General features: G+C 70.9%; 44 protein-coding genes and 1 pseudogene (1 of these 45 running past the window's edge). 10 read left to right on the top strand and 35 right to left on the bottom strand.

What is annotated here, in order from left to right:
- The 13 genes and pseudogenes from ABD901_RS47570 to betA form a co-directional block, all read right to left on the bottom strand.
- Positions 1 to 1,514: the 5' portion of a 2Fe-2S iron-sulfur cluster-binding protein gene (locus ABD901_RS47570; protein ID WP_345138723.1), read on the bottom strand. Its footprint begins 1,141 nt before the window's first position; only the first 1,514 of its 2,655 coding nucleotides appear in the window; its start codon is at positions 1,512 to 1,514; the stop codon falls past the left edge of the window.
- Complete coding sequence (locus ABD901_RS47565) at positions 1,511 to 1,762, bottom strand: sarcosine oxidase subunit delta (protein WP_345138720.1); 252 nt, start codon at positions 1,760 to 1,762, stop codon at positions 1,511 to 1,513. The genes ABD901_RS47570 and ABD901_RS47565 overlap by 4 nt, the downstream gene beginning before the upstream one ends.
- Positions 1,762 to 2,976, bottom strand: a complete 1,215-nt coding sequence (locus ABD901_RS47560) for a sarcosine oxidase subunit beta family protein (RefSeq protein WP_345138716.1) — start codon at positions 2,974 to 2,976, stop codon at positions 1,762 to 1,764. Before ABD901_RS47560 ends, ABD901_RS47565 begins: the two co-directional genes overlap by 1 nt.
- A gap of 1 nt (position 2,977) precedes the next feature.
- Positions 2,978 to 5,377, bottom strand: a complete 2,400-nt coding sequence (locus tag ABD901_RS47555; RefSeq protein WP_345138713.1) for a GcvT family protein — start codon at positions 5,375 to 5,377, stop codon at positions 2,978 to 2,980.
- A gap of 142 nt (positions 5,378 to 5,519) precedes the next feature.
- Positions 5,520 to 6,491, bottom strand: a complete 972-nt coding sequence (locus tag ABD901_RS47550) for an ABC transporter substrate-binding protein (RefSeq protein WP_345138847.1) — start codon at positions 6,489 to 6,491, stop codon at positions 5,520 to 5,522.
- Between the two features lie 40 nt (positions 6,492 to 6,531).
- Complete coding sequence (locus ABD901_RS47545; RefSeq protein ID WP_380133817.1) at positions 6,532 to 8,529, bottom strand: ABC transporter permease; 1,998 nt, start codon at positions 8,527 to 8,529, stop codon at positions 6,532 to 6,534.
- Positions 8,530 to 8,627: 98 nt separating this feature from the next.
- A pseudogene (locus ABD901_RS47540) lies at positions 8,628 to 9,653 on the bottom strand (quaternary amine ABC transporter ATP-binding protein); the annotation flags it as partial.
- Positions 9,654 to 9,670: 17 nt separating this feature from the next.
- Positions 9,671 to 11,143, bottom strand: coding sequence for an aldehyde dehydrogenase family protein (locus ABD901_RS47535; RefSeq protein ID WP_345138709.1), 1,473 nt, complete (start codon positions 11,141 to 11,143; stop codon positions 9,671 to 9,673).
- Between the two features lie 188 nt (positions 11,144 to 11,331).
- Positions 11,332 to 11,919 carry a GTP-binding protein gene (locus ABD901_RS47530; RefSeq protein WP_345138705.1) on the bottom strand — a complete coding sequence of 196 codons (588 nt, stop codon included), beginning with the start codon at positions 11,917 to 11,919 and terminating at the stop codon, positions 11,332 to 11,334.
- Entirely contained in the window at positions 11,903 to 12,349 is a 447-nt protein-coding gene (locus ABD901_RS47525) for a DUF742 domain-containing protein (protein ID WP_345138702.1), read from the bottom strand. Before ABD901_RS47525 ends, ABD901_RS47530 begins: the two co-directional genes overlap by 17 nt.
- Entirely contained in the window at positions 12,346 to 12,771 is a 426-nt protein-coding gene (locus ABD901_RS47520) for a roadblock/LC7 domain-containing protein (RefSeq protein WP_345138695.1), read from the bottom strand. The genes ABD901_RS47525 and ABD901_RS47520 overlap by 4 nt, the downstream gene beginning before the upstream one ends.
- Entirely contained in the window at positions 12,768 to 15,212 is a 2,445-nt protein-coding gene (locus ABD901_RS47515) for a sensor histidine kinase (RefSeq protein WP_345138690.1), read from the bottom strand. The genes ABD901_RS47520 and ABD901_RS47515 overlap by 4 nt, the downstream gene beginning before the upstream one ends.
- A 137-nt stretch (positions 15,213 to 15,349) precedes the next feature.
- Positions 15,350 to 17,023 (bottom strand): choline dehydrogenase, encoded by a 1,674-nt coding sequence (gene betA / locus ABD901_RS47510; RefSeq protein ID WP_345138839.1) that lies wholly within the window; start codon positions 17,021 to 17,023, stop codon positions 15,350 to 15,352.
- A gap of 22 nt (positions 17,024 to 17,045) precedes the next feature.
- Here betA and ABD901_RS47505 point away from each other — a divergent pair, with 22 nt between their 5' ends.
- Entirely contained in the window at positions 17,046 to 17,819 is a 774-nt protein-coding gene (locus tag ABD901_RS47505) for an IclR family transcriptional regulator (RefSeq protein WP_345138687.1), read from the top strand.
- On the opposite strand, the gene ABD901_RS47500 is transcribed toward ABD901_RS47505, so the two are convergent.
- The 5 genes from ABD901_RS47500 to ABD901_RS47480 all read right to left on the bottom strand — a co-directional run bounded on the left by ABD901_RS47500 (position 17,791) and on the right by ABD901_RS47480 (position 24,214).
- Positions 17,791 to 18,927, bottom strand: a complete 1,137-nt coding sequence (locus ABD901_RS47500; protein ID WP_345138679.1) for an aromatic ring-hydroxylating oxygenase subunit alpha — start codon at positions 18,925 to 18,927, stop codon at positions 17,791 to 17,793. The two genes, ABD901_RS47505 and ABD901_RS47500, sit on opposite strands and share 29 nt — an antisense overlap.
- Complete coding sequence (locus ABD901_RS47495; protein ID WP_345138676.1) at positions 18,924 to 20,072, bottom strand: NAD(P)/FAD-dependent oxidoreductase; 1,149 nt, start codon at positions 20,070 to 20,072, stop codon at positions 18,924 to 18,926. Before ABD901_RS47495 ends, ABD901_RS47500 begins: the two co-directional genes overlap by 4 nt.
- Complete coding sequence (locus tag ABD901_RS47490) at positions 20,069 to 20,383, bottom strand: bifunctional 3-phenylpropionate/cinnamic acid dioxygenase ferredoxin subunit (protein WP_345138673.1); 315 nt, start codon at positions 20,381 to 20,383, stop codon at positions 20,069 to 20,071. The genes ABD901_RS47495 and ABD901_RS47490 overlap by 4 nt, the downstream gene beginning before the upstream one ends.
- A gap of 218 nt (positions 20,384 to 20,601) precedes the next feature.
- On the bottom strand, positions 20,602 to 21,852 hold the full coding sequence (locus ABD901_RS47485) for an endo-1,4-beta-xylanase (RefSeq protein ID WP_345138669.1): 1,251 nt from the start codon (positions 21,850 to 21,852) through the stop codon (positions 20,602 to 20,604).
- A gap of 31 nt (positions 21,853 to 21,883) precedes the next feature.
- Complete coding sequence (locus ABD901_RS47480; protein WP_345138666.1) at positions 21,884 to 24,214, bottom strand: beta-xylosidase/alpha-l-arabinosidase; 2,331 nt, start codon at positions 24,212 to 24,214, stop codon at positions 21,884 to 21,886.
- A 130-nt stretch (positions 24,215 to 24,344) separates the two neighbouring features.
- Here ABD901_RS47480 and ABD901_RS47475 point away from each other — a divergent pair, with 130 nt between their 5' ends.
- The 7 genes from ABD901_RS47475 (at position 24,345) to ABD901_RS47445 (ending at position 31,099) form a co-directional block, all read left to right on the top strand.
- On the top strand, positions 24,345 to 25,376 hold the full coding sequence (locus tag ABD901_RS47475; RefSeq protein WP_345138663.1) for a LacI family DNA-binding transcriptional regulator: 1,032 nt from the start codon (positions 24,345 to 24,347) through the stop codon (positions 25,374 to 25,376).
- 179 nt (positions 25,377 to 25,555) lie between these two features.
- A complete protein-coding gene (locus ABD901_RS47470) occupies positions 25,556 to 26,923 on the top strand; it encodes an ABC transporter substrate-binding protein (protein ID WP_345138659.1) in 1,368 nt (455 codons plus the stop codon).
- A complete protein-coding gene (locus ABD901_RS47465) occupies positions 26,920 to 27,903 on the top strand; it encodes a carbohydrate ABC transporter permease (protein WP_345138656.1) in 984 nt (327 codons plus the stop codon). Before ABD901_RS47470 ends, ABD901_RS47465 begins: the two co-directional genes overlap by 4 nt.
- A complete protein-coding gene (locus tag ABD901_RS47460; RefSeq protein WP_345138651.1) occupies positions 27,903 to 28,691 on the top strand; it encodes a carbohydrate ABC transporter permease in 789 nt (262 codons plus the stop codon). Before ABD901_RS47465 ends, ABD901_RS47460 begins: the two co-directional genes overlap by 1 nt.
- A gap of 40 nt (positions 28,692 to 28,731) precedes the next feature.
- The gene (locus ABD901_RS47455; RefSeq protein ID WP_345138647.1) at positions 28,732 to 29,091 is read left to right on the top strand and encodes a tautomerase family protein; all 360 of its coding nucleotides are present in this window, start codon (positions 28,732 to 28,734) and stop codon (positions 29,089 to 29,091) included.
- 14 nt (positions 29,092 to 29,105) lie between these two features.
- Complete coding sequence (locus tag ABD901_RS47450; RefSeq protein WP_345138644.1) at positions 29,106 to 30,152, top strand: NAD-dependent epimerase/dehydratase family protein; 1,047 nt, start codon at positions 29,106 to 29,108, stop codon at positions 30,150 to 30,152.
- Positions 30,149 to 31,099: an aldo/keto reductase gene (locus ABD901_RS47445; RefSeq protein ID WP_345138641.1), complete on the top strand. Its 951-nt coding sequence runs from the start codon at positions 30,149 to 30,151 to the stop codon at positions 31,097 to 31,099. The genes ABD901_RS47450 and ABD901_RS47445 overlap by 4 nt, the downstream gene beginning before the upstream one ends.
- Positions 31,100 to 31,212: 113 nt before the next feature.
- On the opposite strand, the gene ABD901_RS47440 is transcribed toward ABD901_RS47445, so the two are convergent.
- From ABD901_RS47440 to ABD901_RS47415, 6 genes are all read right to left on the bottom strand, one after another.
- Positions 31,213 to 32,544 (bottom strand): sigma-70 family RNA polymerase sigma factor, encoded by a 1,332-nt coding sequence (locus tag ABD901_RS47440; RefSeq protein WP_345138637.1) that lies wholly within the window; start codon positions 32,542 to 32,544, stop codon positions 31,213 to 31,215.
- Positions 32,545 to 32,557: 13 nt separating this feature from the next.
- On the bottom strand, positions 32,558 to 37,879 hold the full coding sequence (locus ABD901_RS47435) for an AAA family ATPase (protein WP_345138836.1): 5,322 nt from the start codon (positions 37,877 to 37,879) through the stop codon (positions 32,558 to 32,560).
- Positions 37,880 to 38,234: 355 nt separating this feature from the next.
- Entirely contained in the window at positions 38,235 to 39,746 is a 1,512-nt protein-coding gene (locus tag ABD901_RS47430) for an arabinofuranosidase catalytic domain-containing protein (protein WP_345138633.1), read from the bottom strand.
- Positions 39,747 to 39,890: 144 nt separating this feature from the next.
- Positions 39,891 to 41,357, bottom strand: a complete 1,467-nt coding sequence (locus ABD901_RS47425; protein WP_345138630.1) for an RICIN domain-containing protein — start codon at positions 41,355 to 41,357, stop codon at positions 39,891 to 39,893.
- Between the two features lie 327 nt (positions 41,358 to 41,684).
- Positions 41,685 to 43,406: an amylo-alpha-1,6-glucosidase gene (locus ABD901_RS47420; RefSeq protein WP_345138627.1), complete on the bottom strand. Its 1,722-nt coding sequence runs from the start codon at positions 43,404 to 43,406 to the stop codon at positions 41,685 to 41,687.
- Between the two features lie 123 nt (positions 43,407 to 43,529).
- Complete coding sequence (locus ABD901_RS47415; protein ID WP_345138623.1) at positions 43,530 to 43,658, bottom strand: hypothetical protein; 129 nt, start codon at positions 43,656 to 43,658, stop codon at positions 43,530 to 43,532.
- Positions 43,659 to 43,934: 276 nt separating this feature from the next.
- Here ABD901_RS47415 and ABD901_RS47410 point away from each other — a divergent pair, with 276 nt between their 5' ends.
- Positions 43,935 to 44,948: a LacI family DNA-binding transcriptional regulator gene (locus ABD901_RS47410; RefSeq protein WP_345138620.1), complete on the top strand. Its 1,014-nt coding sequence runs from the start codon at positions 43,935 to 43,937 to the stop codon at positions 44,946 to 44,948.
- Between the two features lie 24 nt (positions 44,949 to 44,972).
- Here ABD901_RS47410 and ABD901_RS47405 read toward each other — a convergent pair whose 3' ends face one another.
- From ABD901_RS47405 to ABD901_RS47365, 10 genes are all read right to left on the bottom strand, one after another.
- Positions 44,973 to 46,721 carry an RICIN domain-containing protein gene (locus ABD901_RS47405; protein ID WP_380139525.1) on the bottom strand — a complete coding sequence of 583 codons (1,749 nt, stop codon included), beginning with the start codon at positions 46,719 to 46,721 and terminating at the stop codon, positions 44,973 to 44,975.
- 326 nt (positions 46,722 to 47,047) lie between these two features.
- Positions 47,048 to 47,176 carry an Arm DNA-binding domain-containing protein gene (locus tag ABD901_RS59560; protein ID WP_486303874.1) on the bottom strand — a complete coding sequence of 43 codons (129 nt, stop codon included), beginning with the start codon at positions 47,174 to 47,176 and terminating at the stop codon, positions 47,048 to 47,050.
- The gene (locus ABD901_RS47400; RefSeq protein ID WP_345138614.1) at positions 47,176 to 47,790 is read right to left on the bottom strand and encodes a hypothetical protein; all 615 of its coding nucleotides are present in this window, start codon (positions 47,788 to 47,790) and stop codon (positions 47,176 to 47,178) included. The genes ABD901_RS59560 and ABD901_RS47400 overlap by 1 nt, the downstream gene beginning before the upstream one ends.
- 24 nt (positions 47,791 to 47,814) lie before the next feature.
- The gene (locus ABD901_RS47395; RefSeq protein WP_345138610.1) at positions 47,815 to 48,717 is read right to left on the bottom strand and encodes a condensation domain-containing protein; all 903 of its coding nucleotides are present in this window, start codon (positions 48,715 to 48,717) and stop codon (positions 47,815 to 47,817) included.
- Between the two features lie 149 nt (positions 48,718 to 48,866).
- Positions 48,867 to 50,027, bottom strand: coding sequence for a GH12 family glycosyl hydrolase domain-containing protein (locus ABD901_RS47390; RefSeq protein WP_345138606.1), 1,161 nt, complete (start codon positions 50,025 to 50,027; stop codon positions 48,867 to 48,869).
- Between the two features lie 347 nt (positions 50,028 to 50,374).
- Entirely contained in the window at positions 50,375 to 50,806 is a 432-nt protein-coding gene (locus ABD901_RS47385) for a MarR family transcriptional regulator (RefSeq protein WP_345138601.1), read from the bottom strand.
- 1 nt (position 50,807) lies between these two features.
- Positions 50,808 to 51,998, bottom strand: a complete 1,191-nt coding sequence (locus ABD901_RS47380) for a mandelate racemase/muconate lactonizing enzyme family protein (RefSeq protein ID WP_345138597.1) — start codon at positions 51,996 to 51,998, stop codon at positions 50,808 to 50,810.
- Between the two features lie 2 nt (positions 51,999 to 52,000).
- Entirely contained in the window at positions 52,001 to 52,828 is an 828-nt protein-coding gene (locus ABD901_RS47375; protein WP_345138592.1) for a carbohydrate ABC transporter permease, read from the bottom strand.
- Positions 52,828 to 53,817 (bottom strand): carbohydrate ABC transporter permease, encoded by a 990-nt coding sequence (locus ABD901_RS47370; RefSeq protein ID WP_345138588.1) that lies wholly within the window; start codon positions 53,815 to 53,817, stop codon positions 52,828 to 52,830. Before ABD901_RS47370 ends, ABD901_RS47375 begins: the two co-directional genes overlap by 1 nt.
- A 3-nt stretch (positions 53,818 to 53,820) precedes the next feature.
- Positions 53,821 to 55,089 (bottom strand): ABC transporter substrate-binding protein, encoded by a 1,269-nt coding sequence (locus ABD901_RS47365; protein WP_345138585.1) that lies wholly within the window; start codon positions 55,087 to 55,089, stop codon positions 53,821 to 53,823.
- 150 nt (positions 55,090 to 55,239) lie between these two features.
- On the opposite strand from ABD901_RS47365, the gene ABD901_RS47360 reads away from it, so the two are divergent.
- Positions 55,240 to 56,010 carry a FadR/GntR family transcriptional regulator gene (locus ABD901_RS47360; RefSeq protein ID WP_345138581.1) on the top strand — a complete coding sequence of 257 codons (771 nt, stop codon included), beginning with the start codon at positions 55,240 to 55,242 and terminating at the stop codon, positions 56,008 to 56,010.
- A 144-nt stretch (positions 56,011 to 56,154) separates the two neighbouring features.
- Here ABD901_RS47360 and ABD901_RS47355 read toward each other — a convergent pair.
- A partial coding sequence (locus tag ABD901_RS47355) for a non-reducing end alpha-L-arabinofuranosidase family hydrolase (RefSeq protein ID WP_345138577.1) occupies positions 56,155 to 57,671 on the bottom strand: 1,517 nt, incomplete at its 5' end.

The following is a 57,671-nucleotide window of genomic DNA, read 5'->3' as shown; positions in this document are numbered from 1 at the left end:
CAGTCGTGGATCGCGGTGATCCGGACCGGGTCGAAGCGGTCGCCTCGGTCGCGGCCGGCCAGGGCGGCGAAGCTGACCGGCGTATACGGCGGGCGGAACGTCGTCACGCCCAGCTCCGCGATCCGCACCCCCAGCGCGTCGCCGACCGTCGCGCTGGCCAGCAGGCCGGACGTCTTGCCCTGGTCGTGCGCGGTGCCGGCGGTGGTGTACCGCTTCACGTGCTCCACCGAGCGCAGCCCGGCCCCGGTGGCCCGGTGGATGTCCGCCACGGTGACGTCGCGCTGCAGGTCGACGAACGCCTCGTGCGGTGCGGCGTCCATGGCGGCGTGCCACAGGTAGGAGCCCGGCGGGTCGAGCCGCCCGGTGGGCACCGGCGGCACCGGCCCGGTCGGCACACCGAGCGCGGTCAGGGCCCGCGCGGCGGCGGCCACACCGTCGGCGGCACAGGCGTCGTGGTCGTAGCGGCCGGCGGCGGCCCCGACCGGCTCCACCGCCTGCCGGCAGCCGTCCGGCAGGAACGCCCCCAGGTCCTCGTCGTAGCGCAGCTGGCCGCCGGCCTGGCTGTACAGATGCAGCACAGGGCTCCACCCGCCGGAGACCAGCAGCAGGTCGGCCTCGACGCGCCGGCCGTCGACGAGGACCGCGGTGAGCGCCGGCACGCCTTCGGTACCGGTGACCGTCCGCCCTTCGCGGGCGTCGGCCACGGCCGCGATCTCCACGCCCGCCGCGGCCAGATCCTCGGCGGCCTGGTGACCGGACCGGTTGGCGGTGAACACGACGGCACGGCGGCCGGCCAGCACGCCGAAGCGGTGCAGGTACGTGCGGGCGGCACCGGCCAGCATCACCCCGGGGCGGTCGTTGCCGGGGAACGCGATCAGCCGCTCGTGCGCGCCCGTGGCCAGGATCACCCGCTTGGCGCGGATGCGCCAGATCCGCTCGCGCGCCATGCCCGCCGGCGCGGCGAAGCCGAGGTGGTCCGTGCGCCGCTCGACCGCGACGAGATAGTTGTCGTCGTAGTAGCCGAACACGGTCGTGCGGCCCAGCACGGTGGCCCCGGCCACCAGCGCCGGGTCCCGCGGGTGCTCGTCGCACAGCATCACCCGCACGCCGGCCCGCGCGGCGAACGCAGCCGCCGCGGTGCCGGCCGGCCCAGCGCCGACGACGAGCACGTCGCAATGGGCGAAGACCGCGTCGTACCGTGCCGGGTCGGGGCCGTCGGCGAGACGGCCCCGACCCGCGAGGCCGGTGGCGGCCAGCCCGTCGAAGAGCTCGACCATGGTGGCCGGGCGGAGGGGGTCGGCGAACGGGGTCTCGATCTGCACGACACCGGTCGGCTCCTCGCTGCCGGCCGACATGATGCCGCGCGGCCGGCCCAGCCGGACGCTGGTGCCGACCTGCCGGACGCCGTTGGCCAGCAGGGCCGCCGCGAGGGTGTCGCCGGCATGACCGGTGTACTCGATGCCGTCGAACGTGAAGCGCAGGATGTCCGCGGTCGTGGGAAGGCGAAGGTTCACCGGTACACCCGCAACACCTCGTTGGTGCGGGTGTCCCGCACCGCGTTGAACCAGCGCCGGCAGCCCGAGCTGTGGCACCAGCGCTCGGCGAACGGGCCTTTCGGATTGTCGCGGACGAAGAGGTACCGGCCCCACTCCTCGTCGCTGAGCGCGGCCGGATCGGCCGGATAGGCGACGTGCGCCTGTCCGCCGTAGTGGAACTCGTCCTCGTTGCGCGGCCCGCACCAGGGGCAGTCGATGAGCAGCATCAGTGCGCCACCGCCGCCGCGCCGTGCTCGTCGATGAGCGCCCCGGTGGTGAACCGGTCAAGCCGGAAGGGCGCGTTGAGCTCGTGCGGCTCGCCGGTGGCGACGGTGTGCGCGTAGCACCAGCCGACGCCCGGGGTGGCCTTGAACCCGCCGGTGCCCCAGCCGCAGTTGACGAAGAGCCCCTCGACCGGGGTCGGCCCGACGATCGCCGAGGCATCCGGGGTCACGTCGACGATGCCGCCCCAGGTGCGCAGCACGTGCGCGCGGGCGAACACCGGGAACAGCTCCAGCGCCGCGGACATCTGCCGCTCGATGACGTGCAGCGCGCCGCGCTGCGTGTAGGCGTTGTAGGCGTCGATCCCGGCGCCCATCACCAGCTCCCCCTTGTGCGCCTGGCTGACGTAGACGTGTACCGCGTTGGACATCACGACGGTGGGGTGGACCGGCTCCAGCAACTCGGAGACGAGCGCCTGCAGCGGGTGGCTGGACAGCGGCATCGGCAGCCCGACCATCGCGGCCAGGACCGAGGTGTGACCGGCGGCGCTCAGGGCGACCCGGCCGGCGCTGATCGGGCCCCGGGTCGTTTGCAGCCCGACGACCCGGCCGCCGGCCACGTCGATGCCGGTGACCTCGCAGTGCTGGATCAGGTCGACGCCGAGCGCGTCGGCGGCCCGGGCGAAGCCCCACGCGACGTAGTCGTGCTTGGCGATGCCCGCCCGCGGCTGGTACGTGGCACCGAGCACCGGGTACCGCACATCGGGCGAGATCGAGATGATCGGGCAGACCTCCTTGACCTGCTCCGGTTCGAGCCACTCGGCGTCGACGCCGCAGAGGCGGTTGGCGTGCACCCGGCGGACGCTGTCGCGCACGTCCTGCAGGCTGTGCGCGAGGTTGAGCACGCCGCGCTGGCTGAACAGCAGCGGATAGCCGAGGTCGTCCTCCAGCGTCTCCCACAGCTTGAGCGCGTGCTCGTAGATGCCCGCGCTCTCCTCCCACAGGTAGTTCGACCGGATGATGGTCGTGTTGCGGGCCATGTTCCCGCCGGCCAACCAGCCGCGCTCCAGTACCGCCACGTTCGTGATGCCGTGGTTGCGGGCCAGGTAGTAGGCGGTGGCCAGGCCGTGCCCGCCGCCGCCGACCACCACGACGTCGTAGTGCCGCCGGGGCTCCGGGTTGCGCCAGAGGAAGTCCGGGTGCTCGGGAAGGTCTTCCATCTCAGCCCTTCAGCCGGGTCATGGCCGGGTCGAACAGTGGCTCGGCGGTGACGGTGGCCGGGATCCGCCGGTCGAAGTATCCGATGTGGACGGTCCGGCCCGGCTCGGCCAACTCGGCCGGGAGCCAGGCGTAGGCGATGCCGGAACCGACGGTGTAGCCGTAGGCCGCGCTGGTGACGTACCCGACGGCCGTGTCCGCACTGAACACCGGCTCCCCGCCCATCACCACAGAGTCGAGGGTCAGGCAGGCCAGCCGCCTGGTGTGCGCCCTGCGCTGCAGGCCGGACCGGCCGAAGAAGTCGCCCTTGCCCAGCTTCACGGCGAAGTCCAGCCCCGCCTCGACCGGGTCGTGCTCGTGGGTCATGTCGGTGCCGAACGAGCGGTACCCCTTCTCCAGGCGCAGGCTGGTGAACGCCCCCCGGCCGGCGGCGAGCACGCCGTACGCCCGGCCCGCCGCCCACAGCGTGTCCCACAGCTTCAGGCCCAGATCGGCGGTGGTGTAGAGCTCCCAGCCCAGCTCGCCCACATAGGACAGACGCAGGGCGGTGACCGGGACCATCCCGACGTACGTCTGGGTGCCCCGGAAGTACCGCAGCCCGGTGTTGGACAGGTCGGTGTCGGTGAGCGGCTGGAGCAGGTCGCGGGCGCGCGGGCCCCACAGGCCGATGCAGCAGGTGCCCGCGGTCAGGTCGGTGACCGTGACCCCTGCGGGGGCGTGCCGGCGCAGCCAGTCGATGTCACGCTGGCCGTTGAGGCCCACCTGGAAGCGCTCCTCGCCGAGCCGGGCGATCGTCACGTCGCTGCGGATGCCGCCGTCGGCGTTGAGCAGCAGGCAGTACGTGACCGAGCCCACCGACTTGTGGATGTCGCCGGTGGAGATCCAGTGCAGGAACTCGGCGGCGCCGGGCCCGGCCACCTCGGCGCGCTTGAGGGTGCTCATGTCGTACAGCGCGACGGCCTCGCGGGTGGCCTGGGCCTCGGCGCCGACGATCGGCGACCAGTACCGCGCGGCCCAGTCGTCCGGCTGCGGCAGGCGCCGGCCCGCGACCAACGGCGCGTTGGCCTCGTACCACTGTGGACGCTCCCACCCGGCGTACTCCAGGAAGGTCGCGCCCAGCTCCTGCTGGCGCGGGTAGAACGGCGTCGTGCGCAGCGGCCGCGGCTCCTCCATCGGCTGCAGCGGGTGGATGATGTCGTACACCTCGACGTAGTTCTGGCAGTCGCGGGCCAGCACGTACTCGGGCGCCACCTGGTGCGGCTCGAACCGGTTGACATCGAGGCCGCTGAGGTCAAAGGCGCTGACCCCGTCGACGAGCCACTCGGCGACCGCCCGCCCGATCCCGGCCGAATGCGTCACCCAGACCGCCTCGGCGACCCAGAAACCCCGCGCGTCGGGCGACTCGCCGAGCAGCGGCAGGTTGTCGGTGGTGAACGAGAAGAGGCCGTTGAACGCCTCGTCGATCTTCGCTTCCCTGGTCGCGGGCAGCAGCTCGCGGGTCGCAGCCCAGGCGGGCTCGAAGTCCTCCTCGGTGAACGGCAGCATCGAGGGCATGATCTCCGCCTGCGACACGGGCACGATGTCGTCGGCGCTGATCGGCAGCGGCCGGTGCCCGTAGTAGCCGACCCCGAGGCGGTCGCCGCGGTCGCGCACGTAGAGGTCGGCGTCCTGGTGGCGCAGGATCGGGCGGGTCGCCTCGGCGGTCATGCCGTGCATGGCCGGCACCGGACCGGTCCAGGCCAGCTGGTGCGCCAGCGGGGTGAGCGGCAGCCGCATGCCGACCATACGGGCGATCCGCGGCCCCCAGATGCCGGCCGCGCAGATCACGACGTCGGCCGGCAGCTCGCCCCGGTCGGTGACGACGCCGGTGACCCGGCCCCCGCTCGTGCGGATGTCAACGACCTCGTGGCCGGCCAGGAGCCGGGCGCCGCGGGCGGCGGCCCGGTCGAGCTGGGTCTGCACCGCCTTGACCGCCTTGGCCAGCCCGTCGGCCGGGACGTGGAGGCCGGCGAGGACGCGGTCGCGGTCGAGCAGCGGGTGCAGGCGCAGGCACTCGTCCGGGTCGAGGATGCTGCCGCGGCCGCCCCAGGCGGTCAGCCAGCCGTGCCGGCGGTGCAGCTCGGCGAGGCGGGCCGGGCCGGTGGCCACCTCGATGCTGCCGACCGGCAGGAAGCAGTCCAGCTGCCGCAGTTTTTCGATGGTGTACTGCGCGAGGAGCGTCATCGTCCGGTTGGCGTTGGTCTGGAAGACCAGGCCCGGCGCGTGCGACGACGAGCCACCAGTAGCCGGCAGCGGCCCCTGGTCGACGACCGTGATGTCGTCCCAGCCGCGCAACGCCAACTCGTCCGCGACGGCCGCGCCGACGACGCCGGCACCGATCACGACGACCTTCGGACCGGCCATGCTGACCCCCAAGTCGGTGCGTCTTCAGCAACGCGGTGCGCCTTTCGCAACAGATTCGCGGGCGCCGTCGCATGTGTCAAGAGCGGAACGGGCCGGTCCCACACATGGGCCGGCCCGTTCGCGGATCAGGTCAACGCGTGGATCACGTGCCCTGCAGCCACGGCTGCCAGACGTCCGGGTGGGCGTCGACCCACTTCTTGGCCGCGGCCTCGTCGGACAGCTTGTTCTCGGCGATGTCCCGGGCCACGTCGTTCTGGTGGTCGTTGGTCCACTTGAAGTTCTTCACCAGCGTCATCGCCGGGCTGCCGGAGTTGGCGAACTTCGTGCTCACGATCTTGTCCAGGTCGTACGGCTGGTAGTCGCAGGCGACCTTCTGTGCATCCGCGTCGCAGCCGGGCGTGTACGGCGGCAGCGGGATGTGCACCAGCTTGACCTCGGACAGGAACCACTGCGGCTCGTAGAAGTAGCCGATGACCCACTTCTTCTGGGCTTCGGCGTTCTTGAACGCCTGAATCAGCGCGTCCTCGCTGCCGGTGAAGATGACCTTGAAGTTCAGGTTCAGGTTCTTCACCAGCGCCACGTCGTTGGTGACGTAGGACGGGTCACCGTCGAGGAAGGCACCCTGGTTGCCCGACTCGGACGTCTTGAACTGGGCGGCGTACTTGTTGAGGTTGTGCCAGTCCAGGATGTCCGGGTGCTCCTTGGCCAGCCACGGCGGGATGTACCAGCCGATGGTGCCCTTGTTGCCGGTCTCGCCGGCCTCCTGTGCGACCTTCTGCTGGTCGATGTAGGTCTTCTTGAGGTCGTCGTGGCCCCAGTTCTCCAGGATCACGTCGACGGCGCCGGTGGCGAAGCCCTCCCACGAGACCTGCTCGGTGATGTTCTTCGCCACCACGTTGCAGCCGAGCTTCTCCTTGGCGATGTAGCTGATCACCGCCGCGTCGGCCTCGTAGCCGACCCACGGGTTCACCGCCAGGTTCACGGTGCCGCAGGGCTTGTGGCTGGTCGACGTCGAGGGTTCGGCATTGGGCTTGATCTTGGATCCGCAGCCGGTGAGGGCGAGCATGCCCGCACTCAGCAGCGCCACGGTCCGCACCAACGTTGCTGTTCGCATCACGAAGCGTGTTCCTCCCCTAGTGCTGGAAATGCGCAGCTCACGACCGGGCGTCGGCGCGCCGTGCGGCGGCCTGAGTGATCCGGTCGAGCAGGATGCACAGCAGGGCGATGGCCACGCCGGCGGCCAGGCCCTTGCCGTACAGGCTGTATTGCGAGAACCCGGCGACGACCAGGTAACCGAGGGCGCCGCCGCCGACCAGCCCACCGACCACGGTCATCGACAGGACGTAGATGAGGCCCTGGTTGGTCGCCAGCGCCAGCGCCCGGCGGGCCAGCGGCAGCTGGACCTTGCTGATCACCTGCCAGGTCGTGGACCCGGACGCGGCCGCCGCCTCCAGGACGGTCTGCGGCACGGCCCGGATGCCGTCGGCGACGATCTTCGTGGCGACCGGCATGCCGAACACCACGGCCGCGACGATCGCGGTGAACCGGCTGGGCCCGAACAGGCCGAGGAACGGGACCAGGTAGACGAACGCGGGCATGACCTGGGCGGCGTCGAGGACCGGGCGGATCACCCGGTCGGCGCGGTCGCTGCGGCCCATCCACACGCCGAACACGACGCCGAGCACCATGACGATGACCGTGGCGATGAGCGTGGCCGTCAGCGTCACCATCGAGTCCTGCCAGAGCCCGCAGGCCAGCAGCAGGCCGAGGCAGACCGCCACGATCGGCAGCACCCGCCAGCCGCCCAGCACCGCTGCCACGCCCAGGACGACCGCGCACATCAGGTACCACGGCGAGCCCGCGATCAGGTGCTCCAGCGGGTTGAGCAGGCCGTAGCTGAAGCCGTTGCGGATCGCCTCGGTGACGTCGGCAAGGTTGGCCTGCACCCAGTCGGACACGCTGCCGACCGCCTCGGCCAGCCGGGCGCCGAACAGCCCGCCGGTGTCCGAGCCCGGGAAGACGGCCGCCCAGACGAAGGTGTACGCCAGGTACAGCGCGACCAGCGTCAGCCCGCCCAGCGCGCCGACCGTCCAGGGGCGCCACCGCGAGCCGGCGGTGCCGCCGCGGGCGGTCGCCTCGATCCGCACGCTCGCCGCGGTGGTGACCCGGTCGAGCACGATGGCCATGATGACGATGGCCAGGCCGGCCCGGAACGCCGTGCCGACGTCGAGAATCTGCAAGGCGCGCAGCACCACCCGGCCGAGCCCCGGTGCGTCGATGAGCGCCGCGATGGTGACCATGGACAGCGCGCACATCGTGGTCTGGTTGATCCCGACGACGATGGTGCGCTTGGCCAGTGGCAGCTGCACCTTGCGCAGCAGCTGCCAGCGGGTGGCGCCGAGCGAGCGGCTGGCCTCCAGCGCCGACTCCTGCACCTCGCGGATGCCGAACGCGGTAAGCCGCATGACCGGCGGCATCGCGTAGATGAGCGTGGCGATGACCGCCGAGGCGGGGCCGATCAGGAAGAACAGCGTGAGCGGCGCCAGGTAGACGAAGGTCGGCACCGCCTGCATGAAGTCCAGCACCGGCGTGAGCGCGCGTTCGACGGTCCTGGACAGCCCCATCCAGATGCCGGCCGGAATGCCGATCAGCAGGCTGAGCAGCACCGCGGCGAGGGTCAGGGCCAGCGTGTCCATGCTCTGCTGCCAGTACCCGAGCAGGCCGAGCGAGGTGAAGCCGAGCCCGGCCACGACCGCGACCCGCCAGTTGCCGAAGGCGTAGGCGCCGAGCACCGCGAGGGCCACCACGCCGAGCCAGCCGATCACCGGCACGGGCCGATCGTAGGCGGGCTGGCTGATGAGCGACTGGATGAGCTCGGTGAGCTTGTCGATGCCGGTGCGGACCACGTTGACGAAGTCGGTGAAGAAGGGGTTGCTGCCCCGCGCGATGACGACCTTGTCGCGCAGCTCGTTGAGCTGCTTCTGCACGCCGGTGAGCTGGGAGGTGTCCAGGGCGAGCGTGTGCCGGCCGCGCAGCGGGATCCACAGCAGCACCCACACCGCCAGGATGCCGGCGACCAGCCACGGGCGCAGCCCGGGCCGGCGCAGGCCGGGGCGGGCCGCCCGCGCACGGGCCGACTCGACGGTGGTCACGGCGCAACCACCGCCTCCGCGTCCTGCGTGGTGGCGCCCGGGCCGGGCGCGCTGCCGTCGCGCGGCGCCGGCGCGGGCCGCCGGTCGTCCTCGGCCACGATGACCCGCAGGATCGCGTCGTCGTCGACCATGCCGAGCAACTGTCCATCGTGGACGACCCGGACCGGGGCGGTGGCGGCCAGCACGACCCGCGCCGCGTCGCGCACGATCAGGTCGGGCCCGATCTCGGGGCCGTCGAGCGGGTCCTCGGGGCGGACCGGTCGCATCACCCACCGGATGGTCAGCACGTGCGACTTGGGCACGTCGGCGACGAAGTCCCGCACGTAGTCGTCGGCCGGCGCGCCGACCACCTCGTCGGGCCGGCCGATCTGCACGACCGCGCCGTCGCGCATGATGAGGATCCGGTCGCCCAGGCGCAGCGCCTCGTGCAGGTCGTGGGTGATGAAGACCATCGTCTTGCCGACCTCGTGGTGCAGCCGCACCACCTCGTTCTGCATGTCGCGGCGGATCAGCGGGTCGAGTGCGGAGAACGGCTCGTCGAAGAACAGGATCTGCGGGTCGACGGCCAGCGCGCGGCCCAGCCCGACGCGCTGCTGCATGCCGCCGGAGAGCTGGTCGGGGTAGTGGTCGGCGTAGCCGCTGAGCCCGACCAGGTCCAGCACCTCCCCGGCCCGCCGATCGCGCTCGGCCTTGCGCACACCCCGGATCTCCAGCCCGTAGCCGATGTTGTCCAGCACCCGCCGGTGCGGCAGCAGCCCGAAGTGCTGGAACACCATGCCGAACCGGTGCCGGCGCAGCTGCCGCAGCCGGCGCGCGTCGGCCTGCACGATGTCGTCGCCGTCGTAACGCACCGCGCCCGCGGTCGGCTCGATGAGCCTCGTCAGGCAGCGCACCAGGGTCGACTTGCCCGAGCCGGACAGGCCCATGACGACGAACACCTCGTTGGTTGCGACCTCGAACGACACGTCCCGCACCGCAACCAGGCAGCCGGTGCGGTCGCGCAGCTCGTCGCGCGACAGGTCGGCCAGCTCAGTGCCGACGATCCGGTCGGCGCGCGGGCCGAACACCTTCCACAGGCCGTCGACGGCGAGCGCCGGGTGGCTGGAGGACTGTGTCAAGGTCATGGGAACCCCTCGCTCGTTCATGACGAACCGAACCAGTGCTGCGGGCGGGGCCGGATGTTGTGCCAGACGTGTTTGATCTCGCGGTACTCGGCGAGGCCCGCCCGGCCCAGCTCCCGGCCGATGCCGGACTGCTTGTAGCCACCCCACTCGGCCTGCGGCACGTAGGGGTGGTAGTCGTTGATCCAGATGGTGCCGTGCCGCAGCGCCCGCGCGACCCGCTGCGCCTTGCCCGAATCCTGGGTCCACACGGCGCCGGCCAGCCCGTAGACGGTGTCGTTGGCGAGCCGGACCGCCTCGTCCTCGCCGCTGAACCGCTCGACGGTCAGCACCGGGCCGAACGACTCCTCGGCCAGCACGGACATGCCGGAGCGGCACTCGTCGAGCACCGTCGGGCGGTAGTAGAAGCCGCCCGACAGCTCGGGATCGTCCGGCCGCTTCCCGCCGCAGCGCAGGACGGCGCCCTCGGCGAGACCGGCAGCGACGTAACGCTCGACCCGCTCGCGGTGCGCGGCCGAGATGAGGGGGCCGGTCTCGGCTCGTGGATCGAAGGGCCCGCCGAGCCGGATGAGCTCGGCCCGGCGGACCACCTCGTCGACGAACGCATCGTGCAGCCGGTCCTCGACGATGAGCCGGGCACCGGCCGAGCACACCTGCCCGGAGTGCAGGAAGACCGCGGTCAGCGCGAAGTCGACGGCGGTCTCGACGTCGGCGTCGGCGAAGACCACGTTCGGGTTCTTGCCGCCCAGCTCCAGCGCGACCCGCTTCACGGTGCCGGCCGCGGCGGCCATCACCCGCCGCCCGGTGACCAGACCGCCGGTGAACGAGACGAGGTCGACGGCCGGATGTTCGGCCAGCGGCGCACCGGCTACCGGCCCCGCGCCCAGCACAAGGTTCCCCACGCCGGCGGGCAGCCCGGCCTCGGCGAGCAGCCGCATCAGCAGGATCGCCGTCGACGGGGTCAACTCGCTGGGCTTGAGCACGAACGTATTGCCCGCCGCCAGGGCCGGCGCGACCTTCCACGCGGCCTGCAGCAGCGGGTAGTTCCACGGGGTGATCAGGCCGCAGACGCCGACCGGCTCGTAGACGATCCGGCTGATCGCGTCCTCGCGGCCGGTGTCGACGACCTGGCCGGCCTCGGCGTCGGCGATCCCGCCGAAGTAGCGGAAGGTGCGGATGACGTCCTGCACGTCGAACTCCGCCTCGACCAGCCGCTTGCCGGTGTCGAGCGCCTCGGCGACCGCGATGTCCTTCGCGTCGCGGGCGAGCAGGTCGGCGACCCGCAGCAGCAGGGCACCCCGCTCGCCGGCCGGGGTGTGCGGCCAGGGCCCGTCGTCGAAGGCCCGGCGGGCGCTCAGGATCGCCCGCTCGGTGTCCGCGGCGTTTGCCTCGTCGACGGTCGCGACCGTCGTGCCGTCGGCCGGGCAGCAGATCTCCCGCTGACCGCCGTCGGCCGGCCCGCACCAGGCACCGTCGATGTAGAGGCTTGCCACCGTCCGGACCACCGTCCTTCAGAAGCTCGCGTTCGAAGCCGCTAGGTGTTGCGTAATAAGGAAAACCGCGGCTTATTGGGAAACAGGATGTCCCTCGCCTATTCGCCCGTCAAGCCTGTGCGCCGAACCGCAACGTGATCGACGACCGCCTTTTCGGCGCCGTTACGCACCGATGTCGCGGGCATTGCTCAGGCCGGTGCCAACCGCGAGATCCGCGTGATCAGCACCCGTTCGATCAGAGCCACCAGCACGGACTTCACCGACTCGCGGGAGCGGGCATCGCAGTCGACTATCGGGACCTCCGGGCCGACCCCGAGCGCCTCGCGCACCTCCCCCAGCTCGAACCGCGCGCTGCGCTCGAACTGGTTGACGGCGATGAGCAGCGGGGTGCCCCGCTCCTCGAAGTAGTCGATCGCCTGGAAGCAGTCCTCGATCCGGCGGGTGTCGACCAGCACGACAGCGCCGAGCGCCCCCTCGACCAGGTCGTCCCAGAGGAAGGTGAAGCGCTCCTGGCCGGGCGTTCCGAACAGGTACAGCCACAGCGACTCGTCGAGCGTGATCCGGCCGAAGTCCAGCGCTACCGTGGTGGTCGTCTTCTCGGCGATGCCGGTCAGGTCGTCCACCCCGACCGACGCCTCGGTCATGGCGGCCTCGGTCACCAGCGGCTCGATCTCGGAGATCGCCCCGACGAACGTGGTCTTCCCGACGCCGAACCCGCCGCTGATCACGATCTTGACCGCGAGCGGCGGACCGGACGGCTTAGAGCGACCGAACACGGTCCCTGATCCTCTCAATGGTTTCGATGGGCAGCTCGGTCGGTCCCTGGCTGGTCGCGTACCCGTCGCTGACGAGGTCGGCCACCAGGACGCGGGCGACGCCCAGCGGCAGGCCGAGCCGGACCGCGATGTCCACGACGGTCTGCGGGCTCTGGCACAGCTCGACGATCCGGCGCGACTCGAAGCGCAGCGGCGCGTGCAGCGCCGCCGGGATCGCGCTGACCACGGTCTCGGGGCGCAGCCCGTCGGTGAGCGGCCGGGTCCGGCCGCCGGTCACCATGAACGGTCGCACCAGCGCCGCGTCGGCCGGGGCGCCGGGCTCCTCCGCCTCCTCCGGCTCGTCGGCCTGGTGCCGCGGCCGCACCGGATCGGCCTGCCATCGCGGGATCATCCGCGGGTCAGGGAGCCGGTGCTCGCCGGGGTCGTTCACTGCGGCAGGTACCGCCGGGACTCGGTGATCAGGGCCGGGGTGAGCAGCGTGCCGAACCGGTCGGCCAGCGCCGCGATCTCGTAGCCGATGACGCCGAGGTCGCAGTCCCCCTCGGCCAGCACGCCGAGGCAGCTGCCGCCGCTGATCGCCGACACCAGCAGGAAACCGCGGCGCATCTCGATCATCATCAGCTTCAGGCCGTCGAAGTCGTAGCGCTTGGCGGCGCTGCGGGCCAGGCTGGCCAGGCTCGAGACGATCGCGGCCAAGTGGTCGGCACCGTTGCGGTCGAGCCCGTCGGACGCGGCGATCAGCAGCCCGTCCGACGACACCGCCACCGCGTCGCGCACCCCGTCGGTGTTTCGCTTGAAGTTCGCCAGCAGCCAGTTGAACTGGTGCGCACCGGCTCGTACGTCAACGCTCATCGCGCGTCTTCTCCCGGTTCTTCACGGTCCCGCTCGTTGCGTCGGAACCCGTCGCGCAGGGACAGCATGCGGTCGCGGACCTGGGCCGGTGAGTCGTCGACCATCGATGGCCGCCGTACCGGCTCGCCGCGCTCGGCCCGGTCGGGGCCGGTCTCCGGCTGCGCTGTCACCGCGGCCCCGGCCGCCGGCCGGCGGGCCGGACGCTTGCGCAGGCCGTTGCGGGTACGCTCGCCGGTGGACTCGTCGGCCCAGGACGGCATTTGCGACGGGACCTGGACCAGGTCGTTCGCCGCAGCGTTGCCGTGGCCGTCCACCACCGTGCCGGGCGGGGCGGCGCCGGGCACGGACACGTACTCGACGGTCGTCGCCGGGTGCCCGCCCAGCACCAGCTGGGCCGTGACGGCGGCAGGCGGGCGCGCCGCGGTGTGCGCCGGCTCGGCCCCGACCGTGGACGGCACGATCCGCGGCGGCGCCTGGGGCTCGCGCGGGCCCTCGATCGGCGGCGGCGGGGTGGTCATCAGCCGGGCCGGCAGCATGACCCGGGCCGTGACCCCGGTGACCGGTGAGTTGCTCAGCTGTACGTCGACGCCGAGCTGCCGGGCCAGCTGACCGACCACGTAGTGGCCGAGGAACCGGGCCGGTGCCAGGAGGAACTGGTCGGAGCCCCGCAGGCGTCCGTTGGCCTTGTCCAGCTCGTCGGGCGGCATGCCGACGCCCTGGTCGACGATCGCGATGAGGTAGCGGTCGCCGAAGTTGCGGCCCTGGATCTCCACGTCGACGTCCGGCGGGGAGAAGGTCAGTCCGTTCTCCACCAGCTCGGCGACCATGTGCGCGACGCCGGTGACGAAGCCGCCGGCGAGGTACCCCTCGTCGATGCGGCGCAGCGTGACCCGCCGGTAGTCCTCGACCTCCGAGATCGCGGCGCGGACCACGTCGGAGAGCGGCATCGCCGAGGACCAGGGCCGCGGGCCGTCCTCGCCGACCAGCACCAGCAGGCTCTCCGCATTTCGCCGCATACGGGTGGCGAGGTGGTCGAGCTCGAAGAGGTTGGCCAGGCCCGCCGGGTCGCTCTCTTCGCTCTCCAGCCGGCTGATGAAGCCGAGCTGGCGGCGCACCAGGCTCTGGTTGCGCCGGCCCAGGTTGGCCAGCGACTCGGTGGTGTTGCGCCGCAGGAGTGCCTGCTCGGTGGCGAGCGTCCACGCCGTGGTCTGGACCCGGTCGAGCGCCGCCGCCACCGAGTGCACCTCGACGCTGGCCCGGCGCGGCACGACCACCGGCGGCGGCGGGTCGGGCTGCTGGTCGTCGGTGCCCTGCTGGGCGTGGAAGACGGCCTCGGGCAGCCGCTGTGTCGCGACGGCCTCGGCCTCCTGGGCGAGCATCGCCAGCGGACGGGTGATCGAGCGGATCGCGGCGACGACCAGCGCGACCGCGCCGGCCAGGCAGAGCAGCACCAGGGCGCTGAGGACCACGAGGCGCTCGGTCGCACCGCGGCGGACCGCGGCGGCACGGTCGCGGATGTCGGTGCCGATCGACTCCTCCAGCGCCCGGATGTCGTCGAGCACGGTGGTCAGCGCCGACCACCAGGACTGGGGGTTGATGAGCAGCGGCTTGTCGTCGGCCGAGGAGAGCGCCCGGTTCTCGAACTCCAGCGCCTCGCTGTAGGCGCCGGTCGAACGGACCTTCGCCGAGCGGGCCAGCTGCGCCGCGGTGGCCACCTTGGCGAACTGGTTCTCCGCCTCGTGCGCGGCCGCGTACATGGCGGCGAACTGGTTGTACTCGCCCTTGTGGAAGCCGCCGGCAGAGAAGACACCGTTGAGGAACGCACGCTCCTGCGTCAGGTACTCCTTGGCCTCGGCCAGCGCGCTCAGCGCCGCGACACCCCGGCGCAGCGTCCGGTCGGCCGATCGGTCGAGCGCGAAGTCGATGCCGTTGAGCGCGGTGATGTGCGCGGTGAAGTAGTCGAACGTGCCGGCCCGCAGCGCGCTGCCGGCATCGACCTGGGACCGGGTCCCGGCCAGCGTGTCGAGCTTCTGCAGCTCGGCGAGCACCGCCGTGGCGCCGGGGCTCGGGTCGGAGTCGGCGTTCGCCGCGAGCCGCTGCAGGGCGGCGCGGCTGTCGTCGACCTTCTTGCGGACCGGGGCCATCTCCGGCTTGAAGCTGACGTTGCCGCCGAGCAGGCCGGTGGTGAGACCACGCTCCTCCTGCAACTGCTGCGCCAGCGTCTGGACCTCGAGCACCAGGGGCACCTGGTCGGTGATCTGCCGCGCGGCGCGGTAGTCGGCGTAGTCGCCGGCGACGACCACGCCGAGCAGGAGCAGCACCGCCACCATGGGCAGTGCCAGGAGGCGGGCGAGCCGCCCGCGGATCGTGCCGGTCGGCGTGCGCTCCTCGCGCAGAGTCGTCCGGGTGGATCCCGCCGGGGCCTGACGATGTCTCACCATCGTTGCGGTGAGCACCTCCCATCAACCGGTCATGACGCCGCAATAGCATTGGTGATCAATATTGCGAGGAGGTTCGTCGTTCGTTTCCAACCGAGGTTGCCTGTGCACAGCCGCACAGCAACCGCCGACAATGCGGCTCATGCGATCGAACGGTGGTGACGGTAGTACTCGGCCCCCTCCGCGGGCAATGGCGAATTGCCGATGATCAGATCGGCCGCCTTCTCCGCCACCATGACGACGGGGGCGTAGATGTTGGCGTTGGTGACGTACGGCAGGACCGACGCGTCGACCACCCGCAGACCCTCGATTCCGTGCACAGCCATGGTCTGCGGATCGACGACGGTCTCCGGCCCGGCCCCCATCCGGGCGGTGCAGGACGGGTGGAGGGCGGTTTCGGCGTCGCGTGCGACCCAGGCGAGAATCTCCTCGTCGGACTCCACCTGCGGGCCTGGGGACAGCTCCCCGCCGTTGAACGGCGCCATGGCCGGCTGGGTGAGCAGGTTCCGCGCGACTCGGACCGCCTCGACCCACTCACGGCGGTCCTGCGCCGTCGACAGGTAGTTGAACCGCAACGCCGGATGTTGGCGCGGATCCGTGCTCGTGATGCGGACCGAGCCGCGCGCGTCGGAGTACATCGGGCCGACGTGCACCTGGTACCCGTGGCCGCCGGCCGGTGCCGAGCCGTCGTAGCGCACCGCGATCGGCAGGAAGTGGAACATCAGGTTCGGGTACGCGACGTCGTCGTTGCTGCGCACGAACCCGCCGCCCTCGAAGTGGTTGGTGGCGCCGGGGCCGGTGCGGCCGAAGAGCCAGCGCGCGCCGACGTCGGGCCAGCGCAGCTTCGACAGGTACGGCTGCATCGAGACCGGCTGCTTCGACGCGTACTGGATGTAGACCTCCAGGTGGTCCTGCAGGTTCGCCCCGACGCCGGGCAGGTCGGCGACCGGCTCGATGCCCAGTGCGCGCAGGTGGTCGGCCGGGCCAACGCCGGACAGTTGCAGCAGCTGCGGGGTGTTGAAGGCGCCGCCGCACAGAATGACCTCGCCGGCGTCGATGCTCTGCACCGGGCCGCCGCGGAAGGAGACGTCGACGCCGGTCGCGCGGGCGGACCCGCCGCCCGCGAACCGGATCCGGCCCACCAGGGCCCGGGTGCGGACGGTCAGGTTGGGCCGCCGCATGACCGGGTGGAGGTAGGCCCGGGCGGCCGACAGCCGGCGCCCGCGGTGGATGTTGCGGTCGAAGGGCGCGAAGCCTTCCTGGCGGTAGCCGTTGACGTCGTCGGTGAGCGGATAGCCGGCCTCCTGCACCGCCGCGAAGAACGCCGCGAAGAGCGGGTTGGTCGCCGGGCCGCGCTCGAGCACGAGGGGCCCGCCGTGACCGCGGAACTCGTCGTCCTCGGCGGCGGCCAGGCAGTTCTCCATCCGCTTGAAGTAGGGCAGGCAGTGCGCATAGTCCCAGGCGGACAGTCCAGGCTCGGCCGCCCAGCGCTCGTAGTCCATCGGGTTGCCGCGCTGGAAGATCATGCCGTTGATGCTGCTCGATCCGCCGAGCACCTTGCCGCGGGCGTGGTAGATGCGCCGGCCGCCCAGGTGCGGCTCCGGCTCGGATCGGTAGCGCCAGTCGTAGAACCGGCTGCCGATCGGGAACGTCAGCGCCGCGGGCATGTGGATGAACGCGTCGAAGCGGTAGTCCGGTCGCCCGGCCTCCAGGACCAGCACCCGCACCGACGGGTCGGCGGAGAGGCGGTTGGCCAGCACCGAGCCGGCCGAGCCGCCGCCGATGATGACGAAGTCGTACCGCATACTTGGCAACCTCTCCTCGTATAGTTGCGTCATGAGCAACAGCCCCACGGACTCAGGGGTACAGTCCGTCGATCGAGCCATCACCGTGCTGGAGATCCTCGCGCGGACCGGCGAGGCGCGGGTGACCGACGTGGCTGCCGAACTGTCGGTACACAAGTCCACCGCGTTCAGGCTGCTGAGCGCCCTGGAGGACCGCGGGCTGGTAGAGCAGGATCAGGCCCGCGGCCGGTACCGGCTGGGCTTCGGCATCGTCCGGCTGGCCGGCGCGGTCACAGCCCGGATGGACCTGACGCGGACCGCTCGGCCGGTCTGCGAGCGGCTGGCCCGCGACAGCGGTGAGACGGTGAACCTGGCGGTGGCCCGGGCGCTGTATGCGGTGAACATCGACCAGGTGCCGGGAGCGTTCGCGATCACCGCGCAGAATTGGGTCGGTACGCTCACCCCGTTGCACGCCACCTCCAGCGGCAAGGTGCTGCTTGCCCACCTCGACCCGGCGCGGCGCGCGGACCTGCTGGCGAAGGCCGGCCAGGCGCGGTTCACCCCGAACACCGTCACCGGCGAGGCCGAGCTGGACCGGCAGCTGGCCGCCGCCGTCCGGCAGGGCTACGCCACCACGGTCGAGGAGTACGAAGAAGGGCTCAACGCGATCGCCGCGCCGATCCGCTCGCACCACGGCGAGGTCATCGCCGCGGTGAGTGTCTCCGGTCCGGCGTTCCGGCTCACCCCGGACCGGATGGAGCAGCTGGCGCCGGCGCTCGTCGCCGGGTCCGACGAGATCAGCCATCGGCTGGGTTTCTACCGCTGACCTTCGTCTCGACCCACCGGTGGAACTCGCCGATGTGGTGCTCGCTGGGCACCAGCACGCCGCCCTTGGCGTACGCCCGCGACGACATCGCCGGCTGGCACCGCTCGCACGCGGCGAAGTCCTGCTCGTTGACCCGCTCGAACAGCTCGACCGAGCGCCGGATGTCCTGGTCGCCGGCCATCACCGAGGGTATGAACAGCCAGTCGCACTCCACGACGGTCCGGTCGACCGCCAGCGGGTACATCCGGTGCAGGATCACGTGATCGGGCACCAGGTTGATGAAGACCTGGGGCCGGACGGTGATCGCAAAGTACCGCCGGTCCTGGTCCTCGGTGATGGTCGGGATGCGCTCGACACCGGGCGACCCGTCGACGGTGAATCCCTGGATCTGCTCACCGAACTCGGCGCCGTGCCCGACGAACGACTGGGCCGCGTAACCGCCGGCGAACTCCGGCAGCACCTCGACCAGTTCGGGGTGGATCGTCGCGCAGTGGTAGCACTCCATGAAGTTCTCGACGATGAGCTTCCAGTTCGCGGCCACGTCGTACACCACCCGGTGGCCGACCTGAAGCCGGTCGATGCCGTAGTGCTCGATCGCCTCGGCGTCGCCCAGCCGCAATGTCGCCGCGCCGACGACGTCCGCCTCGAACGAGGGCGGCTCGTCGGCGAGGCAGACCCAGACGTACCCGAGCCAGATGCGGGTGTGCACGGCGATGAGGCCGAACTCGCGGCGGTCGACGTCGGGCATCTTCACCAGGTTGGGTGCCGCGATGAGCCGGCCGTCGAGGTCATAGGTCCAGGCATGGTACGAGCAGCGAAACGCCCGCCCGGTGTTGCCGGACTCCTCGGTGCACAGCCGGGCCCCCCGGTGCCGGCACACGTTGAGAAACGCCTTGATCGAGCCGTCGCGCGCGCGGCTGAGCAGCACGCTCTCCCGCCCGACCGGCACGGTGCGAAACGCGCCCGGCGCGGCGAGGTCGTCCGCCCGGGCCGCGCAGAACCACATCGTCTCGAAGATGCGCTGCTGTTCGAGGGCGAACTGCCCGGGGTCGGTGTAGCTCGCGCCGGGCAGGGTCGCGATGAGGCTCTGCGGCAGGGACAACGTCATGTCGAACTCCCCTTCGTTTCCAACTGTCGCCGCCAGCGGGAGAACGGCCCCACCATGTCGACCGCGAGCGCGGCGACCGCGGCGCCGTCGCGCCGGTACACGGCCAGGAACCGGTGCTGCTGCGGCGCGCCCTCCTCGACGGTCACCTCGTCGCCGTCGACGGTGTGCCCGGCGAACTGGATGCGCAGCCCGTACTGGTCGGACCAGAAGTACGGCAGCCGCGCCGGCTTCGGAGCCAGCCCGAGCAGGGTCCGGGCGGCGATCGCGGCCCGCTCGCCCGCCGCGGTCCAGTGCTCGACGCGCAGGTGCCGGCCGAGGCGCGGCTCGAACCAGGCGGCGCAGTCCCCGACCGCGACCACGCCCGGCACTCCGGTGCCGCCGTCCGGGCCGCACTCGATGCCGTCCCCCCGGTCGGTGAGCCCCAGCCCCGTGAGGTCGGACCCGGCCAGCCAGCCGGTCTCGGGCCGGGCGCCGATCCCGGCGACGACCACGTCGGCGGGCAGGACCCGGCCGTCGGCCAGGTGCGCGCCGCCGTCGTCCACGCGGTCGACGCCGACGCCGCAGATCATGCGCACGCCGTGCGCCGCGTGCAGGCCGGCGACCACGGCGCCCATCTCGGCGCCGAGCGGCCCGGCCAGCGGGGCCGGGGCCGCCTCGACCACGGTCACGTCGAGGCCGAGCGTCCGGGCGGCCGAGGCGACCTCCGCGCCGATGAACCCGGCGCCGACGACGAGAAGGCTTCGCGCGGTGCGCAGCCGGTGCCTGAGCCATCGTGCGTCGTCCAGCGAGCGCAGGGTCACCGCGCCCGGGAACGGCCGGGCCGACGCGCCGGTGGCGATGACGAACCCGTCGGCGGCCAACGTCTGTCCACTGTGGAGCTCAAGCCGCCCGGCATCGAGGCGCACCGCCGGGTCGCCGAGGATCCACGTCGCGCCGAGGTCGTCGTCCGGCCGTTCCAGGGCCAGGTCGGGCTCTTCCGCAGTACCGGTGAGAAACTCCTTGGACAGCGGCGGACGGTCATAGGGCCGGTGCGGCTCGGCGCCCACCACGGTGAGCCGGCCGGTGAAGCCCTGGCCGCGCAGTGCCCTGGCCGCGGACAGCCCGGCGAGCCCGGCCCCCACCACCACGACACTGCCGAGGGTCATGGTGCCGGGTCCACGAAGACCGTGCCGTCGCGGACCTCGACCTTGTGCGTGCGCACCGGGATCTTCGCCGGCGGCGCGTCGACCGCGCCGGTGCGCAGGTCGAACTTCGAGCTGTGCACCGGGCACTCCACCTCGCAACCCTCCAGCCAGCCGTCGCTGAGCGAGGCCTCCTGGTGGGTGCAGGTGTCGTCGATCGCGTAGACCTCGCCGCGCTCCGTGTGGAAGAGGGCGATCGGCGCACTCAGCTCGGGAAGGTCGAGGCGCAGGGCCGCGCCGGGCGGCAGGTCACGAAGCGAACAGGCAGCGAGCACGGCAACCCCTTGTCTTCGCCTGCGACGTCGTTGCGCTGTATAGAACGTGTAGCGCGTTACGCAACAGGATCGGACCGGTGTCGCTGGTGTGTCAAGGTTGTCTTTGCCGAACGCGATCGTCTGCGTCGCACTGGTCGAGGCTCATGAGCAGGCCTCGACCGGCCGGCCACCGCCGGCCTGAGCCCGGTCGCGACGGGCGAAGCACGCGAGCGGGGTGATCAGGCGAGCGTGACGGTCAGGGCAGTGCGGCCTGGGGCGATGGTGAACGGGGCGCCGTCGATGGTGTAGTCGCCAAGGAAGGCGCGGATGGTGAGCGTGCCGTCCGCGGACGTGCGCAGGCCGGTCGGCGGCAGCCACCACTCGCCCTTGATGAGAGACTCCAGGGCGTCGTACGACGGCTTGCGGGTGCCGTCGGCGCGCACCAGGCCGGCCGGAGCGCCCAGCCAGGCGCCGTCGTCCGTGAGGCCCCAGTAGTTGACCGACTGCACCGCTGGGTGCGCCAACAGCGTCCGGTAGTGGCGGACCACGTCGTCGGCCTGGCGGGATTCGCCCTCGGGGGTGCTCGGCCACTGCGGGATCCGGTAGTCGTTGAGGTCGTCGATGTCCGGCGGCATCAGGTGTCCCGACACCAGCGTGGTCTCGGTCATGTGCAGCGGCAGGCCGTATCTGGCGAACCGGTCCAGGACGCCGATGGTGTACTCCTCGCCGCGGTACCCCTGGTGCATGTGCGTCTGCAGGCCGATCGCGTCGATGCGCACGCCCGCCTCGAGCACGGCCTCGATCAGGCACTCGAAGGCCGAGGACAGGTCGAAGTCGTTGAGCACGAGCGTCGCCGCCGGGTTGGCGGCGCGGGCCTCCTCGAACGCCATCCGCACCATGTGGATGCGGCCGCGGGCCCGGGCCAGCGGCGTGACGGCGTTCTCCCCGTTGGCGAACACCGGCATGATGACGGCCTCGTTGATGGCGTCCCAGGTGTCGATCAGCCCGGCGAACCCGCCGGCGAGGTCGCGGATCCGGGCCCGCAGCAGGCGTTCCACCTCGTCCAGGCCCAGGCCCAGCAGCCACGGCGGCTGCACGGTGTGCCAGACGAGGGGGTGGCCCTTGACGGTGACGCCGCGCTCGGCGAACCAGCGGGCGGTGGCGGTCAGCCGCGCGGTGTCCGGGGCACCGCGGCGCGGCTCGTAGCCACCCCAGTAAAACGGCAACGTCGCGGTGTTGAACAGGTTGAGCCACAGCTCGCCGGCCCGGTCGAGCTCGAGCCGGCCGGCCCGCCCGAACGTCTCGGCGTCCTCGCCGCCGGTCGGCGGTGGGCCGCCGACGAGCGAGACGAAGTCGAAGCCGATGTTGCCGAACGGGAACGCGTGGCGCTGCTGCGCGACGGTGACGGCGCGGTCGGCGGTGGGCCGGCCGTCGGGCGTGACGACGGACAGCGTGACCTCTCCGGTGCGGTGCATGAGCGTGGAGTCCATGGACTCGGCGGACCTCCGTGCGTGAGTGGGCTCAGCGGACTTCCGTGGTGACCCGGCAGTGGCGCGGGCGGGTGTGGTCGAGCACGAGCGTAGGGCCGGTCAGCCGGATCAGCGCGGTGCCGCGGACGTCGGTGCTGGACGCGCCGATGCGCAGCTCGATGTCGCCGGGCTCGACGATCCGGGTAAGGTCGGCGCTGATGAAGGAGGTTACCGCGGCCGGCACGTCGAACCGGACGCGCACCGAGCGGCCCGGCTCGGCCGCGACGCGCGCGTAGCCGATGAGGCGCACGACCGGGCGCGTCACCGAGGCGGCCGGGTCGTGCAGGTACACCTGGACAACCTCGACGCCGGGCCGATCGCCGGTGTTGGTGACCGTCAGCGCCACCCCGGCCGAGCCGTCGGTGGGCACCTCGGGGCGCTCGACCCACAGGTCGCTCCAGGCGAATGTCGTGTACCCCAGTCCGGCGCCGAACGGGTACACCGGGGTCGGGTCGAGGCTGGAGACCTCGGACGCGCGGGCCAGGATCTGGCTGAGGTACGTCCACGGCTGCCCGTACGGCGTTCGCGGGACGCTGACCGGCAACCGCCCGGACGGGTTCACCGCGCCGCTGAGGACCCGGGCGATCGCCGTGCCGCCCTCCTCCCCGGGAAAGAACGCCTGCACGATCGCGGCGGCCCGCTCAGGCGCGGTGCCCAGCGCGTAGGGCCGGCCGGAGTCGACGAGCAGCAGCACCGGCGTGGGGCCGTCGAGCAGCGCTTCGAGCAGCTCGGCCTGCACGCCGGGCAGCCGCAGCGAGTCGGCGTCGCAGCCCTCGCCAGAGGTGCCCCGGCCGAACAGGCCGGAGCGGTCGCCGAGCGCGGCGATGACGAGGTCGGCCCGGGCGGCGATCTCCAGCGCTTCGGCGAAGCCGTCGGTGCCGGTCTCGCGGACGTGGCAGCCGGGCGCGTAGGAGATGTCGGCGCCGGGGAACTCAGCGCGAAGCGCGTGCAGGACGGTCGGAATCTGCACGCCCAGCGGCCGGTCGGGGTGGTGCTCGCCGACGTGGGCCGGGAACGAGTAGCAACCGAGCAGCGTGATCGGGTCGTCGGCGGTCGGGCCGACGACGGCGATCGAACGCGGCCCGCGCAGCGGCAGCACGCCGTCGTTCTTGAGCAGCACGACCGCCTCCTCGGCGATGCGCCGGGCGAGCAGGCGGTCGGCGGCCGGATCGAGGTCCACCGGTCCGGCCGGCGGCTCGGGGGACCAGCCGGCGTCGAGCAGGCCCAGCTCGAGCTTCTGGCGCAGGACCCGGCGCAGCGCCCGGTCGACGTAGGCCTCGTCGAGCCTCCCGGCCTCGATCTCGGCGACGAGCGGATCGGCGTACGCCTTCGGGCCGGGCAGCTCGACGTCGACGCCGGCGGTGAGCGCGAGCCCGGCAGCCTCGCCGAACGTGGCGGCGACGCCGTGCAGCAGCTTGAGGAAGGAGACGCCGAAGTAATCGGCCACGACCGTGCCGGTGAAGCCCCACGTGTCACGCAGCAGGTCGGTAAGCAGCGCGCGGTTGGCCGCCGCCGGGATGCCGTCGACCTCGGCGTAGGAGTGCATGACGGAGCGGGCCCCGCCCTCCAGGACGGCCATCTCGAACGGCGGCAGGATGACGTCGGCGAACTCGCGCGGGCCCATCGACACGGGCGCAAGGTTGCGCCCGGCCCTCGACGCCGAGTAGCCGGCGAAGTGCTTGAGCGTGGCGACGATTCCGGTCGACTGCAGGCCGCGCACGTATGCGGTGGCGATGGTGCCGACGAGGTACGGGTCCTCGCCGATGGTCTCCTCGACGCGCCCCCAGCGTGGGTCGCGCACCACGTCGAGCACCGGGGCGAGGCCCTGGTGCACGCCAACGGCGCGCATCCCGGCGCCGATGCGCGCCGCCATCTGCTCGACCAGCGCCGGGTCGAACGTCGCACCCCAGGACAGCGGCACCGGGAAGGCGGTGGCGCCCCACGTGGTGAAGCCGGCCAGGCACTCCTCGTGCGCCAGCGCGGGGATGCCGAACCGGTTCGCGGCCACGATCTGCCGCTGCGCGCGGGCCAGCGCAGCGGCGCCCTCGTCCGCGTCGACGGGCCGGGTGCCGAACACCCGCGTGAGCTGGCCCAGCCCGTGCCGGACGGCGTCGTCGAACGTGACGCCGTTGTCCAGCTCGCTCTGGTGCGGTGCGACGCCGGGGCCGTCCGGGTCGGTGCCGACCCACAGCCCGCAGAGCTGCGCCACCTTCTCGCGCAGGGTCATCGCCTCGATCAGGGCGTCGACCCGCGCCTCGGGGTCGCGTCCGGGGTCCTGCCAGGGGCGGTCGGTGAGCGGCCGGTGCGGATTCAAGAGCGTCAACGCGACCATCCTCGTACGAAAGTTTCTTGCAAAAACGCGAAAGTGTCGCTTGAATCGGAGCATAGGATGGCGCAGTGGTGGGGTCAACAGCCCCGGTCGCCCACTGCCGAGCACAGATAGGCTGCTGCGCATGTCACGCGACCCCTCTGCGGGCAATCGGGCCCGCGCCACGTTGTCCGAGGTCGCCTCGATGGCGGACGTCTCGGTGTCGACCGTCTCGAAGGTGCTCAACGGACGGGGCGGCGTGTCCGAGGAAACCCGCGCCCGCATCGAGGCGCTGCTGCAGGACCACCAGTACAACCGGCGGGCCACCAAGCGCACGGTCGCGCCCCTGCTGGAGGTCCTCGTCTACGAGATCGACAGCCCGTTCGGCAGTGAGATCCTGGCCGGCATCGAGCAGGTCGCCCGACGCCGGCGGATCGGCATGGTGCTCACCGCCGCCACCGAGCGGCACCTGCCGGAGCCGTCCTGGGTCGAGGACGTCATCGAGCGGCAGCCGCTCGGCGTCATCCTCGTCGCGTGCGTGCTGCCGCCCGAGGACAAGCAGCGGCTGCGGTCGCGCAACATCCCGCTGGTCATGGTCGATCCGGCCGGCGCGCCGGCGCCGGACGTGCCCTCGATCGGCTCGGCCGACTGGACCGGCGGATACCTTGCCACGCGGCACCTGCTCGACCTGGGTCACCGCCGGATCGGCATCATCACCGGGCCGCCCGACATGCTGGCCTCGACCGCGCGGTTGTCCGGCTACCGGGCCGCACTGGAGACGGCCGGTGTGCCGATCGAGCCGGACCTGATCCGCCCGGGCGAGTTCCACCATCGCGACGGCCTGGTCGAGGGGCGGGCGCTGCTGTCGCTGCCGGATCGGCCGACCGCCATCTTCGCCTCGTCCGACCTCTACGCGCTCGGCGTCTACGAGGCGGCCCGCTCGTGTGGCATCGCGATCCCGGCCGACCTGTCCGTCGTCGGCTACGACGACCTGCGCATCGCCCGGTGGGCCGGCCCGCCGCTGACCACCATCCGCGTGCCGCTGGCGGCCATGGCCGAGCAGGCGTTCCACCTCGTGATGCGGCTGGCCGACGAGCCGGAACTGACGTTCAGCCGGATCGACATCGACACCTCCCTGGTGGTCCGCGAGAGCTCGGCACCGCCGGCACGTCCCTGAAGAAACTTTCGAGAAACTTCGCGGAACCTTGACGCGCAACTTGCGTTGGTCCTAACCTCTCACCACACCCCTAGAGGTTCACCCCGCATCGGTCGCTCAATGCAGCCGACCTTGCGCCGGCGCGTGCTGACGCGCGCGAAAACTTCCCGAAGCCTCGCCCCATGAGTGGAGAGGGACACATGCGCCTCTTGCCTCCGCCCAAGCCGCTGACCGCCCTGATCACCGCCGCCGTGCTCGCGACCGGCCTCACCGCCTGCGGCGGCTCGAGCGGCTCCTCCGACACGAGCAGCGCCACCTCCGGCACCATCAACTGGTGGGGCTGGACGCCGACGGACACGGCGACCGCCGAGCACTACATCGCGGCGTTCAACAGGCAGTACCCGAACATCAAGGTCAACTACAAGCTCGTCAACATCTCCGACTGGGTCGCCGCGCTGCGCCCGGCCCTGGCGTCCGGCAAGGGGCCGGACGTGTTCGACATGCAGCCCGGCGCCTACGTCACCCAGTTCAAGTCGTTCGCCGAGGACCAGACCTCGCTCGCCGAGGAGGCGCTGGGCAGCGACTGGAAGTCGAAGGTCGCGCCGATCGGCATCAGCGGCCTGAGCGCCGACGGCAAGCTCACCGCGATGTCGGTCGGGTCGGTGTACGCCGGTCTGCTGTGGATCAACGCGAACCTGTTCGCGCAGTACAAGCTCGACCCGCCCAAGACGCTGGCCGACTGGAAGCACGTGTGTGACGTGCTCAAGCAGAACGGCAAGGGCTGCTTCGTGCAGGGCGCCGCGCAGGAGGGCTTCGACCAGGACACCCTGCAGTCGATCGCCAACTCGGTGCAGCCCGGCCTGTGGACGAAGGCGTCGACCGGCGACGCGAAGTGGAACGACCCCGGCATCGTCAAGACGCTGACGATCTGGAAGGACCTGTTCACCAGCGGGATCATGCAACCCGGGGCGGTCGGCTACCAGCAGTACCCGGATGCCAACAACGACTTCCTCACCGGCAAGTACGGGATGGTCATGATGGGCACCTGGTACACGCAGTACGCCACCACCAAGGCGATGACCGCGGCGCTCGGCGCGGCCGGGGTCAGCGGCGCCCAGCCGTTCCCGATCGTGCCCATCGCCTTCCCCGACGTCGCCGGCGCCGGCAACACCAGTGAGATGTACGGCGACGCCGACTTCGGCCTGGCCATCGCCACCAAGTCGCAGCAGAAGGCGGCCGCCCGCACCTTCGTGAAGTGGATGGCGACCTCGGCCGAGGGCCAGCAGGTGGTCGCCGACCAGCTCAACGACCTGCCCAACCTCAAGTCGGTGCAGCCGAACTTCGACAACATCACGCTCGTCGACCCGGCCCGGCAGAAGAGCGCGGTCCAGCAGTTCATCACGCAGGCCGGCGGCGTCACCGAGCCGCGCGAGTCGCTACTGAGCGCCGACGTCCAGACCGCCATCCTGGCCGCGGCGACCTCGGTGGCCACCGGCGCGGCGACGCCCGAGGCGGCGGCGAACACGCTGCAGAAGGCCGCGGAGGCGGCGGGAGAGACCTTCAAGTGACGGCTTCCGTGCAGCAGCAACGCAACGACGGCCGACCGGGATCCCCCGTCCAGACCCGGAGCCAGGGCGGCGGACGGCGCCGCCGCCCGGTCCGCCCGCCCGGCCTGCCGTGGATCCTGCCGGCGCTGGTGCTCACCGTGGGACTGATCTACTACGCGGTCGGGTACACCGGGTACATCTCGACGCTGGACTGGGACGGGGTCAGCCCGGACCCGCGCAGCGTCGGCGGGAACAACTACAGCCGGATCTTCGCCGACCCGGTGTTCTGGGCCGCCGTGCGGCACACGGTCGTGTTCTACGTGGCGACCTTCGTCATCCAGACGGCGCTCGGACTCGCCTTTGCGTCGCTGCTGCATGCGAGGTTGCGCCTCGCCACGCTGTACAAGGTGATCGTCTTCATCCCGGTGGTGCTCGCGCCGGCGATCATGGCCCCGGTGTTCCGGCACATGTTCGCCCCGGACGGTGAGCTGAACTGGGTCCTGGACCACGTAGGGCTGGGCTCCCTCGCCCAGCCCTGGATCGGGCAGACGAGCACCGCGCTGCCGGTCATCATGTTCATCACGATCTGGGAGTGGACCGGCGTCACGTTCGTGCTGTACTACGCCGCGATGACGCAGATCGACCCCTCGGTCCTCGAGGCGGCCCGGATGGACGGCGCCGGCAACCTGCGGAGCCTGGTGAGCATCATCTGGCCGGAGATGCGCGGCACCACGGTGGCGCTGGCGATCCTCGGCGCCATCGGTGCGCTGAAGACGTTCGACGTGCCGTACCTGGTCACCATCGGCGGGCCGAACTACGCCACGGAGTTCCTCGGCACGTACATCTACCGCCAGACGATCCCGCTCAACCATGTCGGCTACGGCGCGGCCCTGTCGATCATCCTGCTCGTGATGGCCCTGATCATGGCGCTGATCCTGCAGTTCGCGGGACGCGAGCCGGCTGGGCCGCGGTCACGCCGTCAACGAAAGGCACGCGACTGATGTTCGAGGTGCGCACCTGGCGCGGCCGCGCGCTCCTGCAGGTCGTGACCACGATCCTGGTCATCCCCTTCCTGTTCCCGCTCGTCGTCATGGTCAAAGGCGCCTTCGCCGGACAGGGCCTCGAGAACTTCCGGGCCGTGCTGGCGGTGCCCGGCTTCGCGCGGTTCTTCGCCAACAGCGTGCTCATCGCCGTGGTGGTCATCGCGCTGGTCTACGTGGTGACGATGATGGCCGCGTTCGGTTTCGCCAAGCTTCATATCCGCTTCCGCGAGGTGTACTTCTGGCTGCTGCTGATTTGCCTGACGCTGCCCGAGGTCGTCCTGCTCGCCCCGCTGTTCGCCACCGACCTGCGCCTCGGGCTCTACGACACCTACTGGGCGGTGGTCCTGCCGCTGGCCGCGCTGCAGGTGCCCTTCGCGGTGCTGCTCACCCGCACGTTCATCAACGGCCTGCCGGACGAGCTGTTCGAGGCGGCCCGCGTCGACGGCGCCAACTCGTTGCGCGGCTTCATCCACCTGGTGATCCCGCTGACCCGCCCGATCGCCGCGGCCGTCGTCATCTTCACCCTCGTCGCGGCCTGGAACGACTACCTCATGCCGCTGGTTTTCCTGCAGAGCGCCGACCTGCAGACGATCACGCTCGTTCCGCAGTACTTCGTCGGCGAGTTCAGCAACGACCAGACGAAGATCCTCGCCTCCGCGGTCATCACCGCGATCCCCGAGGTCGTCGCGTACCTCAGCCTGCAGCGGCTGTTCGAGCGTGGGCTATCCGCAGGTGCCATCAAGTAGGTCGGCCGGCGCCATCGCGCAATACCGAAAGGGACACGCAATGCCACTCATCCAGGTCCACCTCGACCGCGCCGTGTTCACCGCGTCCCAGGCCGAGATCGGGGATGCGATCCACGACGCGCAGGTCGAGGTGCTGGGCATCCCGGCCGACGACCGCTTCCAGATCTTCCTGCCGCACGACGCCGGCGAGCTCAAGTTCGACCCCGGGTACAACGGCGTCGACCGGCGCAGCCTGCTCGTGGTGCGCATCGTGGCGGTGCGGATGTACGACACGCAGACCAAGCACCACCTGTTTCGGGCCATCGCGGACAAGCTCGCACCGCTCGGCATCCGCCCCGAGGACCTGCTCGTCTGCCTGACCGAGAACGGCGCCGAAGACTGGTACGCCGGGAAGCTGTAGAAGGGGTCCTGCTCATGCTCTCATCGGACACCGCCGACCTGCGCGTGCTGTACATCGGCGGCACGGGCGCCATCAGTGCCTCCTGCGTTCGCCTGTCGGTCGAGACCGGCATGCGGGTATCGGTGCTCAACCGCGGCCGCAACGACGCCGGCCGCGCCATTCCTGACGCCGCCGAGCGGCTCGTCGCGGACGTCGGCGACGGCGCCGCCCTCGCCGCCGCGCTCGGCGGGCGCAGCTTCGACGCCGTCGTCAACTTCCTGTCCTACGACGCCGAGGACGCCCGCCGTATGGTCGAGCTGTTCCGGAGCCGGACCCGGCAGTACATCCACATCAGCTCCGGCTCGATCTACGCCAAGCCGGTGTGGCAGGTGCCCATCTGCGAGTCGACGCCGACCGGCCCGAACCCGCACCTGGCCTACGCGACCGCGAAGTGGCGGGCCGAGCAGGCCCTGCTGACCGCCCACCTCGCCGAGGGATTCCCGCTGACGGTCGTCCGGCCGTCGCACACGTACGACGACGCCGGCCCGCCCCTGCCGGGCGGCTGGACGGTCGTGGACCGGCTCGCCCGCGGCGACGAGATCCCGGTGCACGGCGACGGTACCTCGCTGTGGACGCTGACCCACGCCGAGGACTTCGCGCAGGGTCTGGTCGGGCTGCTGGGCAACCCGCGGGCGATCGGCGAGACGTTCAACATCACCGGGTCCGACGTGTACACCTGGGACCAGATCTACACGATCGTCGCCGAGGCCCTCGGCGTGCGGCCCCGGCTCGTCCACGTGGCCTCCGAGATGTACCCGCTCGTCGCGCCGGAGTGGTTCTGGTCGGGCGAGATGCTCGGCGACATTGGGCACAGCGCCGTGTTCGACACCGGCAAGATCCGCGCATTCGTGCCCGGCTACGCGCCGCGGCTCACCTTCCACCGCGCGGTGACGCGGATGGTCGCCTGGCGCCGGGACCACCCGGACACCACCAAGGCCGATCCCGAGACCGACGCGGTCCTCGACCGGATCGTCGGCGCCTACCACGCGGCCCGCGACGTCTTCGCCGGGCGGGCGGCGTGAGAACGGCCGTCCTGGGCGCGACCGGGCTGCGGATCACCGAGCTGTGCATCGGGACCAGCCCGCTGGCCAGCATGCCGCAGTTGTACGGCTACGAGGTCACCGAGGAGCGGGCCGTCGCGACCGTCGACGCCGTCCTCGACGGCCCGGTCACCTTCATCGACACCTCCAACGGGTACGGCCACGACGGGTCGGCCGAGCGGCGCATCGGCGTCGCGCTGGGCAAGCGGGGCGGGCTGCCGCCCGGCGCCGTCCTGGCCACCAAGGTCGACCCCGACCCGCGCACCGGCGACTTCTCCGGCGCGCGGGTGCGGGCCTCGCTCGCCGAGAGCCTGGAGCGGCTCGGCCTCGAGCGCATCCAGCTCCTGCACCTGCACGACCCGGAGCGGATCGGCTTCGACGAGGCCATCGCGCCGGGCGGCCCGGTGGAGGCGCTCGCCGACCTGCGCCGGGAGGGGCTGGTCGAGCACCTCGGGGTGGCCGGGGGGCCGGTCGGGTTGCTGCAGCGGTACCTCAACACCGGCGTCTTCGAGGTCGTACTGAGCCACAACCGCTACACCCTGCTGGACCGCTCCGCCCAGCCGCTGTTCGCGGCGGCACACGCGCGCGGCATAGGAGTGCTTAACGCCGCGCCCTACGGCGGTGGCATGCTGGCCAAGGGGCCGCAGCACCAACAGAAGTACGCCTATGGCCGGCGGGACGACGCGATCGCCGCTGCCGCGGGCGCCATGCGTGCGGCCGTCGCCCGGGCAGGGGTGCCCCTGGCCGCGGCCGCACTGCAGTTCTCGCTGCGGGCGCCGTTCGTGGACTCGACGGTGGTCGGGGTCTCCTCGCCACAGCGCGTCCGCGAGACGCTCGACCTCGCCCGGCTGCCGATTCCCGACGACGTCTGGCAAGAGCTGGAGACACTGGTGCCCGACCCCCGGCTGTGGCTGGACCCGCCGTCATGACCGTGCGCAAGATCGGCCTGCTCGGCGCAGCCGGCATCGCCGGCAAGGCCGCCGTCCTGCCCGTCCGGCGCCATCCCAGCTGAGCTCAATCGTCGGGCCAACCCTGACGCCGGCTACTTCGGCTGCTGGAAGTTGAGAGTCGTCCATATCCGTTGGGACATGTAGTTCCTGACGCGGGTGATGTAGCCTTCGGCGGCGCTGGTGTGCCAGCGCCCGGAGAACCAGACGCCCATGCATCCCCAGGCGTCTCCGGCGGCGTACTGGGATCCGCGCTCGACAGTGTTGAGCCAGGTCATCTTGCCTTCGTAGCAGTCCCGCCAGACGGCGTACGCGTAGTCCACGTTCATCGCCGTGGACTTCTCGACATCCGGGAACGCGGCCAGGTTGTACGGGTAGCGGACCTGCAACATCCCGTAGCTTTCCGGGCACTTTCCGGGGGTGCCGTCCGCCCCGAGCCCGTGGTTGGCCGGGCAACGCGAGGCGTCGGTACCCCAGTCGCCCTTGTTGTCCATGCGCCACCAGCTCTCGATGGCGGCCTGTGCCTTGGCCATGTCCTCGTCAATGCCCCACCTGCAGGCGGCCCAGCGCAGGATCTGCTCCGTGGTACCGGTGAAGTTTCCGTCGACGCGGTTGAGCGGGGCGCCGGCGCCTGGCACGGTGTGCCCGGTGGTGTTGTTAGCGGTCGCATTGACCGCCTTGTTCTCGGGGATGGCCATGGACCGGACCGCGGCGGCGCACTGCGCACCTGATGGCAACGCGGCGGCCGGGGCGAGCAACCGGAACTGGCCGGTGGAGGCAGTCGTCGTTGTCTTGGTCGGGGTGGCGCTGGCCTTCGTCAGGGACGGTGACGTGGCGATGCTTGCGGTGGCGCTCGGTGCCGCGGAGGAGGAACCCGTGGCGGCGGCCGTCGGTGTGCTCGACGATGTGAACGCCGCGCTGGAAGCCGACGCCTCGAACGCTCCCAGACCGTATGCCGCGACGGTGCCACCGCCGAGCACCAACATGGTGGCCACCGCGGCCGCGGCCGGCTTCGTCGCGAGCGGGGTTGCGAGCTTGGCGAACCAACCGCCCGAATGCCCGGTACCGGCATGGACCAACGCCTCGGCACCAGGTGGCAACGCGGCCACGACCAGCCCTGCCGGCAGCGGGACCAGGGCCAACCCGATCAGCAGCCGGTCGGCCGGCACGAGATCGGTCGAAGAAGCGGCGCAGCTGTCGCACTCGCGGGTGTGACGGGCGAACCGCTTACGCCACAACGTCGAAGGCTGACCATCCCAACCCTGGGCCAGCTGCGCGCAACCCGGCGATGCCCGCAGCGCTCGCACGATCGCCCGGGCCGCGTCCAACTGCGCCCGCATCCGCTGTACCCGCACCGTCACCTGTTGCGAGTCCGCGAATTGATGCCGGGACTGCACACCGGCCGAGGCCATCACCACCACGGCCAAGTGAGGCAGGGGATCACGACCGCCTGGGTGCCGCCGTGCCCGCGGAGGTGTCGCCGCTGCTGGGGGTGAGTGGGAGCTCCACTCGCAGCTTGGTGCCTGCGCCGGGTGTGCTGTGCAGGATCAGCCGGCCGCCGAGCGCTTCGGCGCGGTCCTTGAGGCCGAGCAGGCCGGTGCCTCGGGTGAAGTCGGCGCCGCCGATGCCGTCGTCGTGGATTGTGACGTGCAGGTGGGTGTCGTTGGTGTCGGTTTCGACGGTGATGGTGGCCGTTGTGGCGTGTGCGTACTTGGCCGCGTTGGTGAGTGCCTCGGCGACGACGTAATAGGCGCTGACTTCGATTTGCTCGGGCAGGCGGCCCTCGGTGTGGAGGTTGACGTCGACCGGGATCGGGGAGCGGCGGGCCAGCATGCGCAGCGCCGGGCCGAGGCCTCCGTCGGTCAGGATGGCCGGGTGGATTCCGCGGGAGATTTCGCGCAGTTCGTCCAGGACACCGGTCGCGGCGGCGACGGCCTGGTCGAGCTCTGCGGCGAGTTCGGGCGGCAGCGCCGCTTGTGCCGTGCGCAGTTGCAGCGCCAGCGAGACCAGCTGCTGCTGGGCGCCGTCGTGCAGGTCCCGTTCGATGCGCCGGCGGGTCTGGTCGGCGGCGGCGACGATCCGCGCGCGGGAGTGGGTGAGCTCGGCCTGGCTTTCGGTGTTGGCGATGGCGGTCGCGACGAGTTCAGTGAAGTCCACGAGTCGTTGTTCGGTGTCCTGCGGCAGCCGTTCGTGGCGTGATCCGACGTTGATGGCGCCCCAGAGCTGACCCTCGACCACGATCGGGCTGGCGACCGCGGAGCGGACCGCTGCGAGGGTGGTCTCGACCGGGCTCGGGTGGGTCGCCGAAGGAATCACCCACCGGTACGTCGGGTCGTAGGTGTCGCGGCGGGCGGCGCGGGCGGTCGCCTGGACCGACGCCATGGCCGAGTGCGGGTCGGGCTTGCACCGCAACCCGGCCCGGGCGCGTTCGAACCCGTAGACGCCCATGACGCTCGCCTGACCGTCCGCTTCGAACCGGACGACCGCGGTGCCGTCGGCACCGAAGAGCGTGCCGACTTCCTCGGCCACGGCAGCGAAAACGAATTTGGGTCCCATGCCGCGGGCGACCAGCGTCGCGACTCGCCGCAGTGCCGCTTGTTCGTCGGCGATGCGCCGGAACGCGGCGTACAGCTGGGCGTTGTCGAGGGAGACGGTGAGCTGGCCGGCGATGAGTTTGACACCGTCGAGGCGGTCGGTGGTGAACGCGGTGCGGATGAGGCGGTTCTCGAGGAGGAGTACCGCCTGCAAAGCGCCGCGGCCGAGGACCGGCACGGCCAGCAGCGCACAGCACGTGATGTCGGCGAAGTACGGGTCGCGGGCGAAGCGGTCGTCGCGGGTGGCATCGGCCACGACCAAGGGTTCCCGCATCCGCTGGGCGTAGCGCAGCACGGACATCGGCACGATGTGTTCGTGTCCGGTCCCGCACGCCGGGATGACGCGGCCGTCGCCGCCCGGTGCGCACAGCAGCCAGTCTTGCTGGTCGTCGCTCCACAGCAGCAGGTGTACGCCGGTGGCGCCGGTCATCGCGCTGAGCACCTCGACCAGGCGCCGGTACAGACCTTCGACGTTGGTCTCGGAGCTCAACGCCCTCGACGCGGAAAGGATGGCGAGCAGGTCGATGGTACCGGTGGCGACGCTGGAGCGGCGACGGGCAAGCGCACCGGGGCGGTGGGTGTCGGGGCCGGTGACCGTGTCGGCCTGTGTGGCCAGGGCCGGGTAGGCCCAGTCGAGTTGGTCGACCTTCGCGGTGGCGCCCCAGGCGAGGTACTCCTGGCGGGCCTCGGCGAGCAGGCCGGAGCCGGCGTCTTCGAGGCCGTGGGCGAGGTAGAAGCGCGCCGCGTGTTCGGTGATCAGGGCTCGATGCCACGGGCGCCGCCGCTCGACCGCATGCCGGGCGGCGTCGAAGCCGAGGGCGGCGCCGCGGAAGTCGCCGAGGGCCCACGCCCGCTCCGCCTCCAGCAGCCGCAACATGTGCAGGAAGTTGTCCGGCGCGTCCACGGCACGGGCGGCCAGCCAGCTGGTCACGTCGTCCAGTTCGGCCAGCAGATCGCCCCGCTCTGCGTCCTGGGCGGTCCGGGCCTGGCCGGCGAGGGCCAGCCCGTGCAGCAACCGCGCATGGGCGGTCGAGTAAAGGCCATGCCCGGCGATCGGCAGCAGCATCATCATCGCGGCCGTGTTCCGCGCCAGCGCCGCCACGTCGCCGAAGATGGCGGCGGCGATCGCGCGGGTGACGTGCGCGTGGAACAGCGCCCACGGGCTGTCGGCGTACTGGTCGAACGGGCCGGCCTCGTCGGCCGCAGCGGAGTCTTCGGCGCCCAGCACACGAGTCAACCACCGGTAGCCGTCGAGCCAATGGATGGTCTGCTCGCTGCCGATGCGCCGCAGGTAGGTCAGTCCGGTCCGCATTTCGGTGACGTAGACATCCAGCGAGGGCAGGCACTCCAGCATGGACACCGCGGTGGAGTGGTAGGTGTAACCCGCGTTGGCCAGGTCGCCTCCGGCGATCAACCCTTCGCGCGCCCGCTGCGCCGCCCCGACGCTGTCGTCGAGCGGCTCGAACCAGCAGCTCAGCAACGAGAACAGGAAGCGCGTCTGCGAGGTGTCCGGCTCGTAGCCGCGCGCCTCGCCCAGCGCGACGAACCTCCGCAACGTCCGGTACCCGACCGTGTAGTCGCCGCGCACCGCGACGGCGGCGAATCCGGCGTGGCAAGCCGGGCCTAGCAGCGTACGCGCAGGGCCGTACTCGATCCACGCCCGCAGCGCTTCCAGGCTCAGCCAGGCGAATGTGGTGTGGGCGGTGAAGTAGGCGGCCGGCAATATGGCGTTGATCAGCCGGCTCGCGGCAAGCAGCGTCGGCTCGGTGACCTCCGGCCGAGCCAGCTCCTCAACGTCGTCGGTGTGCTCCAGCCACCGGTACAGCTGGTCGAGCCGCTGGTCGAACTCCATAGGGAGCCGATCCGCGGCCGGCATGGCGATGCCCAGCTCGCGCAGCGAGGCCAGGCCGAGCGCGATCGCCTCGGCGTAGCGGCTGCGGTGGGTCAGGCTGCGTGCCTGCACCACCGTCGGGTCCACGCGCTCGAAGGCGGTGGCGCACAGCCCCTCGATCGTGTGGTACTCCTCGTCCGCTTCCTCCAGGCGCCCGAGGCTGTACAGCGCGGCGTGCCGGCCGGCGTGCACCTCGACGAGCGTAGCTGTCTCCTGCGGGCTGATCAGCCGCAGCGCGGCCCCCAGCAGCGCATTCACCAGCGCGTAGTCCCCGATCAACACCGCCTGGCCCGCGGCGCGGCGCAGCAGCCGCACCACCAGCGGCCGCTCCGCGGCGTCGTCGACCGCGTCGACCACGTGCAGGTACTGCCCGGCCGCGACCGCATACAGCTCCGGCTCGGCCGCGAGCCGCCGTGCCATCGCCAGTTGCAGGGTGCGCCGCCGCCGCGGGTCCAGCTGGCGCAGGATCACCTCGCGGATCCGGTCGTGGCGGAACCGCACCGCCTGCCGCACCCCGGGCTCGGCCACCAGCACGCCGTTGTCGATGGCGGGTGCCAGCCGTTGTTCCACGACGTCCGACGGCTCGGCGGTGGCGGTCTGCAGCACGCGTGGCTCCGTTCGCCCGCCGAGGCAGGCCATCGCATCGAGCATCTGCCGGGACATCGCCGGCATGGCGTCGACCCGCGCCGCCAGCAACCCGGCCATCTCGGACCGGCCCAGGCGCGCCCGCACCTCCGCCTCGTCCCACCGCCAACCGTCGGCCGTCACCGTCAACACGTCGTCGCGGCGCAGTCCGTTGAGGAGCTCGACGGTCTCGTACGGATTGCCGGACGTATACGAGTCGATCACCTCGACCAGAGCGGCCACCGCCGGCGGGTCCACATGGAGCACCTCGGCCACCATGGCGACGGAGGCGGACACCGGCAGGTTGGCCAGCCGCAGGCACCGCACTCCCGGTTGGCGCCGCCACCGCGACAGCTGTCCCGCCAGCAGATGCGCCACGTCCGCGCCGGCTTCGCGGTACGCACCCACCACCAACAGCCCCTCGACCGAGGCCTCGCTCATCACGAGGTCCACGAACCCGAGTGGCACGCGCCCCGCCCACTGCAGATCGTCGAGGAACAACACCACCGGCCGTTTCGGCGAGGCGACCACGCGCAGCACCTCCGCCGCCATGCGCTGCGCCCGCGTCTGCGCGGTCAGCGGATCGCCCGGGTCGGGCGGCACCCCGAGGAGCGTCGCGAACTCCGGCACCACCGCGGTCATCAGGCTCGCGTGCGGACCGAGCGCCCGCAGGATCCGCCCTCGAATCTCGGCCAGCTCATCCTCCGGCTCGGCCAGCAACAGCCGACCCAACGCCCGGAACGCCTGATAGACCGCGTCGAACTCCAGGTCCCGCCGGTACTCGTCGAACTTGCCCGCCACGAACCAGCCGTCCCGGCCCGTCACCACCGACCGCAGCTCGTCGACCAGCGCCGTCTTGCCCACCCCCGGCGCCCCGGCGACCAGCGCCCCGCGGCACCGGCCCACCAGCGCCTCATCGAACGCCGCCTCCAGCGCCGCCACCTCCGCGTCGCGACCCACCAGCCGCGACGACGGCAACAGCCGCAACGGAACATCACGCTCGCCGACCCGCAACGCCGCCGGTCCACGGCGCGTCTCGTCATCCCGCAACCGCTCCAGGTCGTAGACCACGCCCTCCGCCGTCTGATACCGGTTGTCCGGCTCCTTCTCCAACAGATGCATGATGATCTCGGACAGCGGCGCGGGTACGGCCGGGTTCACCTCCACCGGCGGCACCGGCACCCGCGCCAAATGATCATGCGTAAGCCGCAGCGGGTCACCCGAACCGAACGGCGGCGCACCCGTCGCCAGCTCGTACAGCGTCGCACCCAGCGCGTACAGGTCCGCGCGCTGATCCACCGGCCGGCCGGTACGCCCGGTCTGCTCCGGCGCCAGGTATTCCAGCGTCCCCACGATCTGGGTGGGATGGGTGAACTCGGGACGGATCTCGGCGAACGACGACGCCAATGCGAAGTCCACCAGACACGGGGCGCCGTCCCGGGCGACCACGATGTTCGCCGGCGTAATGTCACGGTGCATCGCACCTCGCCGGTGCACCCCCGCCACGGCTCGGGACAAGCCCGCCGCGAGCTCGATCAGATCGTCAACCGGCAGCGGCTTCGCCATCGCGGCCAAAGGGCTGCCGCAAACGTCCTCCAGTACGATCGACCCGGGGTGCAGCGGCGCCTCCGCCAACTGCGCCACCCCCGCCACGCCGCGCAGCCGCTGGAGGATCGCCGACTCGTGCTGCAACCGCTGCTGCGCATCCGCTCCGAGCACGTCCTTGCAGATGACCGTTCGGCCCGCAACGAACAGCCGTCGAATGCGCGTGCGTTCGCTCTCGTGCAATATCGCAGTTTGAACGGGCGCATCTCCGCCCGGTAGCACTTCGCCTACTCCCTGCCAGACACCTATGCGCGCGTCGTCCGATCCCCCTCATATAGTACTTATCGGCTAGATCGTGACCGAGGCGCACCAGGTCGACGCGCCCGCGGCGTTCTACCACCTTGCAACCACTGATCGCGGCGGGAGCGACCGGCCGAAGCCGCTCCCGCCGCGAGTCCCGCTCCTACCGGTATCCGGCTGCGACGATGTTCGCCTGTACGGCGTTCTCGGTGGCGTCGGACGGGTAGCCGGCGACGATGGCGCCCTCGTAGAAGGTGCCCGCGCTGAGGTTGGCGCCGCCGCCCGGCTTGCAGCAGTCGCCGCCGCTGCCCAGCACGATCGCGCCCTGCTTCTTCATCGGGCTGTACCCGCTGGGCAGACCGCCGTCCCACAGCGTGTACAGGCTGCCGGAAGCGGCGTTGCTGCCCTTCATCGCGAAGCGGGACGTGCCGTTGTTCTTCAGGGTGGCGGTGACGAACTTGCTGTTGAACGCGCGCTGGTTGGGGTTCCAGGACTGACTGCCGCCGGGGTACAGGCCCCACTCGAGGTCGGCCTGGACCCACGGGCCGCTGCCGGAGCAGCCGCCGAACCAGCACTGGGTGCCGAAGTTGATGGCGTCCATCGCGCCGGCGGCGTCCGCCTTGCGTGTGGTCTCGCTGTTGCCGTAGTCGAAGCAGCAGCCGCTGTTGACGTGCGTGCCGCTCGTGACCATGTACATGCCCTCGGGCGCGCTGCCCGTGGGCACGCCGGTGAGGTGCCCGTCGCGCCAGTAGCTGTTACCGGGGTTGATGTACAGCGAATACGCCTTGCTGCCGGCGACCGTCAGCGACTCCGTCGTCGCCTTGGCCGGGCTGCTCTGCGTTGAGCCCGGCACGACGCTGGAGCCCTGGTACCACAGGTCGTTGCCCCGCCCGGACTGGTCGTACACCACGGTGATGACGCAGGTGGTGCCGGAGCAGAAGGAGTCCTGGGCCGCGGCGTCGGCGGCGCCGCCCGCGGCGAGCACGCCGATGTTGCGGGTCGTGTTGTCCGACGAGCGCCGGACCTGGTACAGGTTGCCGCTGTAGGACCCGTACAGCGCCCGGGTCGTGCTGTGCGCGGCCACGCACGGGGTCCCTCCCGAGGCGTAGATGTCGCACGGGCCCGAGCCTGACGGCGGAGGGGGCGGTGTGGTCCCCGTCTGCGACCACTGCTGGTTCGTGCCGCCGTTGCACGACCAGATGATGATCTTCGTGCCGTTGGCGGTCGCGGCGCCGTTGGCGTCGAGGCACAGCCCGGACTGCACGCCCGTGATGGTGCCGTCGGTGTTGACGTTCCACTGCTGGTTCGTCTGGCCGTTGCAGTCCCAGATGATGACGGCGGTGCCGTTGGTGGTGCCCCGCCCGTTGGCGTCGAGGCACTTGTTGCCGTACACCGTCAGCTGCTTGCCGGAGGTGTACGTCCACGACTGGTTCGCCTGGCCGCTGCAGTCCCACAGCTGCACCTGGGTGCCGTTGGTGGTGCTCGAGTTGGGCAGGTCCAGGCAGCGCCCGGACTGGCCGCCGACGAGTGGCGTCGGCGTGCCGACGGTCGCCGCGGCCGCGGCGTCGGGCTGACCAACCGCGGCGATGCTCAGGGCGAGCGCGGCGACGGCTGTGGCGGCAAGGGAGACGACGCTTCCCCGGCGACGGGCGCGCCGGAGCTTCGGAAGGACCATGGCGGGGTTCCTCGCGATCGTAGGGTCGGACGGGCTTGCGTTGGCGGACGATGCTTCATCGACCGATCGGGTCGATGAGAGCGTTCACATCGACGTGGTCAAAATTGGCGCCGCATTGACGTGCACGCTCATGCGGCGGTTCGGTCAGGAGACCGTCCAGGTCTGGCTGGTGGCGCCGGTGCCGGTGACCTGCTGCACCTGCGCGCCGGAGGCGGTGGACGAGCCGTCCACCCCGATCACCAGATTGCTGTTGACGTTGACGAGGGCGTAGTCGCTGCCGCTGTAGGCGCCGACGAGGTCCGCGGCCCACTGCTGGTTGGCGCCGCCGTTGCAGGTCCACTGCTGCAACTGCACACCGCCGGCCGTGGACTGATTGGGCACGTCCAGGCAGAGTCCACTGTTGACATTGACCAGCGTGTACACATTGTCGGTGACCCGGTTGAGCGTCCACCGCTGGTTGGCGCCGCCGTTGGCCGGCCACTGAATGATCTTGTTGCCGTTGGCCTTCGACGCACCCAGGGAGTCCAGCGCCATCGAGCTGTTGCGGTTGGTCAGCTGATGGTTGCCGGCGCTGGGCAGGCCCGAGTTCGCCGACCAGGTGCCGGCGGTCACGTCGAGGCCCCAGCTCGGGTACTGGCCGAGGTTGACGGTCGTGCCGCGGATCGTGAGTGGCAGCCAGATGAGCGGCGAGCCGCCCAGGTCGTTGGTGTTCCAACGGTCGCCGGCGTAGACGTACGTGGTCCCGGACGTGCCCTGGACCGTGATGACGTTCGCGGTCTGACTGTTGTACGTGTTGGTGCCGGGCGCGGCGAACGTGCGGAAGGCCGACCAGGGCCCCGCGGGCGAGGTTGCGGTGGCGTAGACGTTGTCGTTGGTGTACCACCAGGTGAGGTGCGAGGCGAACACGTAGTACAGCCCGTTCACCTTGATCATCGCCGGCGACTCGAGGTCGGGCAGCGTGGCGACGGCGGCGACGACCGACAGGTAGTCGGACGAGAGGCGGTAGATCTGCAGAGCCTGCCCGCCGGCCTCGCTCAGCAGGTATGCGGTGCCGTCGGCGTCCTGGAACAGGCCGATGTCCCGGCTCGGGTTGCCGAGCGGGCGGAAGCCGCCGCGGTAGGTGTACGGGCCGCACGGCGTACTGCTGGTGGCCACGCCGACGCGCATGTCGGTGTAGCCGGGGTTGTCCAGGTGCAGGTACATCACGTATGTCCGGGTGGACGCGTTGTAGATGACCTTGGGCCGCTCCACGATGCGGTTCGGGCCCAGGTCGCCGCCGGTCTGCCGGGCGAGAGCGGCGCCCTGCTGCGTCCAGTTCGACAGGTCGGACGACGAGTAGCAGGGGATGTCCTGGAACGACGTGTTGTTGCTGTTCTCGCCGGCCTTGTCCTCGCCGAAGCCGTACCACACCCCGGCTCCGGCCGACCCGACCTTGACGATGCCCAGCCCGTGCAGTTGCAGGGCGCGACCGCTGGTGTCGGTCCGGGCGGCGCCGAGGGTGAACGTGACGGTCGCCGCGTGCGCGGGCCCGGCGGACACCAGCGCGGCGGCGAGGCCGGCGGACAGAGCGGCGAGCAGGCGCGTCAGGTGATTGAGCCGACGTTTGGACATTGGCACTCCTCTCTCGAGGCACGGATGGGCGCCCGCGGCAGGCGGGACACCAGGCGAGATGGATGGCGGTCAAAACGCCTTGGTCGGCGTTCCTAACTAACCACCATTCCGAACCCCTGGCAATGCCTATTTTGCTCGGCGAAAAAGGCGGCGAGTTTCTGTTATTTTCCGCATCCCGCGAGGTCAGCAGCGTTGGCGCGCACCTTGCAGCGACGCCGATGCCTCATCATTTCGCGATCGGCGTGCCGTTCTTCATGGCCGTTTTTCAACAATGCGTGGCGACCCCGCGGAATGCACCTTTCGACATTTTGAAGATGACCGGCGGCGCTATCTGGCCGGCACGGTCGTTCGCTCGACGTGCGCGGCCGCGAGGATCAGGTAGGCGCTGGCCGTCCAGGTGTACGCGCGGTCGCGTAAGCCGGCGCCGGTGCGGGCGTCGAAGTTCTCGGCGAAGCCGGACCGCTCGCACAGCGCCCGGAAGCGGGCGCTGATGTCGTCGGCGAGGCCGGTGTGCCCGGCACGGCGCAGGCCGTCCTCGATGAGGACCGTGGACGGTGCCCAGATCGGTCCGCGCCAGTACCCGTCGGCCTCGTACCGCGCCGACGTGGGCAGTTCGGTGGCGGGCCCGAACGCGGTGAGGTGCTCGCGGATCCGGTCGGCCAGAATGGCTCGTATGGGCGCGGGCAGGTCGTCGCCCAGGGTGATGGCCATGAGGTCGAGGAGGCTGTCGCTGGTCCAGGTATTGCCGCCGGCGCCACGCGCCACGAACCGTTCGCCGTTCCAGAGCTGGTCCAGCATCGCGGCGCGGATCTGTTCGGCGGTCGCCGCCCAGCGCGTGGCCTCGCCGCCGCGGCCCAGGAGGCGTGCCAGGTCGGCGAGCGCGCACAGCTGCTGAACGAGGAATGCGGCGAGGTCGGCGCTCTGCACCACCCGTTCGGGGTCGAACGTGGTCGCGTTGTCCCAGCCGCTGTCGTTGCCGTGCCGGTAGTGCGGCAGGTGCTCGCCGGGTCCGCGGCGGGCGTCGAGCCAGAAGGCAGTCCAGCGCGTCAAAGCGTCATAGGTGGCGGTCAGCTCGACGGGGTCGAGGTGGCCGAGTCGATGGCGGAGCCGGCGCAGTGCCCAGCCGTGGATGGGCGGCTTGACGAAGTTGTAGAGCACCTCGGAGTGGGCGATCGAGTCGGGCAGGGCGCCGGCGGGGTCCTGGTGGTCGAAGACGATGCGGAACTGGTGCCAGGCGAGGTCCGGCAGGCCGTCGGCGAGGGCAAGGGCGTTGAAGCAGTGGTCCCAGCTCCAGACCTTGTCCATCCAGTGCTTCGACATCAGCACTGCGGGGCGCGAGATGAAGCCCGCCGGGCGGACGATGGCCGACCAGAGTACGTACGCGGCGAGCTCGGCCGCCGGCGTCTGCGGTCCGCGCCAGGGAGCCACGGCGCCGACGAACGCGGCGAACTCGGCCTCGGCGGCCTTGACCGCCTCGTCGAAGGTGCGGCCGGCACGGTACGGCGGGCGGGCGCTGTCGTACTCCTCGATCGCGACCTCCCACGGTCCGTCGCCGTCCACGAGCACGCCCCGGTCGGCGGTGCCGAGGGCCTGCGCGCCGACGGCCTCCGCGGCGCCTGCGAGAACCGTCACCCGGTACCGCCGGCCGGTGCCGTAGTCGGTGAAGACGTGGGCGCCGTCGACGGGGTCGCGGTAGAAGTAGGTGCCGCTGAACGGCGTCAGCGTCGGGCGCGCCGCGCGAATGGCCATGCCGAGCCCCTCGCCACGCAGCCGGATCGTGTCCACGGACTCGTAGGCGAGCTCGACCCGCCCGGACGCGCCCGTCCACACCAGCCGGGCCGGCGAGGCGGACACCGTCGTGGCCGCCTCGCCACCCGCCCGCGTCGGCACCAGCCGCAGCACGGCGTGCAGCCCGGACTGGTGCGACACCAGGTGCAGGTGCTCGGCGTACGTCTTCTCGGCCACCACGGGCGAGATGCCGAACCAGGACCCGGCGTAGCTGAACGGGATGTGCTGCACGGAGAAGGCGGGGCCGGTGGTTCTGCTCATGCGGCGGCTCACTTTCTGAGGCGGATCAGTCCTTGATCGCGCCGGCGGTGACTCCGGCGAGGTGAGCCACGTCGCGTTCATGGTCGATGTCGTGCGGTTCAACGCCCTCGGCCTGCTTCCGGCCTACTTCGTCGCCGCGCCGGCCGCCGTCTGCGCGGTGGCCAGCGCGGCGGCCGGGGGCTTCGAGCCGCTCAGCGCCGCCTGCACCAGGGCGGCACCGAGAACCCGGCGCCCGAGCGGTGGCATGGGCATGATGAACCTCTGCGAGTGGGGGGTGTACACGTTGCCGGCGTGTCTTCGCGTGCCGAGACGTGGGGACGGTCACGTCGTGAAGCGAATCGGTTCGACCCGACCATAGGGGCCGTCCGCGCCTGGGGTCAAGGGCCATCCGGCACGGCGGTGGCAGTTCTGCGCCACTCGGCCTACATTTGGTGCGAATCGATTCGACCTGCCGATTGCGTGGTGGACGGGGCTCCGGCAAGCTGCCGTGGTACAGCGGGACATGCGGGGCGGCTTGCGAGGAGCGCGATGAACATCGGGGAGATCGCCCGCCGGGCCGGCGTGTCGCGCAGCACGGTGTCGTATGCGCTCACGGGCAACAGGCCCGTCTCCGAGGCGACCCGCCGGCGCATCCAGGCCGTCATCGACGAGCTGGACTACAGGCCGAACGCGAGCGCCCGCGCCTTGAAGGAGGGCCGGACCCGCACGCTCGGACTGGTCATCCCGCCGGCCAGCCAGCGGCTCACGGACATGCAGCTGAGCTTCGTCGCCACCATCGTCGAGGCCGCCGCCGACGCCGACTTCGACGTGCTGCTCTCGCCGTCCGGCGACGAGCACGACCGCTCGTTCGAGCGGATCGTCACCGGCCGCCGGGTCGACGGGTTCATCCTGATGGAGATCCGGCTCGACGACGATCGGGTCGCCCGGCTGCAGCAGCGCGGCCTGCCCTTCGTCACCATCGGCCGCACCAGCGAGGCGCAGGACATGTGGTGGGTCGACATCGACTACGCCGCTCTCGTGTCGCGATGCGTGCACCACCTCGCCGACCTCGGCCACCGGCACATCTCCCTCGTCAACCGCTCCACCGAGCTCGTGGCCGCCGGCTACGGCCCTGGCCGGCGCGCGCTGACCGGCTTCACCGACGCCGTCGCCGAACGCGGCATCGCCGGCGTCGACGTGTGCTGCGGCGACGACGCGCCGGCCGGAGAGGCGTGCGTCGAGCGGCTGCGCACACAGCACCCCGAGGTCACCGCGCTCGTGACCGTCAACGAGGCCGCGCTGCCGGGCATCCAGCGCGGCCTGGAGCGGGCCGGTGTGCGGGTGCCGCGCGACTTCTCGGTCACCGGCGTGGCGGCGCGGCACTGGGCCGAGGACTTCCGCCCGCCGATGACCGCCGCCGAGGTGCCGACCCACGACATGGGCGCGCAGGCCGTCGAGCTGCTGCTGGAGCGGCTCAGCACCCCGTCGGCGCCGCCGAGGCATGTCCTGCACACCCCGCCCGTCTCACTGCGCGCCAGCACCGGACCCGTGCCCACCAGGTGAGCGCGGGTCCGATCCCGCCTTACCTCAGCTGCGCAGGCTCCACTTCTGGTTCGCGCCGTTGAGGCACTGCCAGAGCTGGACCTTGGTGCCGTTGGCCGTCCCCAGGCCGCTCGCGTCCAGGCACAGGCCCGACTGCACGCCGGTGATGGTGCCGTCGGCGTTGACGTTCCACTGCTGGTTGGACTGGCCGTTGCAGTCCCAGATGATCGCCGCGGTGCCGTTGCTCGTGCCCTGCCCGGAGGCGTCGAGGCACTTGGTGCCGTACACCTGAAGTTGCTTGCCCGACGTGTACGTCCACCGCTGGTTGGTCTGGCCGTTGCAGTCCCACAGCTGCGCCTGGGTGCCGTTGGCGGTCGTGCCACCGTTGATGTCCACGCAGCGGCCGGACTGACCGCCCACGATCATCACGTTCTGCTGCGTCCCGCCGCCCGGCGGCAGCAGCGTGATCGTCGACGTGTCGTCGATGGCGGTGTGCGAAACGTTGATCGTCGTGGCGTTGTTCGACAGGGTCACCACGCTGTCCCGCACGGTGACCGGGCCGGAGACGGCGCCGCCGTTGTTGTACGGGATGTTCTGCACAACCACGCGGACCTGGTTGTTCACCACGATCCCGCTGGTGGTGCTCAGACCTTGCACGTTCACCGCCACGTTGCCCGTCGTGCGGCCGCTGCCGATGAGGATCTTCGCGGACCCGGTCGCCTTCGTGGCGAACGCGTCGTAGGAGCCGCTCGGCGTGACCGACACGATCTGGCCCGTCTGCGAGGCGTAGAAGTTGTACACCCACCACTCGCCCTTGGTCTGGTACTGCCCGCTGGAATTGCGCGTGAGCAGGCTCGCGAGGTCGTTGTGGAGGTTCTGCCCGCCGGCCCAGTTGGCGCGCAGACCGTCGGCGCCGGCGCGCTCCAGGCGGGCGATGTACCACGCCCCGTCGCCGGGGTTCTGCTCGTTGGAGGCGCCGTACTCGTTGATCTGGTACGGCCGCGGGTGCGCGATGCCACGCGAGTCGAGTGTCTGGTTGGCCGTGGCGACGTTGGCCACCGGGTCGCCGGGCAGCGAGTGCCAGCTGACGATGTCGGGCACGACGTTGTTGGCCTTCACGTAGTCCAGGTACTGCGTCCACCAGCCGCCGGTCGAGGGCACGCCGGCGAAGCTCGGCCCGACGATGAGCATGTTGGGGAACGTGGCGCGGATGCGCTGGTACGTGTGCTTCCACAGCTCGAAGTACTGCGCCTGCGACCGGTTCCAGAAGATGGTGATGTTCGGCTCGTTCCAGATGTCCCACTCGACGGTGATGCCGGCCGCCTGCACGTCGCTGAACAGCCGGGTGAGGTAGTTGTCGTAGTCGGTCCAGTCGCCGTTGTCGCCCGGGAACCGGCTGATGCCGGCGCCGTCGGCGCCCCACAGGTCGTGGTTGAGCAGGACGAACTTGCCGCCGAGCGCCGCAGTGCGCTGCGCCTGCGCGCGCGTGGCGTTCCACCGGCGGTCGTAGCCGCCGCCGACCCAGCCGCCGCCGGGCAGCTGCGCGCCACCGGCCCGCATCGCCTGGAACTTCACGTCGCGGTAGTAGTTGTCGGGCGGGTTCTTGCCGTCCTCAGTCATGCCGTAGATCCAGCCGGAGGCACGGTACGTCGGCGACCCGTTCGTTACGGAGAAGTTGACGGCGATGGACTCGTCGGCGGCGAGGGCCGGGCGGGCGACGCTTACGGCGACTCCGGTGGCGAGGGCGAGCACTGAGGCTCCGGCCAGGACGCCGCGACGGCGCCATCGGCGCATTCGTGAAAGTTGCACTGACATCTCCTCGATCAGTCGGCGGGAGGGGATGAACGGCAGCCACCGATCGCGGGACGGGCCGGCGACAGAGGCGGTGGCGCCGAAGGACGGTTGGCGGACTGTCCAACAAGGCACGATCGGACGGGCGGTCACGAGCGTCGAACCGATTCGTCCGAACCGTAAGACACGCGGTGGGGCCTGTCAACCGAGGCCGATCGCGTGGTGGCCGCCCGGCAGCGCCAGGGTCCCGGGCGTCACGACCCCCGCCGTGACGAATCGATTCGGGGGGCAACAGCCGTGCGCCGGTCAGGGTGACCGTTTCGAAGCAGTCACAGGCCGGCAGGGCGTCGGCCGGCGAGCTTGGCCAATGCCATTGCAGCCTCGCCCTTCGTGGCGAAGCCACGCCGTCGCTTCGGGCGCCGGCGCCCATCGGTGCACCGCGCCACCGGCAGCGTCATCACCGTGGGCAAGCTGCACGAGCGAGGACAAAGGCGCGTGGGACCATCGCGGCGTGCCGGCCGGGCAGCAACGCCAGGCAGCGCCGGCGTGCCTCCTCCGCCGTCACCGAGCCGTCGAGGACGACCGCGGTCAGGTCCGGGCCCGACAGCTGGGCCACTCCGGAGCCCAGCGCGTCGTCGAGCAGACGCTGCACCTCGGCGAGGTCGACCCAGCAGTCGTCGATCAACCGCCAGCCCGGCGGCCGTTGCAGCGGTGCCACCGCCAGCGCCGCGGTGACCCCCGCCGGGTCCAGGTCCTGCACGGCGGCGCCGAGCAGCAGCCGCTCCAACGCCAGCAGCAGGTCCCGCGCCTCCCCCAGGGTCACGCGGCCCGTGTCGCCGCTCCACACGCGGGCCACCACGACATCGTCGGCGCGACCCAGATCGAAGCGCAGCAGGATGTTCGTCGGCGGCATGTCGACCCACCCCAGGTCGGTCGGGGCCGGCGGCATGGCCGGCTCGGGCACGTCGAAGCCGCGGGTGTCGACGATGACGCTGTTGAACAGCGGCTCGAAGCTCGGGGCCACGCCCCGCGCGGCGACCCGCTCCCGGGTGCCCTCGTCCTGGCGGTACACGTGGTACGCGCCGTTGACGCCCGCCTACAGGACCGCGCCGAACGCGCGGCGGACCAGCTCGTCGAAGCCGGCCCCGGCGGTGTCCACGGCCACGAACGTCGACTGGGCCAGCGTCCCGACGAACTCGCTCAGGCCGGACTCGAAGCGGTTGGCGGACAGCATCACGAAACGGCAGACGTCGTACCCCGTCCGCCGCGCCAGCAACGCGCACCACGCGGCCAGCACGATCGTCGGGCGGCTGGTCCGGGTGCGGGCGGCAATCCGGTCGAGGGCGCGGGCGGCCGCCTCCGACGACATGCCGTACGCACCCGAGCCGCAGACCGGGTCGGCCCGCGGGCCGGCGTACAGGTGCGCCGGCGCCGCCTCCACGTGCCGGAACCAGTGCCGCAGCGCCTGCTCCTGGCGGCGGCGCCGGGCCGGGGAGCGCTCCACCTCGACACGGTCGAGCGGCTGCATGGCCACCTCCGGCAGCGGATCACCGAGTAGCAGCGCCGCGAGCTCCCGCTCCAGCACCAACAGCGCCTGGAAGTCCACGGCGATGTGTGAGTACACGGCCGCAAGGTCCGTAACGAGGCCGTCGGCGGCCGCGAACCGCACCGGAGCGCCGGCGGACACCCCGCCCAGCTCCCCCGGCAGCTCGTCGTACACCTCCAGCCGGACGCTGCCGGAGTCCAGGACGCGCTGCTCGCCGGGGTCTGCGAGGGTGTAGCGGCTGCGCAGCCCTTCATGCCGGCTCACCAGCGCGCCGAGCGCCACGGCCACCGCGTGCACGGTGGTGCCGGGCGGCACCGGCAGGCGCTGCTCGAGGCGGGCGGCGGGAGCGTCCGGGGCATCGGCGAGCCACTTCGCAACGTTGAGCTGGCCGAGCGTGAGCGGGCCGGCGGCGGCCCGAGCGCCGCGGAACTCGACTGGGATCACCTGCACCATGGGCAACGATCCTCCGGATCGCATCGAAAGATCGCCATCGACCGGGCGACCAGGAGTATTTCGAAACCACAAACCTGGCCGCGCGGCGTGCATGTATGTTCCACGCGAGGCGCGGTGTCAGCGCCGGGAGACCGCCGCACCGACGCCGCTCAGCTCCGGCTGAACCGCTGGTTGGCCTGTCCGTTGCAGGACCAGAGCTGCAGTCGTGTCCCATTGGCCGTGCCGGGGGCGTCCAGGCACAGCCCGGACTGCACTCCGGTGATGGTGCCGTTGGAGTTGACGTTCCACTGCTGGTTGGCCTGACCGTTGCAGCTCCAGATGATGACGGCGGTGCCGTTGCTCGTGCCGGCGCCCGAGGCGTCCAGGCACATACCGCCGTACACCTGCAGCTGCCGGCTGGACGTGTAGTTCCATGCCTGGTTCGCCTGGCCGTTGCAGTCCCACAGCTGCACGCGCGTGCCCGGTGTCTGACTGGCGTTGGGCACGTCCACGCACCGGCCGGACTGGCCGCCGACGATCCGCTGACCCTGCCCGGTGCCGCCGCCGGTGCCGATGCTGTAGGCGAAGTCGTTGACGGCGAGGCCGGTGCCGTTGGCCCAGGGTTCGAACCCGGCCTGCACGCTGGTGATGTACCAGGAGTTCTGAGCGTAGCCGCGGTTGACCATGTCCCGGTAGAAGGACGAGACGTTGAAGCTGATCGACGAGGTCGGGCTCTGCCGGACGTAGGAGACGACGTTCCAGCCGTAGTTGCCGTACCAGACGTCCCAGTTCGCGCCCGCGATGTTGACGGTGCCGACCTGTGAGCCGGCGGCGTGCACGGAGCCGGTCTTGTTGAGCCACACCATCAGTTCGGCGCCGGTGTTCTGGCCGTCGGTACGCGGGGTCGGGTCGAACCAGACGTCGTAGGAGGCGTCGTACACGCTGCCGTTGTTCGGGTACGTCATGCTGACGCTCGTCGAGATGGTGGCGAACCGGCTGTCGCTCACCGCCAGCGGCAGGCCGCTGCCGGAGCTGCAGTTGCCGTAGTGGCATCCGGCGTACACGGAGGGGTACGCGGCCGGCGCGCCGTTCTGCGGCAGGTTGTGCACGGCGGACGTGACCGCGAAGCCGGTGTTCGTAACGTTGATGCACTGGGTCGTGTCGTCGCCCCAGACGTTGTTCTGCACGATGTACTTGCCGCCCTGGATGGGTGTGGACCCGTACTTGCTGCAGATCTGGGTGTCGGCGCTGGCGGGTGGCGCGGCCACCCCGACGGCGACGGCCCCGGCAACCGCCAGGAGCGCAGCGGCGACGACCGAAAATCGTCTCATGTATTCCTCCCATGCTGACCGCGAGCGACTTGGAACCGCTTCCGGGCAGACCGCCGCTGAACACCAGATTTTGCAGGTGTACTCATATGGAAGCGCTTCCATATTTGTGTAGCTGCGGTGCTGTGCGGACGCAACCACGGATCTCGCCGGCCACCGATCAGTCAGATGAATCGAGGTGGGAGCGTGCGGCGTGCGCGGTCGGCGGTGAAAGTTTCGGGCCGACTCTCGGACCACCAGGCGCGTGGGCAGGATCCGGGCAGGGCGGCCGACGTGACGAACGTGGCGGACAGCAACAGCACTGCGGCCGGGCCACCGCGCCGGAAACCGTCGATCGCGCGATGCTCGTCCTACGGCTGCGGCACGTATGTAGCCTCGAGGGTCACCACCGTGGGGTCCTCGATCACGCGCTCGATCACGGCACCCGCCCCGCCGCGGGCGGCGGCCGTGGAGCCCAGGTGCGACGCGACGAAGTGACAGCGCGCGGCGGTGCCGGCGACGGCCAGGCGGGCCATGGTCGCTTGCGCCGACGGGATCACCCGCCGCCCGCCGCCGTCGGGCTGCCGCACGTCGACCTCGCGCACCAGCCGCCGGGCGAGCAGCTCGTCGGCCAGGCTGGAGACGGTCGCCTTGGGCAGCCCGGTGGCAGCGGCGATCGCGACGCGGGAGCGCGGGCCGTTGGTGCGTATGTGCCGCAGCATGCGGGTCAGGTTGGCCCGGCGCAGGGCGAGCCGGTCGGTCGGCTCCTGCGCCGAGCCGGCACCGGCGCGCGGCCTGCCCATGTCACCAGACCGCGGGCTGACGTGGCGTCGCGGTGTCCCGTGCCCGTTCCGCGACAGCCAGCAGCCGCCGTCCGGCGTCCTCCGGCCGGACGTTGGGACTGTCCGCCGCGGACGTGTTCGACCGTTGGGTGGATGCAACGATCAGGTGCTCGTCAACGGTGACGCCCAGACCGGGCGACTCGCCAAGGACGAAGGCCCCGTCCTCGACCTCCAGGTCGACGGACACGCCGATCGCCGGGTGCAGGTCCTGCAACTCGCTGGTCAGGTGGTTGGGCACCGACGTCGCGGCGTGCAGCAGCGCGATCGGTGTGGTGCCGATCGGGCTGACCGGCAGGTCGTACGCGTGCGCCAGCGCGGCCACCCGCAGAAAATGGGTGACTCCCCAGACCGAGGCCGTCTGTACGACGTCGACCGCGCCGGCGGCGATCAGCGGGCGGTACTGTTCGAGCCCGGTCAGGTTCTCGCCGGTGGCGACCGAGGCGCGGACCGCGCGGCTGACCGTGGCAAGCCCGGCGGCGTCCCAGCGGCGGACCGGCTCCTCGACCCAGATCAGATCCAGGTCCCGCTCGATCTCGCCGATGTGACGAACCGCCTGCTTGCGGTTCCAGCATTCGTTGGCGTCGAGCATGAGGCCCGGCCGCCGCGTGTGCCCCGCGTCGGCCAGCACCTGGCGGACCAGGCCCAGGCGGTGTTTGTCGCGCTCGACGTCGAGCCCGCCCTTGAGCTTGGCCGCCCGGAGCCCGTGCTCGGCGTACTCCCCGTAGACCGCGACGAGCTGCTCGTCGGTCAGGCCGATGTCCAGGCCGGAGGCGTACGCGGCCACCGTGCGGTCGCGGCCGCCCAGCAGCCGCCAGAGCGGTTGGCCCGCGGCCTGCGCCTTGATGTCCCACAGGGCAGTGTCCAGCGCCCCGATCGTGCCGAACACCCGCCCCGCGTGGCCCGCCTTGAAGGTCTGGCGCAGCATCCGGTCGTAGAGGGCCGTCACGCCCCGGGGATCCTCGCCCTCGATGGCGGCGAAGATGTCGTCGATGTCGTGGTGCGGTCCCATACCGACGCCGGTGATGCCTTCGTCGGTGTCCACCATGACGATCGGAACCGAGGTGACTCCGTCGGCGAAGACGCCGTTGGCGTCACCGACCGGCCTGCCCCACTCTTGGACGGTCGTCAGCGTCCGGTAGCCGGTGATGTGCAATGTCAGCCCTTCATGGAGCCGGCGGTGACGCCGTCGACGATTTGCCGCTGGAGGAACAGGTAGGTCAGCAGCACCGGTACCGCGGCGATCAGCACGCCGGCGGCGAACGTCGGGATGTTGGCCGAGTACTGCCCACGCAGCGACGTGACCCCGACCATGAGCGTTCGATGGTCGGGCGACGGCATCATGAGCAGCGCGATGATCACGTCGTTCCAGCAGAACAACGCATCCAGAATGCCCACCGACAGCAGCGCCGGGCGGCCGATCGGCAACATGATGCGCCGGTACACGCCGTAGAGGGTGTTCCCGTCGATCCTCGCCGCGTCGATGATCTCCGCCGGGACCGTCCGGTAGTAGCTCGTCATCAGGAAGATCGTGAACGGCAGGAACTGCGCGACGTAGGCGAGGATCAGCCCCGGATAGGTGTCGACGAGTCCGCTGCTGTCCATGACGCGGGCGAGCGGGACCATGATGACCTGGAACGGAATGAACAGCGCCGCCAGGAAGACCAGGGACAGCGTCGCCGAACCGCGGAACCGCACCCGGCTCAGCGCGAACCCGGCCATCGAGCCGAGCACCAGCAGGAGGACCACGGCGGACGTGACCACGATGAGCGAGTTGACGAAGTACCGGTCCATGCCGGCACTGCTCCACGCCGTGGTGACGTTGTCCCAGTGCAGCGAGTCGGCCAGCGAGAACCGATCGAGGATGTACTCGCGCCGGGTTTTCATGGCGACGTTCGCGGTGAACAGCAAGGGGTAGATGGTCGCCAGGGCCAGAAGCGTCATCAGCGCGGCGACCAGCCATCTGCCCACGCGGGCCTGTGGCATCAGTCCTCCTTTCCGGAGCGGCGCAGCAGGCCGATCTGGAGCAGGCCGACGACCAGCATGACGAGGAACAGCACCGTCGATGCGGCCGATGCGAGCGCCGGGCGGCTCATCTGGCCCTGCTGGATCCAGATGTAGTACTCGGGCAGGTAGGTCGAGCCCTCCGGACCACCGGCCGTCATGACGTACAGCAGGCCGAACATCGAGGTCAGCATCCCGATCATCGTGGTGACGAACACGAACTGGATGGTGCGGGACAGCCCCGGAATGATCACGTGCCAGATGGTCTGGGGCAGTGACGCACCGTCGACCCGGGCGGCGTCCAGCAGCGCCGAGTCGAGCGTGGCGAAGCCGGCCAGGAAGACCACCAGGGCCATGCCGAAAGTGCCCCAGATGTGCACGGCGACGACGGTGAACATCGCGACGTCCGGATCGCCGAGCCAATCCACCGAGCCGACGCCGACCGCCCCGAGCGCTTCGTTGAGCGGCCCGTCGATCGCCAGCAGCAGATTGAAGATCGCACCGATGATGACCGGGGAGAGGACCGCGGGAAAGAAGTATGTGCTGCGGAAGAAGCGGTGGCCCGGCACTCGGAGGTGGATGAAGGTGGCGAGCAGACCCGGGATCGCCACCGCCACCGGAAGCAGCAGCACCAACAGCCCGACGTTGCGCAGGGCGGTCTGGAACAGCGGATCGTGGAAGAGCGTCGCATAGTTGTCGAAGCCGACTGCTTCTCCGTCGCGTTCAGCGTCGCCGGTGAAGGAGAAGTCGACACCGAGCAGCAGGGGCCACCACCGCAGCGCCACGATGATCAGCAGAGCCGGCGCCACGAGGACGTACGGTGCGAGGCGTTCGGCCCGGGCTCCGCCGCCCGCACGCCGGCCGGTGGCCGGCCCGCCCTCGGCGCCGCGCAACCGCCGCGCGTCCGGCGCCTGGCCGCTCCGCCCGGCCTGCGCCGGGCGGAGCGACGACAGAGAACCTCCGAAGGACACCGATCAACCCGTCTTGTCGGACTCGGCGAGCTGCTTCACCGCGTCGTCGACGGTGACCGACCCGCTGAGGAGCCCTTGCGACAGCCGCCCCATCAGATCCTGCGTCTTCGCCGACAGGGCGACATGCAGCGCGGGCTTGCCCGCCTTGATCTCGGACGCGATCTTGACGAGCGCCGGTCCGCCGTTCGACAGGTCGAGCGAGGTGTCCGCGGGGACCGACCCGGCGTCGTTGGAGTACGCCTTCAGCGCCTCGGCCGAGGTCAGCGACCGCACCAGGTCGGCGGCCAGCTTCGGGTCCTTCGTCCACTTGGCAACGCCGTAGCCGACGCCGCCGTCATAGCCGATGACCGGCGTGGCGCCGGGGGTGATGACCGGCGTCAGCATGACGCCGACCTTCTGGGGGGTCAGGAACTCGTTGAAGTCCTTCCATGCCCCAACGTCGGACATCAGGCCCAGCACGTGTGAAGACTTGCCGCCCTGGAAGAGCCCGAACATGTCCATGAACATCGGGGTGGAGTTCGCCCCGTCGGTGTTCAGGCCGGCGTCGCCGGCCTCCTTCCACAGCTGGAAGATCTTCTTGACGTCGGGCGACTCCCAGTTGCGCTTACCCGCGATCCAGTCGGTGTACTCCTGCGGCGTGAGGATCCCGGGGCCGAAGCTCGACATGAAGAACTGGATGCCGTAGCCCTCCTTGTTGCCCATCGCCAAGCACTTCGTGCCCGTCGCCTTGGAGATGGCGGCGCAGTTGCTGAGGAACTCGGGCCAGGTCGTGGCGGGCTTGTCCGGGTCGAGGCCGGCCTTCTCGTACAACGCCTTGTTGTAGTAGATCGGGTGGCCCTGCAGGGTGATCGGCGCGGCGTAGATCTTGCCGTTCTTGCTGAACGCCTCCCAGCCCGCGAGCCGGCTCTTGTCGGCGGCGACATACTCGTCGAGCGCGACGAGCGAGTCCGCGCGATCCCGCAGCTGCCCTCCCCCGTTGAAGAGCATCACATCGGGGCCCTTACCGGCCTGAATGGCCGAACCGAGCAGCGTGTAGTACTGGTCGAACGGCTGCGCCACGAACTCCACCGTGACGTTGGGGTGCTGCTTGGCGAAGTCGGCCTTCGCCTTCGCGACGAAGTTGGCCGCGTTCGCGTCGCTGGACTTCCAGTCCCACACGACCAGTTTTTTGCCCGCGCCGCTGTCGGCGGACTTCGACCCGCCGGCACTGCCGCAGCCGGATAGCCCCAGCACCGCTATCAGGACGGCCGACCATAACGCTCGCTGCTTCATGGCTGATCACTCTCCAAGAGGGGTGTCCGGGCGACGGGTCGCTCCGCGAGTGACCGGAAACGTAACTCGTATGACGTTTGACGTCAACACACTGCCGTACAGTGACAGTCAAGTCGTGACGCCTCGGCGTCGCGCCATCCGGAGGGGGACATGACGACATCACCGGAAACCACCGCGGGCGCCGTCGCGCCTCCGGCCTGGCCGCGGCGACCGGCCAACCTGGCCAAGGCGATCACCGCGGAGCTGGTCGAGCGCATCGTGCGCGGTCTGCACCCGCCCGGCACACCGCTGCCCCCCGAGCCGGCGCTGTGCGAGGCCTTCGCGGTGAGCCGGACCGTGGTCCGCGAAGCGGTGAAGATCCTCCAGGAGAAGGGGCTGGTGCAGGTGCGGCAAGGCACCGGCACCATCGTCACCGCGCCGACGACGTGGAACATGCTCGACGAGCTCGTCCTGGCGGCGAGCATCGCCGAGGACGAGACGCTGGCTATCCTCGACGACCTGGTCGTCACGCGACGCCTGCTCGAGTCCGACATGGCGAATGTGGCCGCCCGCCTGGCCGACCAGGACACCGTCCGGCAGCTGCGCAGCCTGGTGGACCTGATGGACGACCTGGTGGGCGACAACGTCAGGTACGCGGAGCACGACCGCGCCTTTCACGACGTGATCATGCAGACGTCCGGCAACCGCATCGCGCGGGGCGTCGTGAAATCGCTGGAGAGCCAGGTCATCCATACCGCCCGGTACGTCGGGCGCACCGAACGGACGCTGCGCGTCGCGTCCAACCGAGGCCACCGGCGCGTCTACGAACGCATCGCCGGCCACGACCCCGAGGGCGCCGCCGAGGCGATGTTCACGCACATCACCGACTCCTGGCTCGTCCGCCGCGGCGGACCCGGCGGGCCGGCACGCCTACAGCGGTAGGTGCCCATCGCCGGTTCGCAACCCGGGTGAAGCGCCTCGCAGACCGCCCCGCCGACCAAGGCGGGCGTGTCCGGTGCGTTGACGGCACCGGACACGCCCGATCGGGTCAGCGGATGGGTTGGGTCTGCGTCAGCGGCCCGCGCCCTAGCGCTGCAGTGTCAGCACACCCGGCCGCCACGGCAGCAGGTTGTAGTCGCCCCCGGCGCTGGGGTTCTTGCCCTGGTAGAGGAACTGGAGGTTGCACGGGTCGATGGTCTTGGTCTGGTCGGGATTGCTGCGGACCAGGTCACCGTGGCTGATGTCGTTGGTCCAGCTTGCGCCGCTGTTGGCCTTGCCGGCGAAGGGGTTGCTCTCGCTGGCGGCCTGCGGGGTCCACGAACCGCTCAGGCTGCTGGACGTGAACGAGCGGAAGTAGCGCCCCTGGCTCCCGATCGCCTCGACGATCATCAGGTACTGGTTCTGGCCCTGGACCTTGTAGACCTCGACCGCCTCGAACAGGTTGTACTGCGAGTCGCTCATGACCGTCGTGTAGTTCGAGCCGAAGCTGCCCGGGAAGTTCCCGATCGGCATGCTCGCCCGGTAGATGTTGCCGTTGTCACCGGCGAAGAACAGGTACATGTTCTGGCCGTCACCGATCAGCGTCTGGTCGATCACGCCGGTGCCGGAGTTGGAGATGCTCCCGGTGAACAGCGCCTGCGGAGCAGACCAGCCATTGGCGTTGGTCGGGTCGCTGGAGGTCTTGTAGTTGAACGCGTTCGGACCCCACTGGTAGGCCAGCACCCAGACGTTCTTCGGGGCGAAGTAGAACAGCGTGGGCGCCACCGTGCCCTGGCTCATCCCGGTCTGGCCGGCCGATGCCATGTCGGACCAGTTCGTGAAGAGGCTGAAGTTCATCGAGCCGTACGATCCTCCGCTCGACACGTTCGACGCGTAGACCAGGTGCTTGCCGTTGTAGACGACGTTGGTGAAGTCCTTGAGCGAGACCCACCCGTTCTGCGGGCTCGCCAGCGGACCCGTCGACGACCAGCGGTACGACGACGGGAGCGAGCACGACCCACCCGGGGACTGCGACGGCGAGGACGGGGGCGGCGAGGTCGGGCCGCCGAGCGAGACGAGCCTGAACTGCTGGTTGGCCTGCCCGCTGCAGTCGTACAGCTGGACCTGCTGCCCGTTCGCGGTGCCCCATACGTCCAGGCACCGTCCGGACTGCACGCCGGTGATGCTGCCGTTGGAGTTGACGTTCCATTGCTGGTTGGCCTGGCCGTTGCAGTCCCAGATGATGACGGCCGTACCGTTGGCGGTGCCTTGGCCGTTGGCATCCAGGCACTTGTTGCCGTACACCTGCAGCTGCCTGCCGGACGTGTACGTCCACTGCTGGTTGGACTGGCCGTGGCAGTCGTACAGCTGCACCCGCGTGCCGTTGTCGTGAGTCGCGTTGGGCACGTCGATGCACCGGCCCGACTGCGATCCCACGATCTCGTTGGTGCCACCCGGCGTGTTGGGCGGGGTGGTCGGGCTCGTGGGCGGCGGGGTGGTCGGGTTGGCGGCGTTGAGGGCGTTGAGGACCGAGGTGTAGGCGGCCTTCTTGTTGCCGCCGCCGTCGAAGAGCAGCGGGCTCTCGCTCGAGCGCCAGGAGTCGCTGTCGCGTACGCCCCACACGG

It is taken from the genome of Dactylosporangium darangshiense, from assembly GCF_039537565.1.
Classification (GTDB): domain Bacteria; phylum Actinomycetota; class Actinomycetes; order Mycobacteriales; family Micromonosporaceae; genus Dactylosporangium; species Dactylosporangium darangshiense.
This window is presented reverse-complemented; position numbering and strand designations above follow the sequence as displayed.

Coding starts and splice junctions, on each gene's coding strand:
- ABD901_RS47470 (WP_345138659.1), top strand. CDS start 25,556: ATGCGCCTCTTGCCTCCGCCCAAGCCGCTGACCGCCCTGATCACCGCC.
- ABD901_RS47565 (WP_345138720.1), bottom strand. CDS start 1,762: ATGCTGCTCATCGACTGCCCCTGGTGCGGGCCGCGCAACGAGGACGAG.
- ABD901_RS47485 (WP_345138669.1), bottom strand. CDS start 21,852: ATGGACTCCACGCTCATGCACCGCACCGGAGAGGTCACGCTGTCCGTC.
- ABD901_RS59560 (WP_486303874.1), bottom strand. CDS start 47,176: ATGACGCTGCCGGTGGCGCGGTGCACCGATGGGCGCCGGCGCCCGAAG.
- ABD901_RS47450 (WP_345138644.1), top strand. CDS start 29,106: ATGCTCTCATCGGACACCGCCGACCTGCGCGTGCTGTACATCGGCGGC.
- ABD901_RS47515 (WP_345138690.1), bottom strand. CDS start 15,212: ATGGTGAGACATCGTCAGGCCCCGGCGGGATCCACCCGGACGACTCTG.
- ABD901_RS47385 (WP_345138601.1), bottom strand. CDS start 50,806: ATGGGCAGGCCGCGCGCCGGTGCCGGCTCGGCGCAGGAGCCGACCGAC.
- ABD901_RS47360 (WP_345138581.1), top strand. CDS start 55,240: ATGACGACATCACCGGAAACCACCGCGGGCGCCGTCGCGCCTCCGGCC.
- ABD901_RS47550 (WP_345138847.1), bottom strand. CDS start 6,491: ATGCGAACAGCAACGTTGGTGCGGACCGTGGCGCTGCTGAGTGCGGGC.
- ABD901_RS47520 (WP_345138695.1), bottom strand. CDS start 12,771: ATGAGCGTTGACGTACGAGCCGGTGCGCACCAGTTCAACTGGCTGCTG.
- ABD901_RS47390 (WP_345138606.1), bottom strand. CDS start 50,027: ATGAGACGATTTTCGGTCGTCGCCGCTGCGCTCCTGGCGGTTGCCGGG.
- ABD901_RS47560 (WP_345138716.1), bottom strand. CDS start 2,976: ATGGAAGACCTTCCCGAGCACCCGGACTTCCTCTGGCGCAACCCGGAG.
- ABD901_RS47430 (WP_345138633.1), bottom strand. CDS start 39,746: ATGGTCCTTCCGAAGCTCCGGCGCGCCCGTCGCCGGGGAAGCGTCGTC.
- ABD901_RS47425 (WP_345138630.1), bottom strand. CDS start 41,357: ATGTCCAAACGTCGGCTCAATCACCTGACGCGCCTGCTCGCCGCTCTG.
- ABD901_RS47365 (WP_345138585.1), bottom strand. CDS start 55,089: ATGAAGCAGCGAGCGTTATGGTCGGCCGTCCTGATAGCGGTGCTGGGG.
- ABD901_RS47505 (WP_345138687.1), top strand. CDS start 17,046: ATGAGCAACAGCCCCACGGACTCAGGGGTACAGTCCGTCGATCGAGCC.
- ABD901_RS47395 (WP_345138610.1), bottom strand. CDS start 48,717: ATGGTGCAGGTGATCCCAGTCGAGTTCCGCGGCGCTCGGGCCGCCGCC.
- ABD901_RS47555 (WP_345138713.1), bottom strand. CDS start 5,377: ATGGCCGGTCCGAAGGTCGTCGTGATCGGTGCCGGCGTCGTCGGCGCG.
- ABD901_RS47475 (WP_345138663.1), top strand. CDS start 24,345: ATGTCACGCGACCCCTCTGCGGGCAATCGGGCCCGCGCCACGTTGTCC.
- ABD901_RS47420 (WP_345138627.1), bottom strand. CDS start 43,406: ATGAGCAGAACCACCGGCCCCGCCTTCTCCGTGCAGCACATCCCGTTC.
- ABD901_RS47375 (WP_345138592.1), bottom strand. CDS start 52,828: ATGCCACAGGCCCGCGTGGGCAGATGGCTGGTCGCCGCGCTGATGACG.
- ABD901_RS47455 (WP_345138647.1), top strand. CDS start 28,732: ATGCCACTCATCCAGGTCCACCTCGACCGCGCCGTGTTCACCGCGTCC.
- ABD901_RS47410 (WP_345138620.1), top strand. CDS start 43,935: ATGAACATCGGGGAGATCGCCCGCCGGGCCGGCGTGTCGCGCAGCACG.
- ABD901_RS47495 (WP_345138676.1), bottom strand. CDS start 20,072: ATGACCCTCGGCAGTGTCGTGGTGGTGGGGGCCGGGCTCGCCGGGCTG.
- ABD901_RS47500 (WP_345138679.1), bottom strand. CDS start 18,927: ATGACGTTGTCCCTGCCGCAGAGCCTCATCGCGACCCTGCCCGGCGCG.
- ABD901_RS47460 (WP_345138651.1), top strand. CDS start 27,903: ATGTTCGAGGTGCGCACCTGGCGCGGCCGCGCGCTCCTGCAGGTCGTG.
- ABD901_RS47415 (WP_345138623.1), bottom strand. CDS start 43,658: ATGCCCATGCCACCGCTCGGGCGCCGGGTTCTCGGTGCCGCCCTGGTG.
- ABD901_RS47405 (WP_380139525.1), bottom strand. CDS start 46,721: ATGCGCCGATGGCGCCGTCGCGGCGTCCTGGCCGGAGCCTCAGTGCTC.